The following is a 57,671-nucleotide window of genomic DNA, read 5'->3' as shown; positions in this document are numbered from 1 at the left end:
CGCCTGCGGTCGCGAAGACCGACACGGCGAAAACCGCCACGCCGATCAAACACATCGTCATGATCATTGGCGAAAACCATACTTTCGATAACCTCTACGGAACATATATCCCGAAAAAAGGTGAAACCGTAGACAACATTTTATCGAAGAAGATCGTCAAGGTCGATGGAACGCCGGGCGCGAACTTCGCGACCGCCGCACAGATGCAGGCGACCGCCAGCACCGAGTACGCCATCGCGCCGAAGAGCAAGACCCCTTACGCGATTCTCCCGCCTCCGGGCCTGTCCGGAACGCCAGCCAAAGCTTCCGACACGGATCCCGCTCCCTTTGCGACCCTCGCCGGCGTCGAAGCTTTTGAAAAAGCGGTCGGGAATGACGGCATCGATCGCTCCGACTGGTTGAAGATGACGACCGGCGCCAGCGGTCTTGGATCGTCCGGCGTCGACACGCGCATCACCAACGCGAACAACCTGCCCGACGGACCGTTCCAGTTCACCGGCTCGACGTTGCCTTACGATTCCTATACGGGAAGCCCTGTCCATCGCTTTTTCCAGATGTGGCAGGAAACGGATTGCTCGCTAGATCACGCGACCGCAAAAAATCCTTCAGGCTGCCTGAACGACCTCTTTCCCTGGGTCGAAGTGCAGACCGGAACGGGTGGAAACGGCAAGGCCCAGGCATCGAACTTTGGAACCCTTACGACCGGCGAAGGATCGGTCGGCATGGGGTTCTACAACATGGCGGCGGGCGACGTTCCATACCTTAAGTCCCTGTCTGACAAATACACGACCAGCGATAATTTTCACCAGTCCATCATGGGCGGCACCGGGGCAAACCACATTGCTCTCGGCACGGGTCTTGCGATTTATTACACGGACGGCAACGGCGCAGTCGCAACCCCGCCAAGCACGCAGATCGAAAATCCAAATCCGCAAGCCGGCACGACCAACTGGTACACGCAGGACGGCTACTCCGGCGGTTCCTACGTCAACTGTTCGGACGACAGCCAGCCCGGTGTGAAGCCGGTCGCCCAGTATCTGAAGTCCCTTCCTGGCAAGCACCCGAAGCGGTGTAAGGACGGCGCCTACTACCTCGTCAACAACTACAGCCCCGGCTATCTCGGCGACGGCACGGTCAACACCGGCACCTATGTCATTCCGCCCTCAAACGTGCCCACCATCGCTGATCGCCTGAACGAGAAGAAGGTTTCATGGCGTTACTACGGCGCGGGCTGGGACAACTACGTCAAGGACCCCAGCAGTCAACTTGGCGGCGTTTATTGCGACATCTGTAATCCGTTTCAGTATGAAACGAAGATTATGGCGAACGCCCAGCAGCGCGAAGAGCACATCAAGGACATCAACGATCTCGACGCCGATCTCGCGATGGGCAATCTCCCGGCCGTTTCTATCATCAAGCCGGACGGTGTTCTCGACGGTCACCCTGCTTCCTCCAAGCCTTCGCTTTTCGAAGCCTTCACGAAGCATGTGATCGAAAAGATCAAGTCGAATCCTGAAGTCTGGAAGCACACCGCTATTCTCGTGACCTTCGACGAGGGCGGCGGGTCGTGGGATTCGGGCTATATCCAGCCTCTCGATTTCTTCGGCGACGGCACACGCATCCCGGCGATCATGGTCTCGCCCTATTCGACGGGCGGTCATATCAACCACACTTACGGCGACCACGTGTCCTTCCTGAAGTTCATTGAAAAGAACTGGGGTCTGAAGCCGGTTTCGTCCACAGGGCGTGACAATCTTCCGAACCCCGTGACGTCGAGCAGCAACCTCTACGCGCCGACAAACAGCCCGGCCATCGGCGATCTGATGGACATGTTCGACTTCAACAAATCGTCGAACGGATCAGGATCTGACGGCTCCACGACGGGTGGTTCGCCGTCCAAAGGTGGCTCCGGCGGCTCCAGCTCGACCGGAGGCTCCTCCTCAGCGGGCGGATCGTCCTCCGATACAGGCCTGATCCAGAAACTTCTGGGCGAGATCGAATCCGCTCTTGGAAATTTCTGGACGTCTCTCAGTTCCCTGCTCTTCGGCTGATCCCATAGACGACGCGCTTCGCTTCAAGGCGAAGCGCGTTCTGATCCAAAGCGACGCCGTTCCGAAAGAGCGGCGACGCTGTCATCAGCTTCTGCCCGGACCGACCATAATAAGCCGTCCCGGGCAGAAGCTGCGTTTTCGTCACTTCACGCGCGCGTCCACGCAGGACAGAAACAATGCCCGTACATATTCCGGAAATTCTGACACCGGATCAGGTCGCCGAATGTCGGCGTCTTGTGGCCGCCGGTTCGTGGGTGGACGGACGCTCGACCGCCGGGCCACAGGCCGCCCATAGCAAGAAAAACATGCAACTCGCACCCGAGTGCACGAAGGCGGCAGCTGCGCGCGCCGTTATCCTTCAGGCCTTATCCGACGGTCTGCTGTTTCGCAGCCTTGCCCTGCCCCGCCTCATCTACCCGCCCATGTTCAATCGTTATGAAGAAGGCATGACCTACGGCCTGCACGTCGACAATTCGGTGCAGACCATCCCCGGCGCGAACGGACAGATGATGCGGGCCGATCTCTCGGCGACGCTCTTCCTCAGCGATCCCGAAGAGTATGACGACGGTGAGCTTGAGCTGGTGACGGACTCCGGATCGGAACTGATCCGCCTGCCCGCCGGAGACATGATCGTCTATCCAACCACCATGCTGCACCGCGTAACACCCGTGACGCGCGGCAACAGAGTCGCCTCGTTTTTCTGGATACAGTCGCTCGTGCGAGACGCCGCGTCACGGTCACTGCTCTTCGCTCTGGACAGATCGATCATCGACCTGCGGAGCCGAACGCAACCTGACGATCCGGCGGTTCTTTCGCTGACCAACGTGTATCACAACCTCGTCCGGCAATGGTGCGATGCGTGAAGGTTATCATTTCATGGGATTGTCACAAACACCTCCTGTAACACTTCTATAAATCCGCCTGTCTTTTCTTCGATCACGGGACCACGCGAGCGACCATTGGCGGATTTTTCGACGCCCCACACCGCCGCCACGACTGCGGCTCCGCCCACCGCGCCTTCCTCTGCGGCGACGCGGTCCCTGACGCGCATTCTGGCTCTCACGGGCGCGACGTCCCTTATCGGCGCTCTCGCGACTTTCGTAGTGCGCGGAGCCGCCTTGCGTCCTGCGGCCGCGCATACCGCGTTCGCGGACCTTGTACTCCGCAGTCCGCTGTCCGGTGCGGTCGTTGCATCGTTCGTCCTGACCTGCGGCGCAACTTTCTCCGCGCTGCCCCTGCTCCGCGCGATCCGGTCGCCCGACCGGAAAATCCCTCTCTGGCCACAAGCAGTTCTGCTTACACCCTGCCTAGCGCTGTCATTTGCATCCGCTTCACGCGCGCTTACACGAGCGTCGCTCCCTACATCAGGCGTAATTCCCGCAGCAGGTCCGCTCGCCACCGGCGTAATTGCCTTCGCCTTCGTGCTTCTTCTGGCCGAACGTTTTCTAACGACGCGCCCGACAGCCGTGCTGCGGCCCGTGTCCGGCGTGCCAGGCGTGCTACGTCTGTGCCTCTGTGTGCTGCTACTCGCAGGGTTGCTGCTCGGCGACCTTGCCGGAGGGGGAACGCCGCCAGCGTGGCTGTGGAAAGTTCCTGCCGGACTCGTAGTGTATGGATCGTGCGAGATAACCCTGCGCCTCGTCGCCGCCCTTTTCGTTCCGCCCGCAGAAGCGCGGACCGCCCGCTCCTGCGTCGACGTCGTTGCCTTCTCGGCGCCACGCGCTCTGACCCCGACGCGTATTGGAGACATACTTCGACGGAAGTTCGGGCTGGACTTTGAACGAAGCTGGGCTCTCGCTTTCGTGCGCCGGGCCACGCCGCCGGTTGCGCTGGCGATGCTGCTGTTGACCTGGGCCGGAAGCGGCGTCGTACAGATCCCCCAGAACCAAAGGGGGGTCTACGAACGCTTCGGGGTCCCCACAGCCGTGCTTCGCCCCGGCCTGCACGTCACCCTGCCCGCGCCGCTAGGGCGGGTGCGTCTTGTCGAATTCGGCGCCATCCACTCTCTGGCGGTGGCAGACGCGACTGCCGCAGCCAGAGCCTCGGACGTTTCCAACGCAGAGGGCGAGCCACCCGACAGCGCCAATCGCCTCTGGGATGGATCGCCCGAAGATGCGTCGTACCTCGTCGCCCGGACGCAGAGCGACGGACGCGCCGGGTTTGAGACGATGACCGCCAATCTGCGCGTTCTGTATCGCGTGCGCCTCTCCGATCAAGGAGCCATGGACTCGCTCTACACGGTAGCTTCTCCGGAAACTTTATTACGATCTCTGGCACAACGTCGGTTCGTCGATTTTTTCGCGTCGGAGACACTTGATGGCGTAATGGCCACCCGACGGGAACACATCGCGGAAACCCTGTCGCGTAACCTGCAGCAAGATCTGGACTCCCATCGCTCCGGGCTGGAAGTCGTCGTGGTTCTTGTTGACTCCGTGCAGCCGCCCGCCGCCGCCGCGAAAGCGTGGCGTCTCGTGCAAGCGGCCGAGATCAAGGCGCGAACGTCGATATCAGAGGAGAACGCACGCGCGGAAGAAACGCACGCTCTCGCCGCGAGGGATTCCTATACCGACGAAGCGCAGGCTACGGCGCAGGCGCAGTCGATCCGCAGCACGGCAGAAGCGGACGCGACCCGCATGGACGGAGACGCCGTCGCGTGGCGTGTCGGAGGACGCGCCTTCCTTCTGGAGCGCTATCTCGCGAACCTGAAACGCGGTCTGGCCGGGGCCAACATCACCGTCCTTGACGCCAAAGTTCAGAACGCCCTGCTCGACATGCGCGCAGGCGCGACGTCGCCTTCCGCCCCTCATGACAATTTGGACACGAAATGAGCGGACACGCATCCCACGCCGCCGACGCTTCCCGCAACGCCACCTTTGGCGCGACGCTTGGCAGATTTACGCTCGCAGGCGCAGTTTTTGGCGCCGCGCTGCTCGCCGCAACGTCGCTTACAGTCTCATCCGGGCAAGCCGTGGTCGTCACCCGCTTCGGAGCCCCTGTCCGCGTGCAGACATCGCCCGGTCTGACATGGAAAATGCCCGCCCCGCTGGAAATGGCGCAAACGGTGGACATGCAGACGCGCACCACATCCGGCGGCTTGCAGGACGTTGGCACCCGTGACGGGCTACGCGTTCTCGTGCAGGCGTTCATCGTATGGTCAATCCAGAACGATCCCGATCAGATAAAACACTTTCTCAGGGCGACGGGAAACGACCCGGACGAGGCCGCTCGTCAGCTCCGCTCCCTGCTTGGTTCGACCTTGCAGATCGTCGCCAGCGATTTCGCGCTGGGCGATCTTATCAACACCGTCCCCGCCGCTGTGAAAACTGGCAAATTCGAAAAGAAACTTCTCGCAGTAATTCGACCTCAGGCGGAGGCGATTTATGGCGTGCGTATAGAGCAGGTCGGCGTCGAACGCCTGAGCCTGCCTGCCGAAACCCTAAGCGCCACAGTTGCGAGAATGCGCGCGGAGCGGGAGACAGTGGCAGCTGCGCGTACGGCGGAAGGCCTGCGCAAGGCGGCTGCGATCAAGGCTGACGCAGAGCGCGATGCACGCATTATCGTCGCCCGCGCGAAAGCGGAGGCGGCTATCACCGAAGCAAAGGCGCACGCGCAGGCCGCCGCGATTTACGCCGAAAGTTACGGCAAGGCGCCCGATCTTTACGCGGCGCTGCGCACGCTCGACACAATCAATGAGATCGCTGGGCGTAATACGCGGCTCGTGATGCGCACGGACGCCGCACCCTTCAACGTCCTCACCGGCCTGCCCGGCGCCGGACGCACCGTTCTGGACGTGCTTCCCTCTCCCGTTATCCCGCAGGACGCCATCCGGGCCGCGACGGAAAAACGGTAATGTCCGCCTCCGCCCGTCCCCTCCCCGTCGATCAAGCCCACGGAGACACGTCCATCGCGCCCGTGCTGATCTCTGGCCCGCTGGAGCAGACCGTCCGCTTCACCTTCTTGCTGCTTGCCGCCGTAACAGCGCTTCTTGGACTTTTCTGGCTAACCGGAAACGTGCGCTCCGTCCCGACCGACAGCACCGCCGTCGTGATCCTTTACGGGAAAGTCGTCGACGTCCGACGCTCCGGCCTCGTCGTCGCTCTGCCGCGCCCATTCGAGGAAGTGACGCTTCTGCCGTCCAGCGATCACCAGATTTCATTGCGCGTCACCCGCGACAACACGGCCTACGCCAGCGACGAAACCGACCTCGAACTTCAGGAATCCGACGACTGGCTGCACATGGAAAAGAACCGTGACGCGGCGAACTCCAGTTATCTGCTGACCGGCGACGGGAACATCGTCAGGCTGGACGCGACATTGTTCTATAAGGTGGTTCGGCCCGTCGCCTATATGCAGGCCCAACGACACGCGCCGCCCGCGCTACGCCGAACGTTCTACGCCGCCGCCACCCACATCGCCGCATCCCACCCGATCGGAGACTTTCTGGTCATGCGTTCGGGCGGCGGCGAAACCGGCGCCGACGAAGCGACCACCCGGCGACGCACAGCCCTCCGACAGGCCTTGATGGACGAAGTGAACGCGCGCCTTCGCGCACTGACGGGACCCAATGCTGATCTCGGGATCGAGGTCACGCGGATAGACCTTGTGCCGATCCTGCCGCCGCGCGCGAAAGAAGCGTTTGATCAGGTCCTCACAGCGGAGCAGGTCTCCGCGCAGGGCGTCGCTGCGGCTCGCACCGACGCGGAACGAGTCATTCAGAACGCCAATCGCGAACGAGATCGCCTCCAGACAGACGCATCCGCCGCGGCCGAGGAAATGGTCCGGCAAGCTTCGGCCTCGACGGCAACCATTTCCGCTGACGAAACCGCGGCAGCCGACGCCCTGCAACCCGTGCGGGACGCCGCCGCGCTAAAGGCGTGGCGCGATCGCGTCGCCGTTTTCATGTCCCGCGTCGGAGAAATCACCAGCGTCGCCCCCGGAACCGGCCAGACCATTCTCTCGATTTCCCCGACAGCGCCCCAAGCCCAGGGAAACGCCCAATGAGCGCCAGCGCCTTTTCCGCCGCGCCCAACGCACTTCGCGGACTGGAACAGCGTGCGGAGGCGGCGCGAGACGCAGCGACCGTCCCCCTGACGACGCGCGCGGAGCGTTGGGCGTTTGGCATGCGGTTAACGCTGGCGATGGTCGCATGCTGGCTTCTCGCTGTCGCTGTAGCATGGCGCTTTCTTGTCGGTGGCGACAGCGCCCTGCCGGATCTGGCGTCTGCCGCCGCCGCCGTGCTGGTCGCCCCACCAATCCTCGCCGCCTCAATCGCCAGCCTGCGTCACCCGTCGCTGCATGGATTGACCGACCAACTGGTCGCGGTCGCCATGCTGGCCTCCTGGGCGGCTGGCGACCTGCTGACCGCCGCCCTCCTTCCGATCATCATGATCGCAGGCCACATCCTTGAAGAGCGCTCGCTGCTCGGCTCGCAGGAGGCGATCAGAGCGCTTGAACGACTGGTTGACACGACGACGCTACGCATCCGCCCCGACGGCGCCGCCGAAGCCGTTTCCGCCACCGACCTGCGCGTCGGCGACAGGCTCGAACTGCGCGCGGGCGACAGACTGCTGGCGGACGGCCTCATTCTCGACGGCCAGTCGTCGCTGGACATGGCGTCTCTGACAGGCGAGTCCGCGCCGGTAGAGGTCGCTGCAGGCGCCCATGTTCTCGCCGGGTCCATCAACCTGTCCGGCATATTGACGGTCGAAGTCACACGGATCGGAGATGACACCGCGCTCGGGCAGATCATCGCCCTGATGGAGGTCGCAGAAGACGCCAAGCCGCCGCTCACGCGCCTGCTGGAGCGCTACGCCGGTTCCTATATGGCGTTGATCATGACCGTGGCGGCCGCCGTCTGGTTCGCTTCCGGATCGACGGCAGCCATGCTCGCAGTGCTTGTCGCGTCATGCCCCTGCGCCGTGGTGCTGGCCGCTCCCGCCGCATCCATCGCCTCAATCGCGGTCGCCGCCCGGCACGGAATTCTGATCAAGGGAACCGCCTTCCTCGAACATCTGGCGGACGTGGACTCGCTTATCATCGACAAGACCGGCACCCTGACCACGGGTCAGCTCTCACTGGAGCGCGCGCTTCCCGCCCTCGGCGTCAGCGAGGTCTTACTTCTCGACCGAGCGGCTTCGATCGGTGCGCTGAGCGCCCATCCCGTCAGCCGCGCACTTCATCGCAGCCGCCCGGAGGCGCCGCAGATACAACCCCACGACGCGGAAGAACTGCACGGCCTGGGCATGCGAGTCACTCTGTCCGACGGCGCCATCCTGCGCATGGGACGTCCAGCCCTGCTGATCGAGGCGGGCGTCGATCCCGGCCCCGCGCCCGAGCACAGTGGCCCGATGGTGTGTCTGGGAATGGACAACCGGTTCCTGGGCTGGATCCTGTTGTCTGACCGGCCGCGCGATGAGGCCGCCGATGCGATGGAAGAACTGCGCGCTATGGGGCTGACCCGACAAATCCTGCTGACAGGGGATCGCCGCGCGGTCGCCGAGCGTGTCGGGCGCGACGTCGGCGTCTCCGAAATCCGGGCGGAAGTGCTTCCGGCAGAAAAAATGGGATGCGTTCTGGAGGAAATCGAAGCGGGCCGCCGCCCGCTCGTGGTCGGAGACGGCATCAACGACGCCTTAGCCCTACGTGCGGGCGCCGTTGGCGTCGCGATGGGAGCGGAAAGCACCGACGTAGCTCTCAGTTCGTCCGACCTCGTGCTCATGCAGCCCAACTTGCACCGCCTCGGAACGGCTATCCGTCTGAGCCGCCGATGCCGCCGCACCATTCAGACCAATGTCGGCATGGGCGTCGGCTGGACCGCGATCCTGATCGGCATGGCCGCCTTCAACCTGCTGGGCGCGCAGGGAGCGGTAATGGCGGCATTGCTGCACAATGCTTCGACGCTGGCTGGACTGGCGAACGCGGGCCGGCTGCTGCGTTTCGACGAAAACAGCCCGGGCAAGGAAACGAAAACCAGATGAACGTTCTTCGGTTTGTCGTCTTTCTCTTCGCGACCCAGCTTTCCGTCGCATACGCACGCGCCGAAGCTCCCGCGCACGGCCCCGGCCAAGTGGCAAGCGGCGCCCCGCCCCATCCGGCGGATGGACCAACCACGCCGGAAACACCTCCGTCGGGACCCGATGCGGATAATGCTTCAACGGAGACTACGGATTCCGCCGCGCCGGAAGAACCTCTCGGCGCCGTCGCCACTGCTTTACTGGATCGTCCTCTGTTCGAACCCGACCGACGGCCCAAAGGTGACGCCGCACAGTCGCGTGACGCCTTGAGATTATCCGGCATTGTCGGACGAGACGGACGCTGGACCGCCATCTTTCATGACGGTCCGGCAGACTCGCGCAGCAAGCCACGGGTCGTTGGGCAAACGATCAATGACTGGACCGTCACGGCAATTACCGGAAAAGAGGTGACATTGCGTCGCGATTCAGAAACGACCTCGCTCGCGCCTACATTCATGTCCTCAGGAGCCGCTCCGACTGAGGAGAAGAAACCCAATATCCGCGCCGTCAAAATTCTCAAGACCAAGAAGACCGACCCCCACCTAGCGTGGTGATTAGGCGCTACGGTCCGGTCCTTATCAGGGGCAATAGCGATACGTCGTTTGATGTAAAGACATCCGAACAGTCACCCTGGAATCGAACATTGCGCTCTATTATAGATATATATTACAGAAAATTTGATAATCGAATAACGCTCGGCCAGACAGGTGTATCTCCGATATAGCGAAAATCGTCCCAAATCTGGGAACGAACGCACCTTATACCGGTCGCCGGGCGTCAGACGGATCCGACGACCGCATATTCTTGCGTTTCAGTTTTGCGACGCCCATAGTCGCTGCCATGCTACCCGACCGCTTTCACTCTCCTGACCATGTTCTTCGCCCTTTATCCATGGAGGATGCGGAGAACATATTTAATGGCTACGCGCAGTATCCTGAAGTGTCACGATATACGATCTGGGTCCCACATAAACGTCTGTCAAAGACGAAGGAGTTCGTTGCCGCCTGCATTTCTACACCGCCGGAAGTCAGCAGAACATATTCAGTCTACGACACCAAAGAAACCAGCTTTCGTGGCTTGCTTTCTCTACGCCAGATCAAGCCGTTTCACGTAGAGGTCGGGTATGTATTGGCGCGACCGTGGTGGGGACGCGGCGTCATGACTGATGTCCTGAAAACGACTGTAAAATTAATGCTGTCTCAGAGAGAGTGCTTCAGAGTTAGCGGCATTTGTGACGTGGAGAACGTAGGATCTGCCCGCGCCATGGAAAAAGCTGGATTGACGCGTGAAGGCGTCCTCCGCCGTTATATCGTTCATCCCAATGTCAGTTCTTCTCCACGTGACTGCTTCATCTATGCTGCTGTCAAGTAGCGTAAAAAACAGCAACCATGCGTCACCACCTAACGTTTCCAGACAATAAATGAAGACAATAAAAGTTGTAATTCGTAGACTATACCCAACTAGCGCGCGACGTCCACTATTCTCCACGACGAAGAAAAATAGCCGTGCACCTGAATACACCGCCGCTCATATCTTGGATGCTGAGCTTACGCCGTTCGTTCCGGTACACGGATCGTTCAGGTCTCGTCCCACGGAACAATTTGTAAATTCGGCCAATGAGAAAGCCATCGCGACACCTTGGCTTCATAAATCTGTGCCGTGATCTGCCGTTTGTTCGCTCGGACAATGCCGCCGAACATATCCGTCAAACCAAATGGCGCATAAACCTCAATGTCATCCTCTCTCGGGCGAATCCCCGCTGCTGTCGCCGTTGTCGGAAACGTGTCAATCGCGTCTGTGACGGAACGATATGGCGCAATTGAATAGCCGAATTTTTCCTTATACCAGACGTGAACCCTGGCTTCATTCTTTACATCAACCCGGAGAGGAAGGTCAGAAAGAACGCTGCGAACGCGCTCAGAATTTTGTTGTTCACTATATGCGGAAATGTCGGTCGAATCGAAATACACCAGGTCCAGATCTAAAACACCGTGTTCAAGAAGAAATCCGAATTTCTCGTTCCACACCGTTTGAGCAAGACATCCCGCCACCAACCAGCAATTCTTCAAGTCAATAGCCGACCACGCGTCCAACACCTTGCGCAGCGGTGGACTCATAAAAATCAGGTGCTCAAGATGAACACTATAGATTCCCCCCTTACGAACTCCATCCCGATCATATAACACAAGTCCAAGTCCTATAAATTAGCTTGATCTGCATGAACCCAATATGGGAGCCATTTTTCCACGCACAGAAAATTGAAAATCACAAGGCTTATGAATAAAAAATCGTAGAAAAAAACAATACACCCCTCGAGTAAATTCTTTACGCCTTCACAGCTTAAGGCGATCTGATGTTTACTCAGATCGCAATTCTTACGGCCACAGTCACGCCAGCTCAAATCGCAACAATAACGGTACAGACCCTCTACCCGCCGACCTTCTGAAATTTCAGGACGAAATTATCCGCCTCTCCAACCGCCTCATATTTTGCGCGATCCTTGTCGCCCAGTGCGAGCGTCGGCGGTAGCGTCCACACGCCCTTGGGCCAGTTGGCGGTGTCGCGCGGATTGGCGTCGATTTCCGACGAGGCCACCAGCTTGAACCCTGCCGCCTCGATCAGCCTGATCGCATAGTCCTGTCGGACGTAACCGCTTTTCGCTTGCGGATCCTGCTCTGTCGCAGTCGAGCCCCGATGATCCTCGACGCAAAGATAACCGCCATTCTTTAACGCACGGCGAATGGACGTCAAAATAACCTGCGTGTCCCCAGCATCCATCCAGTTATGCAGATTACGGAACGTCAGCACGAAATCGACGCTGCCCGGCGGCGCCATACCCGCGTCATGCGCTCCCAGTTTCGTAATTTTCACCCGATCGTAAACACCAGGCTCGGCGCCAAGCATCGCTTTGAAGCGCGAGGTCAGGGCGAACTCCGCCTCGACCTCATCCCCCGCCGGGTTGCCCATCGCCAGATAATACGCGCCTTTATCATGCAGTAGCGGAGCCAGAATCTGCGTCCAGTACCCACCACCGGGCCATATTTCAACAACGGACGAGTCAGGTTTTATCCCGAAAAAGCTCAACTCATCAGCCGGATGCCTCGCAGCGTCTCGCGTCAGAAATTTCGTACTCCGCGTCGGCGCATGCACAGCAGCTTCGATCGCCGCCGCAGGGCCAGACGAAAGTCCTTTCATCGTCACAGTCGCGCTATACGCCAGTGGGGTCGAGACCGCGAACGTCGCAACGGCATTAACAAAAAGCGCCCTAAGAGAATGGACTTTCATAACGATGTCTCCTCTGTGCGCTACATCGTCATCGTTCCGCCGCCGGACGAAAGAATCAGAGCAGACGCGTTACTTTTAGAACCAACCAGGTGCCGAGCATGATCATGAAGCAGATGCCGCCCGCAATCACGGTGTCCCAGGCCCCGCCGCTCAGGAACATTCCCCCTGTGTTCATCCCGAAAAAGCCGGTCACGAACGTCGCAGGGAGCATCAAGGTCGTCCCGACCGAGACGATATAAAGGCGACGGTTGGTTTCTTCCGCCTGATTGGACGTCAGTTCGTCCTGAAGCGATCGCGCCCGGTCCTGCAAGGCGAGAAGATCGTCCAGGGCGCCGTGGATTTGCCGCTGCGACCGATCACGCAAATCATCCTCAGCCCACTCCGGAAGCTCCAGCTCTTCATCATGAAAGATACGGTTGACTGGCGCGATGACGCGGCGCAGCTCGGTCGAACGACGGCGCACCTGCCCAAGCATGCCGCTCATACGACCAAGATCGGTGTCGCGGTCGAGCAGCAACAGCACGTCCTCGGCGCGATCAAGCTGATCGTCCAGGCGCGCCAGATCCCGCCGCGCCGTGTCCGCGAACTCAAGCAACGCGCGATCGACAAGCCGCGCCGGGTTCGGCGGCACCTGCCGACGCTGCAACTCCCGATACACGACGCCTAGCGCTGGAATGGGGTGCCGACGCGTGGTGATCAGCAGATCCGGCAGCGCTGCGAACCGCCAGATGCACACATCGCGCTCATCGTCCGACATGGCGTCGTCAAAAGCGGGCAGTGCGCCGAACACCAGATCGTCCTCAGACTCCAGACGAGCGCCCCGGTCCGTGCTGGTAAGCGCCTGCCGCGCGTCCTCAGGCAGGCAGGGAATATTATCCACCTGCGCCCGCGACATGCTGTGCACGATGTCGAAATGCAGCCAGACCCAACCCGGCCGCTCCAGTGGAGCACCCTCAAGGCGCCGGGAAACCTCCTCCGGCGCCAGCTTTTCAGGTCTTTCGCCGGGATTGCAGAGGATCGCCCAGACGAGGCCTTCGTTCATCATGGCGCCAGCGTCCGTCGGGACGAGGGAAAGCGAACGGGTTTCACTCATCGATCCCACCTCCTCTTTCCGGTTGGCGTCCACATGACAAATCGCCCGGCACGGGCGCATCGGCGTTCAGTCGGGTAGGCGCGCTGCGGCGTCCGCACGGCTCGCGGTCCGACCTTTCGCACAGCCTTTCCGCACTGACAATGCGCCTTGGACGCGCAGCTTCAGCTCATCCGGCGCGCAACGACACGCGCGCGCGCAATCCACCTGCCGGGCGGTTTTCGAGCAGGAACGTCCCCGCCGCGCGCTCGACTTCCCGTTGAACGATGGCGAGACCGAGCCCCAAACCGCCGGTTTTACGTGAACGCGATGATTCAACACGATAAAATGGCGTCGTAACCCGCTCTATCTCCGTGTCGGGAATTCCCGGCCCGTCATCCTCAACGTCCACGATGACCCAGCCTGCGGCCTCATGCACAGATATCGTAGCTGATCCCGCGTAATTCAACGCATTTTCGACCAGATTCGTGAACGCCCTCTTCATCGACAATTGCGGCAGTCGAACCGGCAACCGGTCCGGTCCATTATAGACGACATTCTCCCCGCGATCCGCCGCATCGTCCGCGATGGTGCTCAGCATCGCTGCAAGATCCATCGAGCGCGGTTCTTCGCGCTTTTTCTCCCCGGCAAGATAGGCAAGCACTCCGCCCACCATCGCCTCCATCTCGACAATGTCGGCCTCAATCGCCTCCTGCGCCTCTTCATCCGACAAAAACCCTGCTCGCAGCTTCAGGCGCGCAAGTGGCGTGCGAAGGTCGTGCGACACGGCGGCCAACGCCTCCGTACGATCATCGATAAGATGCGTGATTCGTTCCTGCATCGCATTGATAGCGTGCGCCAGTCGCCGCACTTCACGCGGCCCCCTCTCCGCAAGGGGCTCCCATTCGCCTGAACCGACCGTGTCAGCTACCGTCGCCAGCGCCCGCAGCGGCAGGCTGAGTGTGTGCACGAGCATCGCAGCCGCCAGCAGCACGGCCAGCGAGACAATGGCCGCCGTGACGAGTCCCCGCGTCACCAGATGCGTACGCAGGATGTCTGGCGCCGTGAAATGCACAAGGCTGCCGTCCGACAGCATGAGCATGCCATTGACGTCCGGACCTGAGCCCCGTCCCGGCTGAAGCCGCAGCCCATGTCGTCCAAGCATGGGATTGGCCGTGACCAACTGCTCATGAAGCGCACTGAACCGGGACTGCTCAGGAACGTCGTCGTCAGACGCCTTGGACGGTCGCCAGTCTATATGAAGGTCGCCGTTCGACAGCATGGTCGCAAGCACCGGGCGCATGCTAGGACCCGTTCCCTCCAGCACACGTAAATCCGTGGCCAGACGCTCGCCGATCAGCCCGAGCCGATCGTCGTCCTCGATATAGATTTCAGCATGTTCATACAGGGTCCAGCTGACGACAAACACCAGCCCGATCGACGCCAGCAACACGAACATCACGCGGCCGACCAGTCCCCTCGGCCAAAGAAGAATACGCCGCTCTCTGGGCGGCGCTTCGGGCATGATCCCCAGACGCGCTGTCACGCGCGACCTGTCACACGCGCTCTATCGGCGCGGTGAAGATATACCCTTGACCGCGCACGGTGCGAATCAGGCTCTCCGATTCACTGCCAAGCTTGCGGCGCAGACGGCTCACCAGCACGTCGATGGAACGGTCCGACACATCGCCCAGCCGGGTGCGCGACAATTCCAGCAGACGATCGCGTCCGATCACCCGCTGCGGGTTGTCGAGAAAACTCACCAGAAGATCGTGCTCGGCGCCCGAAATCTCAACCGTGGCGCCGTTGGGGTCGAACAACTCCCGGCGGCGCAGGTCGAGCGACCACCCGGCGAAGTTGATCACCTCACGCCGTGGCCGTCCGGCAGCGACCGCCGGAGCCTGCTGGCCACGTCGCAACACCGCCCGCACGCGAGCGAGCAGTTCTTTCTGACCAAACGGCTTGGCGACGTAGTCATCCGCGCCCAGTTCCAGGCCAAGCACACGGTCAAGCTCCTCCCCACGCGCGGAGACGATGATGATCGGCATCGCGGTGAAGGCTTCGTCTTCAAGACCACCCTTCACACCGCCCTGACGCAGGTTCCGGCACAGGTCGAGACCGTTCATGCCGGGCATCATCACATCGAGGATCAACAGATCCGCCGTCTCCGTCTCCAGCGCCTGCCACATGGCCCGTGCGTCCGGAACAGCACGGACGCGATAGCCGTCCGCCTGAAGCGCGCGCGTGAGCAAGGTCCGCATGCCGGGGTCGTCCTCAACGACCAGAATTCTTACCGGAAGGTCTTGCAGTTCGGCCTCGCGCACAGTCACGTCGGTCATCTGAGGGGGTTCGTTCCGTTTGTTATGTCCCTGTTGACGCAGGGTATCGTCTTTGCTGGCGCCCGTCGAGAACGCGAAGCAATCCAGACGAATCAGTGATCAGACTTCATCACGCATCCGGTCATCTCTAACGTAGATCGGCCAAGCGCATTATGGGCAGAGCCTCCCAAACGGAAACGACGCCGCCTCGAAGAAGACACTGCGACGCGAGAGTTCGAATATGCGGGAACGCGCACTCCCGTCAGACCATACATGCTCGCGCGCACGAAAACGGAGGCCTCACTGTGCTCGACGCACGGTCGACAGGTTTGCGATGGCGCGTGGAGCACAAAAACCTAAACACCCCTCTCAATGCCCCACAGTTCTCGAAAACACATTCATGACCAGAACGCCCGCCATAATCAGCGCGATCCCCGCGAGCGCCGGCGCGTCGAGTTTTTGCCCCTGCGTGACCCAGGCTATTGCGGCGATCAGCACCACCCCCACACCGGACCATATGGCGTAGGCGACGCCGGTCGGAATTTCACGCAGGGAAATGGAAAGAAAGTAAAAGGCCACCACATACCCGGCAGCCATAATCGCTGTCGGTCCGGGGCGTGTAAAACCATTGGAGAGCTTAAGAAACGACGTCGCCGTAACTTCGGCCAGTATCGCGATAAGGAGAAAAAAATAGCTCATGGGGGCGATGCTATGCGCCCGCACCGAGCGCGGCAACGGCGACAGCTTTAAGCCGCAGACTCCGCCGCCGCGTCCCTGCAAATCACGCCGCCACCAAGCACGCGTGTGCCATCGTAAAACACGCACGCCTGCCCCGGCGTCGGCAGAGCCGGTTCCTTGAGGAACACGCGCGCGCCCGTCCCGTCACGCTGCACGGACGCCGCGCGTGGGGCCTCTCGCGCGCGCAACTGCACCATGCACCGCACGGACGAACCGCCATCTTCCGGCTCAGGGATCAGCCAGTTCACGTCTCGCAACAGGCAAGTCGTAACGGCAGCTCCTCGGCGCGGCGCCACCACGATCCGGCGACGGGCAGGCTCGATGCCAACGACCATCTGCCGCTCGCCCTCAAGCTGCGCCGCCGCGCCCAGCCTTTTGGTCTGGCCGTAGGTGTAGCGCGTCACGCCTTCATGACGTCCCAGAACATTACCTGCGCGATCGACGATCTCCCCCTCCCCGCGCATGTCAGGACGCAATTTCTCGACAAGATCGGCATAGGAGCCGTTCGGGACGAAACAGAGATCCTGACTGTCGGGTTTCTCCGCCACGGCCAGACCGAAGCGCTCGGCCTCCTCGCGCACCGCCCGCTTGTCTGGCATCTCCCCGAGAGGAAAGCGCAGATAATCGAGCTGGTCGCGGGTCGTCGCGAAGAGAAACCAGCTCTGGTCGCGCTCTGCATCCATCGGACGATGCAGTTCCGGTCCGTTCGCGCCCTCGACGCGACGCACATAATGCCCCGTGGCCATGGCGTCGGCGCCGACATCCTTGGCCAGCCCCAACAGATCCGTGAACTTCACGCCCTGGTTGCACGAGACGCACGGCACGGGCGTTTCGCCCGCAGCATAGGAATTCGCGAAGGAGGAGATGACGCTGTCGTGAAACCGCTGCTCCGCGTCGATCACATAATGAGGGAAACCCAGCCGCTCCGCGACTTCACGCGCGTCCTGAATGTCCCGGCCCGCGCAACACGCGCCCTTCTTGGCCGCGCCACGCACGTCGTAAAGCTGCAGCGTCGCGCCGATCACGTCGTGGCCCTGCTCGACGAGGCGCGCAGCCACCACCGAACTGTCGACACCGCCCGACATGGCCACAAGCACGCGCATCGCCGTCAGCCCGCCGAAATGTGGCCGCGCGCACCCGTCGCGGCGGAGACCACGGCGAACGCGACCCAAGGGCAGGAGCGACGGAACATCACGACTTCAGGGTCTCACTTCTTGCCGGGCAGGCGGACGACAAGACCGTCCAGAGCCTCGGTCATCACGATCTGGCACCCCAGACGGGATGTCTTCTCAAGCCCGAACGCCAGGTCGAGCATGTCTTCCTCGTCCTCGGTCGGTTCGGCCAGCTTCGGCGCCCATGACGGGTCGACGATTACATGGCAGGTGGCGCAGGCCAGCGAGCCTTCGCAGGCGCCCTCAAGGTCGATGCCGTGCTTGTGCGCGATCTCGAGCACCGAAAGACCCAGAGGCGCGTCCACCTTACGCTCAACGCCGTCCGGTTCGAGAAAAATCATAGTAGGCATTCGCTTGTCCCGCTCAGGCTGTCATCCGGGCGGCCTGCTGGCCGCGCACGCGCTGCGCCGCGCACGCAAGCACCTCGGCCGCGCGCGCGATATCGGCGGGTGACGTAAAGCGTCCGGGCGACAGACGCAAGCTTTCCGCGGCCTCATCCACGGAAAGACCCATCGCAGTGAGGACATAGGACGGTTCGATGGCAGCCGATGAGCAGGCCGAGCCGACCGACATCGCGACCTCCGGCGCGCCGGCCATGATCGCCAAAGCCGACGTTCCCAGGAAACGCAAACTGACGATGCCGGGAAGCCTCGCCTTCGTTCCGTTGACGGCGATCGGCACCTGCCTCTCATGCAAAGCGTCGATCAAACCGTCGCGCAAGGCGGTCAGCCGCTCCGCCTCGTCGGCAACGCTGGCTTCGGCGATCTCCGCCGCCTTGCCGAAACCTGCGACCAGCGCCGCTGGAAGCGTGCCGGAGCGCATGCCCCGCTCCTGCCCGCCACCGGAGAACAGAGGCTCCAGACGCACACGCGGCTTCCTTCTTACATAGAGCGCGCCTACGCCCTTGGGGCCATAGAGCTTGTGAGCCGAGAGCGAGGCCATATCGATGTCGAGAGCCCCGACGTCGACCGGAATCTTGCCCGCCGCCTGCGCCATGTCGCTATGGAACAGCGCTCCGGACTCGCGCGCTATTCGCGCCAACGCACCGATATCCTGTAAAACGCCGGTCTCGTTATTCGCGGCCATCACGCTGACGAGCGCGGAGGGAGTCGCCAAAGCCTCGCGCAGCAGATCCGGATCCAGCACGCCGTCCCGACCGACCGGCAGGATCACCGGATCTAATCCCTCCGCGGCAAGGTCCCGCACGCTCTCCAGAACGCATTTGTGTTCGGTCGCGACCGTAATCACGCGACGACGTCCATCGCCGTGGCGCAGCCGATGTCGTGCAGCGCCTTTTATCGCAAGGTTGTTAGCCTCGGTTGCGCCGGAGACGAAGACGATCTCGCGCGGATCCGCCCCTATCAGGGCCGCCACCTGCGCACGCGCCGTCTCCACGGCGTCCGCCGCGCGGAGTCCAAAAATATGACTGGTGCTGTGCGGGTTGCCGAACTCCTCAACGAACAGCGGAGCCATGACCGCCATCACACGCGGATCGCAGGGCGTCGTCGCCGCATTATCGAGGTAGATATCCCTCACAATCCCTCCCGCTTCACATGTAAGCAGATCGGCGCCCAGGCCGTTCATCGAAACGACGTTTTGGGGATTACCGCCCGCGCTGACACGGGCGCGCCATGCCTCAAGTCTTGAGGGATAGGAGATGGTCCCTTCACCGCCCTCGATCAAGGGCCGACGAAAGGACCATTCCGACGGTCAGCGCGCCGGTTTGCGAAATTTCAGCACGACCTGATCCGTACGGCCGCGTATCGACGGATCGAACACCGCAACCTGATGCGTATCAGCCGGATTGGCCAGCACTGAACTCTGCGCCTCGAACACGAAGCCAGCCTGCGTCACCTGCTTGCGGATCAGGTCCGGGTCGATCCGATGCAGGGTGTGCGTCACGTCAGCGCCGCTCCCCTTCTCCGCGACATGGTCGATGACCAGAAACACCCCGCCCGGACGCAACGCGTCGAACGCGGCCCTGTCGAACGCAAGACCGACCTCCGCGCCCTGACCATACACGTCGTGGTAGTTGTCAGACGTCCAGACCACATCCAGCGGCTCCGGCGTCGTGAATGACGCGATCGGAGAGACAATCACGCTCACGTTCGAAAACGAAGGCTGCGCGGCGATCGCACGTACGGCGTCGCCCGCCTGCGGCTTCTTCGCCAGAAGCTCCGCGGGAACCACCGCGTAAACATGGCCGGTCTTGCCTACAACATTGCTGAACAGTCGGGTGAAATACCCGCCACCTGGCAACAGATCAGCGACCTTCATCCCCGAAGATACGCCCGCGAAAGCGAGGAGCGCGGCCGGCTTGCGGACGCTGTCACGCGCCTTGTCCTCCGCAGGTCGGTCGGCGTCCGCCACGGCGGCGGCGATAGCAGTCACGCGCGTCCTGCCGGTCGAACCTGCAGGCACGCGGGCGCAGGCGTCGTGAACTGCTGCGGTCATAAGAAGGGAAACGGCGAACGCGATCGATCGACCGCCCGATAGACTTGGCTTCATGGTGAAACTCCATACATCGACGACGATGGTGTCCGGACGGATCAGGCTTTCGTATCAGCCTACGTTCATGCCTGGACGGGTGCGTCCGGAAAGATCGCCCATCGAAGCGGCGTTACATTACCCCGCCACACGCAGTCCGACAAATCGCCGTAACGCTCGCAATATCCAAAGACGGAGCGGACTCAACGTGGCGCACGCGTCCTGCCGGACCTTCCAAAACTGCGAAGGCAAAACCACCGCGCATCACGATCTGTCGTCAGCGATCACCCCCCGCAGAACGATCACCCAGACGCGCCCTCTCGAAAGGCGAGATGATGTCAGCGAGAGTGTAACGCTCCAGAACTGTCGTGAACGCCGTCAGCGCCTCTCCCAGAACGCCGCGCAACCGACACGCAGGCATCAGCGCACACGCCGCAGGGTCCTCAGCGTTCATGCAGCCGAGCAGCGCCAGATCGTCTTCCGTGTACCGCACCACGTCGCCGATCACGATATCAGACGCCAAACGCCCGAGACGCAGACCGCCCCCACGCCCACGAACGGTCTCGATAAAACCGCCCTGGCCAAGCCTGTGCACGACCTTCACCAGATGATTTTCCGATATCCCGTACGCGTCGGCGATCTCGCGTATCGAGGCGAGGCGCGTCGTGTTGCACCCCAGAAAAATCAATACGCGCAGCGCATAGTCCGTGTGGAGGGTCAGCTTCATGACCATAAGGTATCCGTCGTTGACATCTTTTCCAAGACGGCCGATAAAGGTGTATCATATATACACCTTATAAGGATCGCCGCATGCCAACCGCACTGGACGACGCCACACGCGCCATAATTCGCGCCACCGTGCCCGCGCTCGACGCGCACGGCCTCGCCATCACGACCGAAATGTATCGACGCCTGCTGACCACCCCGGAAATACGGGACCTGTTCAATCAGTCGCATCAGAAAGACGGCGAACAACCGAGGGCGCTTGCGCTTGCCGTACTCGCATACGCACGAAACATAGACAGGCTCGACGCGTTGGGCGGAATGGTCGAACGCATCGCTGAGAAACACGTCGGCCTGAACATTCTTCCCGAGCACTACCCGTTCGTTGCCGACGCCCTGCTCGGCGCGATCGGCCATGTTCTGGGAGAGGCGGCGACGCCCGCGATTCTCGAAGCCTGGGGCAAGGCTTACTGGTTCCTCGCCGACATCCTGACAGGCCGCGAAGCGCAGATCTATCGCGCTCATGAAACGGCTCCGGGCGGGTGGCGCGGATGGCGCCCCTTCGTCGTCAGGAAACGCACAGCCGAAACGGCTGTGATCACGTCGTTCGAACTGGCGCCGCAGGACGGCGGGCCAATCGCGCGCCACAAAGCCGGACAATATCTCAGCTTCAATCTGAATTTGCCTGAGCACGGCCCGCAACGCAGAAACTACAGCATCTCCTCCGCGCCCGGAGCGGATCATTATCGCATCACCGTCCGGCGCGCGCGCGGTGGCGTTGTGTCGCAATGGTTCCATGAATCGGTCCAGCAGGGCGCGACGCTTCTGGCCTCCAATCCATCCGGGGATTTTACGTTGCCGGACAGCCCATCCGGCTCGTCCGTATTCCTGACAGCAGGCGTCGGCTCCACGCCTGTAATTTCGATGTTGCAAGAATTGGCTACGCGCCCGACAGCGAAGATTCGTTACGTCCACTCGGCGCATTCGGCTGCTGACGATCTTTTTGTTGAAGATATTCGCCGCGAGGCAGCTGAAGGCGCGTTGACCGCCGACCTGTTTTACACGCATGCCGCTGCGCCGCCCTCCGAAGGCGTCACAGCGCACGAAGGCCGCATCACGGCAGACTGGCTGCGCGCCACTGTTGAACGCGACGCCACATATTACGTGTGCGGCCCGGAGGGCTTCATACGAGACATGACCCAGACATTGCGTGAGATCGGGCTCCCGCCCGCGCAAATCCGTTACGAGTTCTTCGGTTCAGCCACGGACGTGGAACTGGTCCTTTAATAAAGAGACGCTCACCACTAAGGCGGAAAGGTCGCGAAGGCCTTCCGCAACGCGCGACCGCTGACATGAATGACACGACGCGCCTTCCGCATGACCGGGTAGAAATTCAGAAATCCATGAATTGTGCCCGGAACACGGCGGCAGATCACAGCGACGCCCGCCGCACGCATATCCTCGGCATAGCGTTCGCCCTCGTCACGTAGCGGGTCGAACTGCGCCGTAACAATCAGCGCTGGCGGCAGATCGCTCAAATCTTCCGCGAGGCCGGGCGAGAATTTTGGATCCGAGAGGTCGTCCACGCTACGCGCGTATTGCTCGCCGTACCACTCCATCATTCGACGCGTGAGGAAATATCCGTCGGAGAACGCGCGCCGGGACGCGAAATCCTGCTCGCCATGTGTAATCGGATAGAACAGAACCTGCATGGCGATGTCGCTCTCTCGTCGCGACTTTCCGCCAATGCGTTCTATCTGTCGACGTTCATCGCGCGCACGCTGCGCCACGAACGCCGCCAAACCGCCGCCAGCGCTATCGCCGGCAACCGCGACACGCCCTCCCCAGCGCCACGCCTCGCCGGTCAGCCAACGGAACGCCGCCCAGCAATCGTCGGGCGCGGCTGGAAATTTGTGCTCAGGCGCAAGGCGGTAATCGAATGAAAGAATAGCCGCGCCCGAAGCGCGCGCGAGGCGACAACATACCCCATGATGGGAATCGAGGCCGCAATGCACGAAACCGCCACCGTGCAGATACAGCACGACGCCCTGCACCCGTCCGTACGGGACGTAAAGTCTCGCCGGGCGAAGCTCCGTCGCGCCCGGAACCCGAACGTCGAGGACCCGGCGCACCTGTAATGAAGACAGGGCCTTGGGGAAGGACGGTCGATTCGCGGAACGACGCAACTCGGCCAAGGCAGCTTCAGCGCTGTGCAAGGTTCCCGGAACTGAAGATCGCGAGGACGTCGTGCGGGCGATCCAACGTAGAAACAGCCGGGACGAGACATCAGGCCTCGCATCGTCCGGCTGCGACAGCCACGTGGCGAGTGATTCATCGCCGCTCGCCGCTGCATCGACAGGCGGCATGGTGTGCGCCAGATGGGACATAGCCCGCATCGTGCCTGTGCTCCTCGCGCTTGTCCATTACCGGCGACGCGCTCAACCACGGGAGAGGACTTGACGGCGTTCGCCCATACGCGCAGGTTCCGCGCCAGCCAGACGGCCGGGCGATCGCTGTCGCATTTGCGGTGGAGGAAAGTCCGGGCTCCACGGGAGAACGGTGCCGGCTAACGGCCGGCGAGGGCGACCTCAGGGAAAGTGCCACAGAAAACAAACCGCCTTCCGGGCCTGGAAACAGGCTGGAGGTAAGGGTGAAACGGTGCGGTAAGAGCGCACCGCGCTTCCGGTAACGGCGGCGGCAGGGCAAACCCCACCGGGAGCAAGACCGAATAGGGGCGACAGGCGGGGCGGCGCGAGCCGTCGCCGCCGGAGGTTCTCCCGCCTCGTCGCCCGGGTTGGTCGCGTGAGGCGCGTCGCAAGGCGCGTCCCAGAGGAATGATCGTCCCGATCCTTTCGAGGGTCGGACAGAACCCGGCTTACAGGCCGTCTGGCTCCTCAAAACATTCAAATTCGCTGACGCAATCGGAAAATGAGTCCTCTTTATTACTAGGCAGAGTCATTTCGACTCTGCCGCGGCCTCCTTGATCCGCCCACCGATGAACCGCACCGTGGACACATTACGCCCTCCCCGAAGCGTCATATGCGAATGACGCGAACCAAGTATCCAGCCGAATTCTACTGACGCGTCGCAGCCATAAAAAGCGCAGGCAACCGGCAAAACGGCCCCCCGGTGGTCTCCTGCTCGTCGTTTCGAGGAAATGAAACGACTTTCAGAAATGACTTGGAGCAAGCGCAAAAAATACAACGAAAAGCCAGCCGGTTGATTACGCCACGAACGACTGCGCTTGATCAGGGAAAGCTAAGGTTCGGGAAATTACAATCAGCATGAAGCTACTGCGGCATCGCAAACCCGAACGACGCAACGAAAAAAATATGCAAAATCGTCACCGCTCGTGGAACTTTTCCTGCCCAGATCGAACAGATGCATTTCGATCCGGAATTTATAGTGTCGAACGTTACGTCGTTACCGTCCGGAGCTGAACACGCACAAAAAGACACTGACACGACGGCGCAGGCAGCGCGAGTGGAACGAGACGCCTTCGCATTAAAATACCGCATCAAAGGTTTATTTTTCAGAAATTAAGTAATTTTTCAGCGCGATGCACCGGCGCGGCAACCGCGTAAATCCTTCATGCAGTCAAAAAATGAGAACAAAACAAGAACTAAAGTTAAGAACGTTTGTTCCTTGAGCGATCATTCTATTGCCATAATCTTAACGGGCGTATTGCGCATCGATATCTTCTTTTTCCCAGATTTCTGCGGTTTTTTATTACAGTTTCATTTGACGTCCCATAAAATCCCATGATATCCCATGAGATGGAGAACGAGCCCAAGTGAACCCAAACCAGCCTCGCAAGAAGGACCGCAAACCCGGTGAGCGTGTTTCTCGGCACACATCAGAATCGAATAGACGCCAAAGGGCGCGTCTCGATTCCTGCCGGATTCCGCACGGTTCTGCGCGCGCAGGCGGTTGAGGGCGAGGCGTTGATGGTGCTCCGCCCCTCCCATACCCAGCCTTGCATCGAGGCGTGGCCGTCCACCGCATTCGCGACGCTTGCGCAGCCCCTCGATCGCCTGGACATGTTTTCCGACGAGCACGACGACCTCGCTGCAGCGCTTTATGCCGACGCCTACCCGATCGACGCAGACCGTGAAGGACGCATCATTCTTCCGGATTTTCTGCGCGAACACGCAGGACTTGGCGAAGCCGTGGCGTTCATGGGGCTTGGGCGCATCTTCCAGATATGGGAACCGGAAGCGGCCGAGCGGCGGCGTTCGGAAGCGCGTTTGCGCTCACGCCGGGTGACGTTGCCGGGTGGCGGGTCTGGCGGGAACGGGGGCGCATGAACGCCATGCCCGACACATCCCGCCTGACGCCCGCAGGAACATCCGTGCCCGATCACGATCCGGGCCATATCCCCGTCATGCGCGCCGAAGTTCTCGAATCGCTGTCGCCTCGTGCAGGCGAGGTTTATGTCGACGGCACGTTCGGCGGAGGCGGTTACACAAACGCCGTGCTGGCGGCGGCTGATTGCCGCGTATGGGGCGTCGATCGCGACCCGGACGCGATCGCACGCGGCCGGGCGCTCTCGGCAATCTGGAGTAACGGCGAAGACGGGTCGCAGCGCCTGAGGCTGCTTCAAGGCGGATTCGGCGGCATGCGGGACATGCTTGCGGCGGAGGGGGTGACAGCCGTCGATGGCGTCATGCTCGATCTCGGCGTCTCCTCCTTCCAGATCGACGATCCGGAACGCGGGTTTTCCTTTCGCGCCGACGGCCCATTGGACATGCGTATGGAACGCGCCGGGCGCAGCGCCGCCGATCTGGTGAACTCAGCGTCGGAAGCCGAACTGGCCGATATTTTCCATCACTATGGCGAGGAGCGGCATGCGCGCCGCGTCGCGCGAACGATCGTCGCGGCGCGCACGGAAACGCCGTTCAGCACCACCGGACAACTGGCTGCTGCGATCCGCTCCGCCGTGCCGGCTGATCGTTCAGGCATCGACCCCGCGACACGCTCGTTTCAGGGCCTGCGTATCGCCGTCAACGACGAGCTTGGAGAAATCGAACGCGCGCTTGTGCAGGCGCTCGACCTTCTGGCGCCCGGCGGCCGTCTGGTGGTCGTTTCGTTCCATTCGCTGGAAGATCGTCTGGTGAAGCGCGCGATGGCTGACGCCGCCGGGCGCAACGCCGGGGTCTCCCGTCACGATCCCCGCGCCTTTACCGGCGGCGCGGCGGAAGCCGGTTACGCTCTGCTTACCCGCAAACCTCTGCGCCCCGGCGACGAGGAATGCGCGCGCAATCCCCGCGCGCGCAGCGCCCGCCTGCGCGCTATCGCCCGCCTGCGCCCTTCCACTGCGTCGTCCGACGCCGCCCTCACACGCACGGCCGCGTCGGCCGCCGAAGGAACCGAACCATGATCAGGTATTTCACGCTGCTCTGCGCCGTCTCCGCAGGTCTGTCGGGGCTGTTCCTTTACAGCAAGAAACACCAGACCACGGTTCTGGATCAGCAGATTTCGTCGATCGTTTCAGATACGCAACACATCCGCCAGCAGACGGCGATGCTGCGCACGGAATGGGCGCTGCTCAACCAGCCCGATCGCCTCAGCCGTCTCGCCGCACGCTTCGAACCGTCGCTGCAACCGATGACGCCGCGCCAGTTCGTGCGCCTGAGCGACCTCGCGGGACATCTGCCCGCACCCGGTTCCGTCCACGCACCCAACCCGCGCGACGCGATCGCTCCGGGCGTGATCGAGACTCACGGCGAAGCTCTCGCCGACGCGAAAGCGCCTGTGGCGCAGCCGACCGAAACGAAAACGTCGGAGCCGAAGGCTTTGGCAAAAATCGAAGCGCCCGCGCACACCGACGTCGCACAGGCGACTGCGCCCCATGCCGCAACTCAGGTTGCGGCGGCTCAACCTCCTGCAGCGCCCCGCGCCCCGCGCCCCGCAGCGATGCTCGCCAGCGTGGAGCGTCCGGCAATCGCGTCGACGCAGGTCGTCCAGTCGCGAAACGCCACGACGCTCGCCCTCGACACCGCTCCTGCCGTGCGCCATGCAGCGAAGAAGCCGGCCACCGACGCGCTCGACTCCGCTCTCGGCGGCACGGACGCGCAAGGCGAACGCCACGCCACGCGTACCGTTCTCGCCAGCGCCACAACGTCCCGCCACGTCGCGGCGCCCGAAGTCGCGCATGTCACCGCGCCGCGTCCGGCCGTTCAACTCGCAGCCTATCACCCGGCGCACCCCGCTCAGACGCAAACAGCCACGTGGCGTCCGGTGGCGGCGCAGGCGGCCCCACGCTATATCGAGGCCCGTGCGAGCTACAACGGCTCGCTCCTCGGCCATTCGGCGCTGGGAGGCGGTCTGCCGCCCCCGGTTCCGGTGGCCAATTGATCGCTTCGACCGCGACCTCTCGACAGGGGTAGCGGAAGAAGACGCGACGGCGCGCGTGAGCGCCTCCGTCGCGGCGTACGTATCCGTCCCGGCCCGGGATCCCGGGTTTCGAGCGTCAAGGTGGGCGGCCTGAACTGAACCTAGGGGGCCGCAGCCGTCCATGTCGCGTCAGTCAACACCGCCCGATATGCAAGACCTCGCCGAAGGGCGGCTTCCGCGCGACGTCCACGTCACCAGCGCCGAACTGCGGACCCGCGCCCATCTGGAACGCATGCACGTCCGGCTTCTCGGCGTGGCGGCAGGGTTCTGCGGCCTGTTCGGCATGGTGGCGCTGAAGCTCAGCTTCGCGACCGTGATCTCCCCGATGGCGCCGGAGCAGCGGCAGATCGCGCCGCAGGTTCCGGAAATTCCGAAAATCGATCCGAAAGGCTCCCTTGCGGGCGATCTCAGCCTGCCGCAGGTGCGCCGGGCCACGATTGTCGACCGCAACGGACAGACCCTCGCCATCTCACTGCCCGTGGCGCAGGTCTACGCCAACCCGCAGGAACTGATCGACGCGCAGGACGTCGCCGCCAAGCTCAAGAAGATACTGCCCAACCTCAATCTGGACGAAACGGTCCGTCGCCTGTCGTCGAAGAAGCAGTTCGTCTACATCGCACGTGACATCGCGCCCGCGCAGGAACTGGCGATCAACGATCTCGGCATTCCCGGCATTTATTTCGAAGCTGGCGAACGGCGACATTATCCCCTCGGCATCATCGCGGCGCAGGTCATGGGCGCCGTTGACATCGACGACCATGGCGTCGCGGGCGTCGAACGTTATTTCGACAAGCGCCTGAACTCCGACCGCGCGCCGTTGCGCCTTTCGCTCGACGTTCGCGTGCAGGCCGTGGTGCGTGAGGAGCTTGCGAAAGCCAAGGACGAATTCAGCGCGATCGGCGCCGCCGCCATCGTGATGGACGTGAACTCGGGCGAAGTCATCGCCATGGCGAGTCTCCCTGATTACGACGCGAACGATTTCGGTCATGCGCCGCCGGATTCGCGCTTCAACCGCGCCGTGACGGGCATGTACGAGCCGGGTTCGACCTTCAAGCTGCAGACCGCCGCGATGGCGCTGCAACTCGGCGTCGCACATATCTGGGATCGCTTCTCCTCGATCCCGATTCACATCGGCCGTTTCACTATCTCCGACATGAAATCGGATCACTTCTCTCCCTGGCTGTCCCTGACGGAAGTCATGGCGTATTCGTCCAACCCCGCAGCAGCGCATATCGCCCTCGACGTCGGGGCCGCACGCCAGCAGGAATGGCTGCGCAACATGGGTTTCTTCGCGCCGGTGCCGATCGAACTGCCCGAAGCGGGACGTCCGATCGTCCCCGCGATGCGCAACTGGGGAATCTCCACCGTCATGACCGTGGGTTTCGGTCACGGCGTGGCGGAACCACCGCTGGCCATCGTGCGCGGAACCGCCGCGACGGTGAATGGCGGCATCCTCGTAAAGCCGACATTGCTGGATCGCGAAGCCGCAATCGACGCCGCGTCCACCAGCGACGCCGGGGACCAGTCCCCTCGCCTGACACCCGCCGCCGCGCTTTCCGACGCAGCAACCACCACGGGGTCCGCATCTTCCGGCGGTCTCGACGACGCAACTCTGCGCAGCCCTGTCGGCGGCGCTCAAGACGCCCTGGCTGCGCAGGGCGCGCCGTCTGCAGACGACCGGCCGGCGACGCCGGAGGGTCCTCGTGTGCTTTCCGAAGAGACGTCACACCTGCTTCGTCGCATCCTGCGTCTCGACGTCACCAAAGGCACCGGCAAGACCGCCGAATCTCCCGGCTATTTCGTCGGCGGCAAGACCGGCACGGCCGAAAAGATCGGTCCGCACGGCGGCTACCTCAAGCATGTGAATATTGCAGCATTCACAAGCATCTTTCCGATGAACGCGCCGCGCTACGCGGTTTACGTAATGCTCGATAGCCCCAAGGCCACCGCCGCCACGCATGGCTGGACGACCGCCGCGTGGAACGCCGCGCCGACCGTGTCGAAAATCATCTCCCGCGTCGGACCGATGTTGCAGATGTTCCCTGACACCGCACACGCAGCGGAAATTGACGCGGCGCTGGCGATCCCGATGCAGCCTTCCGCCCCGCGCGGCTACCGCCCGCTCGGCCCCGGAAACGACCCGGGAGATCCGCGCAACGCCGCGGCGGAAGAACGCACGCGCAAGAAACAGGTCGCGGAACATGGCGCGCCCGGGCGCCCGCCCGTTCTCCCGATTTCGACGCAATCGACGCTCGCTCCGCCCTTTCCGACGCGGAGAGGCTGACATGCGGCTGTCCGCCCTCCTCACGTCGATCGGCCTTCCATTTTCCGCTGCCCATGACCCGGAAATCACCGCAATCACGGCTGATAGCCGCGAAGCCGCGCCGGGCGTCCTGTTCGCAGCCCTGCCAGGCGTGAAGACAGATGGTCGCCGTTTCATTCCCTCCGTCATTGCCGCCGGAACCTCTGCGATCCTCGCGCCGACAGACACGCCGGATATCGAACAGGCGAACGTGGCGCTCGTAAAATGCGCAGACGCACGCCGCGCCCTTTCTCTACTCGCCGCTGCGTTCGCCGGGCCGCAACCAGATCATCAGGTCGCCGTCACCGGCACCAACGGCAAGACCAGCACAGTCGATTTCCTGCGCCAGCTCTGGACCGCGACCGGGCGTTCCGCCGCGAGCCTAGGCACCCTTGGCTTGAAGGCGCCGTTCACGCTGCCGTTCGAGATCCCGTCGCTTACGACGCCCGATCCGGTCACATTGGCGCGCGGTCTCGCCGCCCTTCGCGCGGAGGGTGTGACGGACGTCGCCATGGAAGCCTCCTCTCACGGACTCGACCAACGCCGCCTCGACGGCGTTCAGCTTTCTGCGGCAGGTTTTACAAATCTGACACGCGATCATCTCGATTACCACGGCGACCTCGCTGCCTACCGCGCAGCCAAACTACGCCTTTTCGACACGCTGCTGCCGGAGGGAGCCATCGCGGCAGCCAACGCCGACATGGACAGCAAAACACTGGGCGCGATCCGCGACATCGCGAAACAACGCAGGCTGACCTTGCGACTTGTCGGCGAGAACGGCGACACATTACGCCTTATGAAACAGGAGTCTCTACCTGAAGGGCAGCGGCTCCTGATCTCCGCCTTCGGTCGTGATCACGACATTGTCCTGTCGCTACCCGGACGTTTTCAGGCCGACAACATCCTTCTCGCAATCGCTCTGGCGGCGCGGGACGAAGCTGGCGTCGAGAACGCCCTTACGCACGCGCAGCAATTGCGCGGCGTGCGCGGCCGGATGGAGCGCGCGGCCCTGCTCGACAACGGCGCCGCCGTCTATGTCGATTACGCCCACACGCCGGACGCGCTGGCGCGGGCTCTGACAAGCCTCCGCCCCCACGCGCGCGGGCGTCTGCTCGTCGCTTTCGGCGCGGGCGGTGATCGCGATCGCGGGAAGCGTCCTCTGATGGCGCGGGAAGCCGCCGCCAATGCCGATGTCGTCATCATCACAGACGACAACCCAAGAAGCGAGAACCCTGCTGACATCCGCCACGACGTGCTGGCCGGCGCGCCCGGCGCGCTCGAAATCGGCGACCGTGCGAAGGCCATCGCCGCTGGCCTCGACATGCTCCAGCCGGGCGACGTGCTGCTCGTCGCCGGCAAGGGACATGAGCAGGGGCAGACCATCGGCGGCGTGGTGCATCCATTCGACGATGTTGGCGTGGTACGCGAACTGGCGGGCGCGGCATGACTATCCTGTGGACTGGCGCAGAACTTATCGAGGCTACCGACGGATCTTTTCCGGATGCAGCCAATGCCCGCGACATCGCCATCACGGGCGTCTCCATAGACACACGGACGCTTGCCCCAGGCGACCTGTTCATCGCGCTGGTCGGCGAAACATCCGATGGACATCAACATATTCGCGCGGCTCTTGAAAAAGGCGCGTCCGCCGTCCTCGTGCATGGTGACCCAGCGGACCTTGCCGACGACCCACGCGTGCTGCGGGTCGCCGACACCATGGCGGCGTTGTGGGATTTGGGCCGCCACGCACGCGCCCGGTTTGCAGGCAAGGTCGCCGCCGTAACCGGCAGCGTCGGCAAGACGACAACAAAGGAGATGCTGCGCGTCGCCCTGTCCGCGCTTGGACCGACGCATGCCGCTGTCGCATCCTACAACAATCACTGGGGCGTGCCGCTGACGCTCGCACGCCTTCCGCGTGACGCAGCGTTCTGCGTGATCGAGATCGGGATGAACCATCCCGGCGAAATCGCGCCACTGGCTGCCCTCGCCCGCCCGGATACGGCGGCGATCACCACCATCGGTTCTGCGCATGTCGGGCATATGGGCGGTCTGGACGCCATTGCCCGTGAAAAGGCAGCGCTCATCGCCGCGCTGCGTCCCGGCTCCATCGCCGTCGTCCCGGACGACGCGGCGGGACAGGACATCTTTGACGAGGTCGCTCGCGCGGCCGACGTCTCCCTGTGGCGCTGCGGCCTTCTGGACAAAAGCGAAGCGCGGATCAGTGGCTTCACAACCACCTCTTCAAGCGGCTCTTTCGTCGCTCACATTGCAGGCGTCGAGACGTCTGTAACGCTGCACGCTCCCGGATTGCACCTGGCGCGCAACGCCCTGACGGCGCTGGCCGTCGTCGCGACGCACTTCGCCGATGACCGGACCTCGACCGAACGCGCCCTCGCCGCGGCCGCGCAGGCTTTGGCGACGTTCTCTCCCGGCGCCGGACGCGGGGCGCTCACGACCATCATGGACGGCCGGGTCACTTTGCTCGACGAAAGCTATAACGCCTCCGTCCTCGCCATTCGCGCAGCCCTCGACGTGCTGGCGCTTGCGCCAGCCAATCGCCGCGTAGCCGTCCTCGGCGACATGCGCGAACTCGGCGACTTCGCCAGCGCCGAGCATCTGTCCCTCGTCGATCCGGTCGCTGCCTGCGCAGACCTCGTTTTTTGTTGCGGACCTCATATGAAAGAACTTTTCGACGCCCTGCCGTCGTCTCTTCAGGGCGCATGGCGCGCGGACTCCGACACGCTCGCGCCGATCGTGCGCGCCGCCCTTCACAGCGGCGACGCCATTCTCGTCAAAGGCAGCCTCGGCACCCGCATGCGCGTCATCGTCGAAGCCCTGCGCGCGGCGGAGACCGTTTGATGCTCTATCTTCTGGTCTCCCATCACGCGCATGGGCACACGACGCTGCTCAATTTGTTCCGGTACATCACCTTCCGGTCCGGTGGCGCGTGCCTGACAGCACTTGCCATCGCGTTGATGCTCGGCAACCCGGTCATCCGCGAACTTCGCCGCATCCAGCGCGAAGGGCAGCCGATCCGTGCTCTGGGACCTGAACGGCATATTTTGGAAAAGGCCGGCACGCCCACCATGGGCGGCGTGCTGATCCTGATCGCGCTCTTCACATCCACATTGCTCTGGGCTGACCTTGAGGACGGGTTCGTCTGGGCCGTGCTGTTCGTGACAGCCGCGTTCGGCGCCATCGGGTTCGCCGACGATTACCTGAAGCTTTCCCGCCGCAATACCGACGGCGTATCGAAACGTACGCGGCTGGGCTGCGAATTCGCAGCCTCCCTGATCGCCGGCTGGTGGATGGAAAGCATGATGCCGCCGGATCTTGCGAACTACGTCGCCTTTCCTTTCGTCAAGGATTTGCTGCTGCCTCTGGGTTTCGCGTTCCCGATCTTCGCGATGATAACCATCGCCGGTTTCGGCAATGCGGTGAATTTCACTGACGGACTCGACGGGCTCGCAACCGTGCCTGTCGTCGTCGCGGCTTTCGTGTTCGCGCTGATCTCCTATCTGGTCGGCAACCATCTCTTTGCCGATTATCTGCAACTTCACGCCGTGCCCGGCACCGGCGAACTGGCGATTTTCTGCGCCGGACTCGTTGGCGCAGGCCTTGGCTTTCTCTGGTTCAATGCGCCTCCGGCAGCGGTGTTCATGGGCGACACCGGCTCCCTGTCGCTTGGCGGCGCACTTGGCGCCGTGGCTGTGGCGGTCAAGCACGAGCTGGTGCTCTGCATCGTCGGCGGGCTGTTCGTGATCGAAACCTTGTCCGTCGTCATTCAGGTTTTCTGGTACAAACGCACCAAGCGTCGCGTGTTCCTGATGGCGCCGTTGCACCATCACTTCGAAAAAAAGGGCTGGCAGGAGCCCAAGATCGTCATCCGCTTCTGGATCGTCTCCATCGTTCTCGGCCTGTTCGGCCTCGCCACGTTGAAACTGCGGTGAGGACAGGACGCGCATGACGGAGTTTCCGACAGACATTTTCTCTGGACGCCGCTTCGCGGTTCTTGGACTTGGACGGAATGGCGCCCCTGCGGCGTGCGCTCTGGCGCGCATGGGCGCCACGGTGCAGGCGTGGGACGACGGCGAAAACGGCCGCGCCGCTCTGGCGCAAACCGAAACCGGGATGCCCGGCAAACTCGTTGTGGCGCCGCTCGACACCCTGGCAGGCTTCGACGCTCTGGTGATATCGCCGGGAATTCCGCATATTTTGCCCAAACCGCACCCGGTCGCGTTGCTGGCGCGAGATGCAGGCGTACCCATCGTCTCCGACGCCGAGCTGCTTTTTCAGGCCGTGCGTAAGGCTGGCTCCAAAGCGCGCTTCGCTGGCGTCACCGGGACGAACGGAAAATCGACGACAACCGCATTGCTCGCGCATCTTTTGCGCTCTTCCGGCGTTCCTGTCGCCGAAGGCGGGAATCTCGGCCCAGCCGCGCTTTCGCTCCCATTTTTGCCCGATTCCGGCGTGTATGTTCTGGAGATGTCCTCCTACATGTTGGAACGACTTGTGGACTTGCATTTCGACGTAGCGTGCCTGCTGAACCTCAGCCCCGACCACATCGACCGTCACGGCGACATGATCGGGTACGCCGCAGCGAAATCGCATATTTTCGACCGCATGGGCGCACACGATCTTGCCGTCATCGGCGTTAACGACCCGATGCTCGACGATGTTGCTTCCGATCTGCGCACGCGCGGCGTTCCCGTGCAAACCATTTCGGCCACCGATAAACACGCAGACATTCACGCTGATGACGGCGGGATCGTTGATGAAAGCGGCCTGATCGCAACGCCGGGCGCGTCCCTTCCAGGCGCGCACAATGCCGAAAACGCCTGCGCCGCACTTGCGATGGCGCTTCGTCTCGGCGCGCGTCGCGACGCGCTGGCCAAATCCATTGGAGATTTCGATGGTCTTGCCCACCGGCAGAAACTGATCGCCAACGCCGACGGCGTCGCGTTCGTCGACGACAGCAAGGCGACCAACGCCGACGCCTCCGCCCGCGCGCTTGCCTGCTACGACCGTATCGTCTGGATCGCCGGAGGCATCGCCAAGGCGGGCGGGATCGAAGATCTGGCGCCGTATTTCCCGCGTGTCGCCGAGGCTTTTCTGATCGGACGCGACGCCCCGATGCTGGCGGAAACGCTGACGCGCCATGGCGTGGCGCACAGGATCGTGGGCGATCTGGAGCACGCCGTCCCCTCCGCCTTCGCCGCAGCGAAGGCCAGCGGCGCCGAAGTCGTCCTGCTGTCGCCCGCCTGCGCCAGTTTCGATCAATTTTCCGGCTTTGAAGCGCGAGGTTTACATTTCATTGCGCTTTCGCGTGCTTTACTAATGAATCAAGGCAAATCGGGGCTCCCGGAACGATGAACAGACTTTCACGCATCGACAATTCATCGATCGGCCGCTGGTGGCGCAGCGTCGATCGCATGACGCTCGCATGCGTCGGAACTCTCATCGGTTTCGGCTACATCCTGATGCTGGCGGCAAGTCCCGCCGTCGCGGTGCGCATCGGCGCCTCGCGCAACATGTTCATTTTCAAGCAGGTCATGTTTCTGGCCATCGCGGGTCTGATCGTCGTCGGCGTGTCGATGCTGTCGCGTAAAGGCGTCATGCGCCTCGCCTTCATCGGATGCGTAGTGGCCATTGGCGCCACTGCAATGACTCTGGTCCACGGCATCGAGATTAAGGGAGCGCGCCGCTGGATCGCACTTCCCATGATGTCGGTGCAGCCTTCGGAATTTCTCAAACCCTGTTTCGCGGTCGTCACGGCGTGGCTTCTCGCCCAGAGACGCGTGCGCCGGTATTTCCCGGGAATGTTGCTCGCTTTTGCAGGGTACGGGGTCATTCTCGTCCTGCTGAAGTCGCAGCCTGATATCGGGATGCTCACCGTCATCACCACCGTGTTCATGGCGCAGCTTTTCGTCGACGGCCTCAACATCCTGCTGGTGGGCATCGGCTTTGGCGCGATGGGCGGCGCGGGCGTTGCGGCTTATTTCATTTTCCCGCACGTCCGCTCTCGCGTCGAACGCTTCCTTCACCCCAATGTCGGCGACCACTACCAGATCGACACCGCGCTCCGCGCTTTTGGCAACGGCGGCCTGATGGGGCGGGGCCCCGGCGAAGGCCGCGTCAAGGATCTGCTGCCCGACGCGCATGCCGACTTCGTTTTCGCAGTCGCGGGCGAAGAATACGGCATGCTGATCTGCCTGTTCATCATCGCGGTGTTTGCGACAATCGTTATCAGAACGGTCCTCCGCCTGTTGCGTGAAGACGACCCGTTCCTGATCCTCGCGACATCCGGTCTCGTCACCGGGTTCGGCCTGCAGGCGTTCGTTAACATGGGCTCGACGCTGCATCTCATTCCCACGAAGGGCATGACGCTGCCGTTCATCTCCTACGGCGGCTCGTCCGCCATGTCCGTCGCGCTGACAATCGGCATGATGCTCGCGCTCACGCGCCAGCATGTCCGGCAAAGCCGCCTTGGCCGAACGCTTGCGACCCCGGCCGGCGCATGGAAGGCGGCGACATGAGCATGCGTGACGAAAACGGTCCGATCGTAATCGCCGCAGGCGGCACCGGCGGACATTTCTTCCCGGCCGAGGCCTTGGCCGACGCCCTGGTGGCGCGCGGACGCCGCGTTGTCCTGATGACCGACGCACGCGCCGGGCGACGCACGACGGGCGTTTTCGCCGACGCAGAGCAATTCGTGCTTCCCGGCGCCGGGGTGGCGGGGCGCGGCCCGGTTCGCGCGTTGCGCGGCGGGCTAGCCCTTCTGAAAGGCGCATGGGCTGCGCGCGGCGTCATGACCACGCTGCGCCCGTCGGCGGTCGTCGGCTTTGGTGGCTATCCCTCCGTTCCGCCGCTGCTCGGCGCGCGACTGCTGGGGCGCACGAACCGCCCCGCCATCATCCTGCACGAAGGCAACGCCGTGCTTGGTCGTGCGAACGCCGTTCTGGCGCGCTTCGCCGACGCGGTTGCGACATCCTTCCCGAGCGTCGCCGGACTGCCCTCACGCGCGACTGCCCACATGACCGGCATGCCCGTCCGCCCCGCCATCGCCGCGCTTGCTGGCGAGGCCTATCACGCACCCGACGAAACTATCCGGGTTCTGGTCTGGGGCGGCTCCCTCGGCGCACGGGTATTCTCTGACATTGCACCGTCCGCCCTCGCCGCCCTGCCGCTCTCGCTGCGCGCTCGCCTGCATGTGACGCAGCAGGCGCGGGCTGAAGACGCCGAACGCGTTCGCGCCGCCTATGCCGCCGCAGGCATACCTGCGCGCGTGGAGTCGTTTTTCTCCGACGTCCCCGTCCTGCTGCGCGACGCGCATCTGGTGATCGGACGCGCGGGCGGTTCATCCGTCGCGGAAATCGCCACAGCCGGACGCCCCTCGATCCTCGTTCCCCTTCCCGTCGCCGCAAGCGACGAGCAAACGGCCAACGCGCGTTCGCTTGAAACGATCGGCGCAGCCCGACTGATGCCGCAGCCTGTTTTTACAGTGGAATCCCTCGCAGCGGCACTGCTTCCCCTGCTTGAAAGTCCGGAGACGCTGACGGCGCAGGCAGCCGCTGCCGCCACGCTGGCCCGCCCCGACGCCGCCGAAAGACTGGCCGACCTGGTGGAAGCGAGCTTGCATCAGGCGCCGCCGAGCGCTTATGCCCACCCCCACTCGTCCGGGCCGGACGGCGCTGGCGCGCAAACGCCGTCCGTCGGCTCCCCTTCATCCGTCACGCTTTCCGGCGACGCACGTCGCTCGCCCGCCCTGTCCATGGAGTCCCACGTATGAGAGCTCTTCCGCTGTCCATCGGCGTCATCCACTTCGTGGGCATCGGCGGAATCGGCATGTCCGGGATCGCCGAAGTGCTGCACCTTCTGGGCTATAAGGTGCAGGGGTCGGACATGTCGGAAAACGCCAATGTCCGCCGTCTGCGCGCCGCAGGCGTCTCCGTGACCATCGGCCACGACGCCGCCAACCTCGGACAGGCGCAGGTCGTGGTGATCTCGACCGCAGTGGGCCGTGACAATCCCGAAGTCGTGGCGGCGCGCAGCCGTCTGATTCCGGTCGTGCGCCGTGCGGAAATGCTGGCCGAGCTGATGCGTCTGCGCTGGTCGGTCGCCATCGGCGGCACGCATGGCAAGACCACGACGACCAGTCTGGTGGCCGCCGTGCTGGAAGCGGCCAAATTGGACCCGACCGTGATCAACGGCGGCATCATCGAGGCCTATGGCACCAACACGCGCATGGGCAAAGGCGAGTGGATGGTGGTCGAGGCCGACGAGAGCGACGGGTCGTTCCTGCGCCTGCCGTCGGTCATTTCGGTCGTCACCAACATGGACCCGGAGCATCTTGACCACTGGGGATCGGCCGAGGCCATGGAGGCCGCGTACGACCAGTTCGTCTCCAACGTGCCGTTCTACGGTTTTGCGGTACTGTGCATCGACCACCCGGCCGTGCAGCAGATGATCCCGCGCCTGTCCGACCATCGGATCGTCACATACGGCTTCTCGCCGCAGGCCGACGTGCGCGCGGAGAAGCTGATCACCGACAAGCTGGGCGCCACGTTCGAGGTCCAGATCACTGACCGCACCCGCCGCCGCTCACGCCGGGCAGGTCCGTTCCGCCTGCCGATGCTCGGCAGCCACAACGTCCAGAACGCGCTGGCCGCGATCGCCGTCGCGACCGAGATGGACATCGACGACGCCACCATCCGCTCCGGTCTCGCCTCCTTCCGCGGCGTGAAACGCCGCTTCACCCGCACCGGCGAAACGGCGGGCGTGACAGTGATCGACGATTACGGGCACCATCCCGTCGAGATCGCCGCCGTACTGAAAGCAGCCCGACAGGCTGGCGCGCGTCGTGTCATCGCCGTCGTGCAGCCCCATCGGTACTCCCGCCTCCAGACGCTGTTCGGCGAGTTCTGCACCTGCATGAACGACGCGGATTCCGTAATCGTGGCGGATGTCTACGCTGCGGGAGAGGCCCCCATCGACGGCGTGAACCGCGACTTTCTGGTGGAAGGGCTACGCGAACGCGGACACCGCTCCGTGGTGCCGCTGACCGACCCCGCACACCTCGCCGAAATGATCAACGCCATGGCCAAGCCCGGCGACTATGTCGTGTGTCTGGGCGCGGGTTCCATCACCAACTGGGCGCAGGCGCTGCCTTCCGAACTCGCCGCCCTGCAGAGCGGGCAGAAAGGCGGTTTCGCCGCATGACGGACGCGCTCGCCCTGCGAAAAGCCCCGACGACCGAAGGCTCCCATGCCGCCGGAACGCTGGCGCACGCGCTCGGCGACGCGATGCGCGGCGCGCGCGGCAAGGTCTCGTTCGGACAGCCGCTCGCCCCCCGCAGCTGGTTCCGCGTCGGCGGCCCCGCCGATTGCCTGTTTCAGCCAGCGGATGGAGACGACCTCGCCTCGGCTCTGTCCCGCCTCTCCCCTGAATTGCCGGTCACGACTCTCGGGGCTTGCTCCAACGTGATTATCCGCGATGGTGGCCTGTCCGGCCTTGTCGTGCGCCTTGGCGGCGCCTTCGCCGCCATCGTCACGGAAGAGGAAGGGCTTGTGGTCGGCGGCGCGGCGCTGGATGCAACGGTTGCGGAGACAGCCGCCGCAGCCGGGCTCGCCGGACTTGAGTTTCTCGCTGGAATCCCGGGCTCGATCGGCGGCGCGGTGCGCATGAACGCCGGCGCCTACGGGTCGGACATGGCGACCGTGCTCGACTGGGCGGAGATCGTCACGCGCGACGGCGGCCTTGTCAGGCTGCATGCAGGCGACCTCAGGTTCGGATACCGCCACTCCGCGCTGACCGACGGCTCTGTCGTTGTTCGGGCGCGCCTGCGCGCCACGGCTGGCGACAGCGCCGACATCGCAGCCCGCATAGCGGACGTGCGCGCAGCGCGCGAAAGCTCTCAGCCCGTTCGTGCGCGCACCGGCGGCTCGACGTTCCGCAACCCGGACGCAGCGACTTCGCAACTGAAAGCCTGGCAACTGATCGACGCCGCCGGGTGCCGCGGCCTGACGATCGGCGGCGCGCAAGTCAGTGAAAAACACTGCAACTTTCTGATCAACACAGGCGGCGCGACAGCCGCTGATCTGGAAACGCTGGGAGAAACAGTGCGCAAGCGTGTGATGGAACAGTCCGGCGTGTCGCTGCATTGGGAGATCAAGCGCCTGGGAATTCCAACGACCGAGACTGGAGGCGCAGCATGAGCGCGATGCGACGGGTCACAGTGCTGCTCGGCGGCGCCTCCGCCGAGCGCGAGGTCAGCCTGTCTTCTGGCGGCGAAGTCATCAAGGCGCTGCGGGCCGTAGGCCACGAAGTTACGCCGCTCGACCCTGGCCACGACGTCATGACGCTGGTTTCCGGGCTCCGCGAGCAACGGCCTGATGTCGTGTTCAACGCCCTGCACGGCCGCTTCGGCGAAGACGGAGCCATCCAGGGCGTGCTTGAGTGGATGGGGCTTCCCTATACCCACTCGGGCATTCGCGCCTCCGCCACAGCCATGGACAAGGCGGCCTCGCGCGCGCTGTTCATCGCCGCTGGCCTGCCAATGGCCAACGGCAAAACGGTGACGATCGCCGAGCTTGCAGAGGCGGATCCTCTGCCCGCGCCATACGTCGTCAAACCTCTGGACGAAGGGTCCTCGGTCGGTGTGTCCATCGTCCGCGAAGGCTCGAACCGTCGCGCTGAAATCGCAAGCGCGTGGCGCTACGGGCCACTCGCGCTGGTGGAGTCCTATATCGCGGGTCGGGAAATCACCGTCGGCGTCCTCGACGACGGTGAGAACGAGCCGCAGGCCCTGACCGTCACGGACATCTTGCCGAACGTCGCAACCGGCCATGATTTCTACGATTACGATGCGAAATACGGAGACGGCGGAAGTCGGCATGTCCTGCCTGCGGTGATCCACCCTGACATTTTCCGGCGCGCCTGCGAAATAGCCATCGCTGCGCACAAGGTTCTGGGCTGTGCCGGCGCATCGCGCTCCGACTTCCGTTACGACGACACAGGCTGCGGTCCCGACGAACCGGGACGCCTTGCCCTGCTGGAAGTGAATACTCAGCCGGGCATGACCCCGACCTCGCTCCTACCGGAGCAGGCGGCGTTTTGTGGAATTTCCTATGAGGAACTCTGCGATCGTCTGGTGCGCGAGGCCGAGCGTCGCGCCGAAAGAAGTCGCCGTTGAGCCAGCGCCCGGTCTCACCCCAACCAAACGCCGGAAACGGCGCTGGCGCGACCGGGCGTCGTTCGACACGCATGGACCGTCCATCGCGCATCGGGCTCCTTCTGCGACGTCGCAAGGGTCTTTTGAAAACTCTTGGCGTGTTCGGCATTCTCGGCGCTGGCGGCTTCGCATTCCTTTCGTTTCACGGCAACGACGCTCTGTTGACGCCGCTGAGGAACAGGCTTGAGGCCGCCATTCCCCTGAAGGTGACGGCGATCCGGGTCGAAGGCCAGAACCTCACAAGTCTCGACTCTATCCGTACGGCTCTTGGCGTTTCCGTGGGCGACTCAATGCTGGGCTTTCATGTGACGGAAGCACGGCAACGCCTTGATGATCTGCCATTCGTCGATCACGCCAGCGTCGAACGGCACCTTTCCGGCCTGATCGTGGTTCGCCTTGTCGAACGCCCGCCGTTCGCCGTCTGGCAGAACAAAGGTCGTTTCGTATTGATCGACCGGAACGGCGAACCTGTTCCCGACAAGGGCATGACCGGCAAGGACGCCCAGGCGTTCATGAAACTCCCTCTGGTAGTGGGCGAAGGTGCTGCGCACAGCGCGGCGGAACTGCTCGACGCGCTCGCGAAAGCGCCAGACGTCAGCGCACGCATGACGGCTGCGACTCTGGTTGGCGAACGCCGCTGGTCGATCAGCCTGCGCGACGGTACGGTGGTGCAACTGCCTGAAGCTGAGGAAGAGGCTGCGCTCAATCGCCTTGAACGTCTGCAGAAGCAGTTCGGACTGCTTGATCGCCCGGTTGAAGTCATTGACATGCGCTTGCCTGATCGACTGACCATCCGCGAGCGTCAGGCTCCGCCAACGCCCGACAGCACGCCGGGCGCTGCGCCTGTAGACGGTCACGGCGATGCGGCGACGCCGCATTCCGGACAACAACCCGGCGCAGAAAACGGGACGACCGGCGGAAGCAGCGAACGCAGCGGACGCGCGAACACAACGGAAGAAGGGCTGCCGGCATGAACGACCTCGTCGAGACTCCCTCAACGTCAGGCGCTCTGGCGCTCATCGGCAAAGGTCCGGAACGTCGCCGCCCGACGGGACGCGGAGAGAGCGACGATTCTTCGCGCCCGCTTGGCCTGCCGCCTTCCGAAAGCCGTCCTCAGGCGCGCGCATGGCGTCGTGAGGTGGTTGGCGTCCTTGATATCGGCTCGACCAAGATCACCTGCCTGATCGGCAAAGGCGAGCCCGACGGAACGTTGCGGGTGCTGGGATGCGGTTGGCTACGGTCGAACGGCGTCAAGAACGGCGCCGTTGTCGATCTCCGGGCGGCCGAAGCGATCATCCGGCACGTCGTCGGCAACGCCGAACGCGAATTTGGCCGCTCTCTCGACAAGGTCGTCGTCAACCTGTCCAGCGGACAACCGGAAAGCCGGTTGTTCAACGTGCACTGGCCCGTGGGTGGGCGCGAAATCACTGACGCCGACATCCGGCGAATCGTTACCGAAGGGCGGATGAAAGCGCAGTCCGAAGGGCGCGCGGTCATTCACACGCTGCCTCTGGATTTCGCGGTGGACGAGACCGACGGCGTAACCGATCCGCGCGGCCATCTGTGCGATCAACTGCGGGCGCGGCTCCACGTCATCGATTCGGCCTCTACCGCGCTGCGCACACTGGACTCCCTGCTCGGCCGCGCAGAGCTGAAACTCGACGCGCTCGTCTCCGCGCCGCTCGCCTCCGGCCTCGCCGTCACGGACGCCGATCAGAGAATGATCGGCACCACTGTCGTCGACATGGGCGGCGGCACCACGTCTCTTGCAGTCTTCGCAGAAGGACAACTGGTCCACACCGCACAGATCGGCGTCGGCGGGGAGCACGTGACACGCGATATAGCGCGCGGACTTGGCACGTCGTCCGATAACGCCGAGCGGCTGAAAACCATGCATGGTCACGCAGACCTGTCGGGGGACAGCGACGACGGCGTGTCGATCCGCATTGAGCGTGCAGGCGTCGATGCGCCGAGTTTCGAATTGATGCCGCGCGCCGCGCTGGGCGACATCATCCGCCCACGAATCGAAGAAACCTTCGAACTGGTCCGCGACCGTCTCGACGGCGCTGGTCTCGGTCGACTCGCGGGGGGCCGCGTGGTGCTGACGGGTGGAGCGTCGTTGCTGGACGGCGTCGGTTCGGTTGCGGCGCGCGTACTCAACCGGCCCGTGCGGCTCGGCAAGCCGATGAACGTCGTCGGACTGCCCGCAGAATGCGCCGCGGCGACCTTCGCCACGACCGCAGGCCTCCTCGCCTGGGCGGCCTCGGTCGAGCGCCCATTCGGAGACATCGAGTTTACAGAAGAGCGTCCGGCAGGATTTATGAACCGTCTGGTATCGTTTATCCGCGATCGTGTCTGATATGTTCGCCTAGACACGCATTTTTTCGATTCACAGGCCGATTCGCGGGGTGTACCGTGACGGTCACGACGCCGCATCATCGTCCAAGGAAGCGTAAATGACCCTGAACCTGACCGTGCCGCCCCAGTCTCACTCCGACTTTACGCCGAAGATTACAGTCATCGGCGTGGGCGGCGGCGGAACGAACGCCGTGGACAACATGATCCTCGCCGATCTCAAGGGCGTGGAGTTTGTCGTCGCCAACACCGACGCGCAGCAATTGATGCATTCGCGTGCGGATCGTCGCATTCAGCTTGGTCCGCACCTGACGCAGGGACTCGGCGCTGGCGCGAAGCCGGAAATCGGCCGCGCCGCAGCCGAGGAAGCTGGCGATGAACTCGCCCGCCACCTCGACGGCTCGCACATGGTGTTCGTGACGGCGGGCATGGGCGGCGGCACAGGCACAGGCGCTGCGCCGATCGTGGCGCGCATGGCGCGCGAACGCGGCATCCTGACGGTAGGTGTGGTGACGAAGCCGTTCAGCTTTGAGGGGCCGCGCCGCGCCAAGGCGGCGGACGAAGGAATCGCCGAGCTTCAACAGTATGTCGATACGCTGATCGTCATCCCCAACCAGAACCTCTTCCGTCTGGCTAATGAACGCACGACCTACAAGGACGCGTTCAAGATGGCCGACAACGTTCTTTACATGGGCGTGCGCGGCGTCACGGACCTGATGATGGCCCCGGGCCTCGTCAACCTCGATTTCGCCGACATTCGCACCGTCATGGCCGAGATGGGCAAGGCGATGATGGGCACGGGCGAGGCCGAGGGCGACGACCGCGCTCGTCTCGCAGCCGAAGCCGCGATCTCGAACCCACTTCTCGAAGACACGTCGATGGGCGGCGCGCGCGGCCTGCTGATCAACATCACGGGCGGCGAAGACATGACGCTGTTCGAAGTCGATCAGGCCGCCAACCGCATCCGCGAAGAAGTCGCGGAAGACGCGAACATCATCTTCGGTTCCGCTGTCGATGAATCGCTGAATGGCAAGATCCGCGTTTCGGTCGTCGCTACGGGCATCGACATCCCGACGCAGCGTCCGCGTCTGGCGGTTGATAACGTCGCCGCCGAGCAGCCCCCCGTCGCCGCGACCGGCACGGACGGCGCCTACGTTACACAGGCCGCCCCCACGGCTCCGGGTTTCGCGCATGGCGTGAACACGGCGCAGCAACCCGTCGGTCGCGCGGCGACGCCAGCTTCCGGCGCTCATGCTTCACCCATGACCGGCGAGGCTGCTCCGTTCGTGGCGCCGACCTACCCGTCAGCGCCGCGCCCGACGCCGAACTTCAATATGGAGGCCCCGGCCCGACCGGCGTCACCGCGTGCAGGCCTGTTCACCGACGCGACGCGCAGCCCGGCGCCGCAAGCCCGCGCGCCTGAGCCTCAGCAGGGCCGCAGCCTGTTCGGCATGGTCACTGGCGCTCTTCGTCGTCAGGCCGAACCCCGCGCCGACTCCGCGCCCGAGAGCGCAGCGCCGCAGATCAACCCGGCGCCGCACGCTCAGGTCGCTCCGACCGTGCGTCCTGCCCAGCCCGACGACACGGGACTGGATATCCCTGCCTTCATGCGCCGTCCTTCCTAAAGACAGGCGCGAACGTCCCCTACGCAATGGCGTTCGGGACGCGCTTCGCCGCTCACCCCTGACGGGGCCGTCGATATGTCGTCGGCCCCGTTTTGTTTCGCCTCTCGTGGCTCCCTCTTCACGCGCGAAAAATTATTCAAGTAAAAACAGAAACTTAGATCGTAATATGCCGCAATAATCCTTGAATGGAACCAACGCAGGCAAAACTCTATTTTTGTTTCAAAGACTGCCCGAACATCTGGATAAATCCGGACGCGCTAGAGAGAAAAAATGGACAGCTTCAATCTAGAAGCCGATCTCGTGGCCGGGATCGCAGACGATGACAGATCGTTGCACAATACCGACAAGACGATAGTTGGCCTGTTGCCCGCGTCATTCACACGCAGCAGCGCTGAGCGCGCATCTATGCAGCAGACCTTGCAAAAGAGCATTTCCTGCACCGGCATCGGTCTTCATACTGGCCGTAATATCTCCCTGCGTCTGGAACCCGCCGAGGCCGGATCCGGCATCGTCTTTCACCGCAGCGACCTCGACGCGTCTCCCATTCCTGCGCGTTACGACGCAGTGATCGACACGCGCCTCAGCACCGTCATCGGCGCGACTGAGCAACCGGGCAATCGCATCGCCACGATCGAGCATCTGATGGCGGCGCTCCATGGGTGCGGCATCGACAACGCATCCATATTCGTCGACGGACCGGAAATTCCGGTGCTCGACGGGTCCTCCGCCGACTTCGTGTTCCTGATCGATTGCGCTGGCGTCCGCGCTCAGGAAACTCCCCGGCGCGAGATCGAAATCCTGAAGACCGTGCGCGTCGACGAGGGCGACGCCTTCGCCCAACTCTCGCCGGACGCGCCACAGCGCCTCTCGCTCGCGATGAGCATAGATTTCCCTGCCCGCGCGATCGGACGGCAGGCGCTGTCCCTCGCCCTTGATCAGTCCGGATTTCGGCGTGAGCTGGCCTTCTCGCGGACATTCACCAACCGTCAGGAAATAGAAGCTCTCCACGCGGTTGGCCTCGCTCGCGGCGGTTCCCTGAACAACGCGATTGTCGTCGAAAACGAAGCGATCCTGAACCCGACAGGTCTCCGCGCGCCTGACGAATTCGTTCGTCACAAAATGCTGGACGCCGTCGGCGATCTCTACCTCGCCGGAGCAAGGCTGCACGGACGGTTCACTGGACACAAATCCGGGCACGGCCTCAATAACCGCCTGCTGCGCGCGCTCTTCGCCGATCCACTCGCCTGGCGCTGGGCCGGACCCGGCCCGACCTACCGCCAGCCAGCGCCGCGCCGCGCCGCGGCCTGAAGGCCAGCGGCCGAAAATTCCTCAGCTTCGGAAAGCGCTGCCCGCAGGCGCTCTCTCCGCCATCGCGGGATCCCGACGCCTATGCGCGTCGACAATCCGTGTTATAAGCGCAGCCGCAAATTGAGTTTTCCTGAGTGAGCAGATACGTGGCAAAACCGTCCTCGCGCATACCCAATAAAATGTCGACGAGGCTGGCCGGAGTCACCGCCTATGGCGGTTTGTCGTTGCTCCTCACAGGCTGCTCGCTGTTCAAGAACGAACAGCAGAAGCCGCCGGAACTCGCGGCGCCCGACACCATGTACAACAACGGCGTGGACGCCCTTCGCACGCACCGTTACGGCCTCGCGGCCGCTGAATTCGAGGCGTTGCAGCAGAACTACCCCTACTCCGGCTACACGGCGAACTCCCAGTTGATGGAGGGTTACGCCTACTACCTGCAGGACAAATATCCCGAAGCCGCGCAGCAACTCGACCGCTTCATCGAATTGCACCCGACATCGGCCGATTCCGCCTATGCGTTCTACCTGCTCGCCCTGTGTTATTATGAGCAGATCGCCGACGTGAAGCGCGATCAGCAACTGACGCTGGAAGCCATGGGTCGCCTCGAAGACGTCATCGCCCGCTTCCCGCAGTCAAAATACGCACGCGACGCACAGCTCAAGATCGATCTCTGCCGCGATCATCTCGCCGGTAAGGAAATGCTCGTCGGGCGGTATTATCAGCAGCAGCACAACTACGAAGGCGCTGTGAACCGCTACCAGCACGTGGTGCAGGATTACCAGACCACGAACCACGTAGCCGAAGCCCTCGAACGGCTGGTCGAGGTCTATCTCCGGCTCGGCCTGACCGATCAGGCGCGCCAGACCGGAGCCGTGCTCGCCTACAACTACCCGGGCAGCAAGTGGTATCGATACGCCTACAGCAACCTGAAGAGATATCGCCTGCTCGGCCCCAATATCCCGACGCCGGGGACGACAGTCGGCGCGCAGCCGAACACGAAAGCGGGCTCCACGGAGACTCCCGCCCAGTCAGCGGCGCGCGGCGTCGGTCGTGCAGACGCGCCGCCGTCCCTGTCCACCGCGCCGGTCGGCGGCGTCTCCGCCCAGACGCTTCCCTCCGCCGACGGCATGACGCCCACCGGAACCGTGACGCCGCGCCGGCCGACCATTACGCGCGCGACCGTGCCGGGTACGTCCGCCCAATAACAGCGGCGGCGGTTTTCCGGGCATGACCAGCCACAGGACACCTCGGTTACATCCATTCACGGCTCCCTTGGCTGGCCGCCGCCGTTTTGAGCGGCGTCGCTGGTCCACAGACCGTGACCTCAGAAGTCTCAATATTGGCGAAGACGTCCTGACTCTCTGTTTGCAGGACGCCTTTATCTCATCTAACCGGGTGACCGTCGTGCAGCTTACGCTTTGGCACAGAGCAGCAACGTCGGAACGACCCAACATGATTGAACGGCTCCGCCCGGTCACAATGCGTTTCGGCTTCAGACCCCGTCGCCAGATTCGATCAGGCGGACACATTTGAAAAAAGCGCGGCCGCCGTGGGAGGGAAAACAGCTTCCGCCATGTTGAGCTTTCTCTCCATTCGTGACGTCGTGTTGATCGAGGCTCTCGATCTTCCATTTCATCCCGGCCTGACCGCGCTTACCGGCGAGACAGGTGCGGGTAAATCGATTTTGCTGGACAGCCTAGGGCTTGCCCTCGGCGAACGCGCCAATGCCGGGCTCATCCGTTCAGGCGCTTCAGAAGCTCGGGTGACGGCCAGTTTTGAAGTCGCGATGGACCACAAGGTCTACACGCTCCTGACGGAACAGGGCCTGACCGCGGAACCCGGAGAGCCGATCGTGCTGCGCCGCACGGTCGCTGCGGATGGCCGCTCTCGCGCATGGGTCTGCGACCAGCCCATCGGCGTGGGGCTTCTCCGGACGATCGCCGGATCGCTGGCGGAAGTGCAGGGTCAGCACGAACAGATGGGCCTCGCCGATTCCGCTACCCATCGCGATCTCCTGGACGCCTTCGGCGTTCCGCCACGCCTGCGCGACGACGTGGCTCGCAAGTTCGCCGAATGGCGCAAGGCCCGGCAAGCGCTGGAGAGCGCGCAACGAGACATCGCGGAAGCAGCGCGGGAGGAGGAGTGGCTCCGCCATGCGGTCGATGAACTCGGCGCGCTCGCTCCCCAGCCCGACGAGGAAGTGCAACTCGCCGCCCAGCGCCTCGCGCTGCAACGTGGAGAACGACGGGCGGAAGCCGTGGCCGCCGCCCTCGCCGAACTGACGCCCCGCGACCGCCGCAATGCAGGACCAAGCGCCGCGTTGCGCGCCGCCAGCCGCGCGTTGCAGAAGCTGCTCCCGCCCCCCACCACTGCAAGCGAAGACGAAAACGCAGCGGAGGCCGAGCCACATCAGGCCTTGGCGCAGGAGGCGCTCGACGCGCTCGACGCCGCCGGGGCCGCACTGGCCGACGCGGAAGGGCTGTTAACGCGCCTCGTCGCGGATCAGGACGTGCAACCTCGTCTGCTCGAAGAAACGGAGGAACGGCTGTTCACCCTGCGCGCGGCCGCTCGCAAGCACGAAACGACGGTGGCGGACCTGCCTGCTTACCTCGAAAACCTGCGCGCCCGGCTTCTTGCGCTGGAAACAGGCACGGCACGGATCGAGGCGCTGGAAGAGGCTTTAACGGAAACCCGTCTGGCGTTCTCGACGGCAGGCGCAGCCTTGACTGAGGCCCGCACTCGCGCAGCCCGTAAACTCGAGACGGCTGTCGTGACGGAATTGAAGCCCCTGCGGCTGGAGCGCGCGCGTTTCGTCGTCGAATTGCAACCGATGCCCCCCGAACAATGGAGCGCCGCCGGACTGGAGCAAGTCGTGTTCCTGCTCGCCGCGAACCCCGGTCAGCCGCCGGGACCGTTGGGAAAAGTGGCCTCAGGGGGCGAGTTATCTCGTCTGATGCTGGCGTTGCGCCTGGCGCTGGCTGGCCGTTCCTCCATCGGCGCGCTCGTGTTCGACGAGATCGATTCCGGCGTCGGTGGCGCGACCGCCGCTGCGATCGGCGAGCGGTTACGCCGTCTGGCGCGGTCGATGCAGGTATTGGCGGTCACGCATTCACCGCAGGTGGCGGCCAGCGCCGACCATCACATGAGAATAGGCAAGACAGTGAGCGCAGGTCGCACGCAGACCAGCGCCGCCCCCCTTCCGGAAGATGCGCGACAGGAAGAGATTGCGCGGATGCTGGCTGGCGACGTCGTCACGGACGCCGCGCGGGCCGCAGCCGCGAGCCTTCTGGACGCGAGAAACTGAGCGTGCGGGGCCAGAGAGTTATGAGGACCTGAAAGTTATGGCGGGATATGACGACACGCCGGTCGAAATTTTGGACGAAGCAGCCGCCGCAGAAGAACTGACGCGGCTTGCGGCGCTGATCGCGCGCCTCAACCACGCCTATCACGCCGACGACGCGCCGGAAGTCTCCGACGCCGAATTCGACGCGCTGCGCCGCCGCAACGAGGCGATCGAGGCGCGCTTCCCGCATCTGATGCGCGTCGACAGCCCCACTCTTCGCGTCGGCGCGGCGCCGGATGGCGCATTCGGCAAACACCGGCACCTCGTCCCCATGCTGTCCCTCGACAACGTGTTCGACGAAGCGGAATTCGAAGCGTTCGTGACAAAGGCGGCCCGCTTCCTCGGGCTCGACGACGCGCGCACTGCTGCGCTCGCCTTCGTCGGGGAACCCAAGATCGACGGACTCTCGATCAGCCTCACCTACGAGAAGGGACGCTTCGTGCGCGGCACGACGCGTGGCGACGGGACGGAGGGCGAAGACGTCACGGCGAATCTGAAAACGCTGCGCGACCTGCCGCTACGTCTACGCGGGACCGCGCCGGACCTGATCGAGATTCGCGGCGAGGTGTTTCTTGCCAAATCCGACTTCCTCGCCATCAACGCGGCGCAGGCGGAGGTCGGACAGAAAGAATTCGCCAATCCGCGCAACGCGGCAGCAGGCTCCTTGCGCCAGCTTGACCCGAAGATCACGGCGAAACGTCCCTTGTCCCTGTTCGCCTACGCGGCGGGTTTTGCGTCAGCCCCGGTGGCGGCGTCGCACTGGGCGTATCTCGAACAGCTCAAGGAATGGGGCTTCACCGTCAATCCGCTGTCAGCGCGGCTGGCTGGCAAGGAAGAGGCTGAGCCGTTTTTCGAACGTATGGCGCGGGATCGCGCGACCCTCGCCTACGACATCGACGGCGTGGTGTACAAGATCGACGATCTCTCGTTGCAGGAGCGTCTGGGCTTCGCCGGCCGTGCGCCCCGCTGGGCCGTGGCGTGGAAGTTCCCGGCCGAGCAGGCTGTGACGCGGTTGCTCGACATCGAAATTCAGGTCGGTCGCACCGGCGCCCTGACGCCGGTCGCGCGGCTGGAGGCAGTGAACGTCGGCGGCGTGCTGGTGACGAATGCGACGCTGCACAACGCGGACGAAATCGCGCGCAAGGACGTGCGCATCGGCGATCTGGTGCAGCTTCAGCGCGCAGGCGACGTGATCCCGCAGATTCTCGGCGTCGTGCCGGAGCCTGATCGCGAGCGTGGCGAGCCCTTCGTCATACCAGATCATTGCCCGGTATGCGGCGCAACGGCGGAACGACCGCCCGGCGAAGTCGTACTTCGTTGCACGGGTGGCCTGACCTGTCCGGCGCAGGTCGTGGAACGACTGATTCATTTCGTTTCGCGCGGAGCGTTCGACATTGACGGTCTGGGCGACCGCAGCGTCCGAGAATTTCATGACGCAGAACTGATCGCAGCCCCCGGCGATATCTTCCGCCTGCCCGCGCATGAGGCCGAAATCGCGAAGCGGGAAGGCTGGGGCGCGACCTCCGCGCGCAACCTGGTGAAAGCCATCGAAGCGCGACGAACGATTCCTCTCCCCCGATTCATTTACGCCCTCGGCATCCGACGCATCGGCGAAAGCAACGCCAAGCTTCTGGCGCGGCATTACGGCTCCTTCACGCGCTGGCGTGAGCAGATGCTTGCGGCGGCCATCATCGGGTCGGAGGCGCGGCAGGAACTGGGAGAAATCACCGGAATCGGCGCGACGATCGCCGAGGAAATCGTCGCGTTTTTCGCCGAACCGCATAACCGCGCGACCCTTGACGATCTGGCCTCACAGTTGACGATCGAGGACGAGGTTCAGGAGACCGGCGGCCGTCTGGCTGGCAAGATAATCGTGTTCACGGGCTCTCTCCTCACCATGACCCGGCCGGAAGCCCGCGCGACGGCCGAGCGTCTGGGCGCCAAGGTGACCGACAGCGTGTCCAAAAGGACCGGTCTGGTCGTGCTCGGCGCCGACGCCGGGTCAAAGGCAAAAAAAGCAGCAGAGCTGGGCGTCGAAACAGTCGATGAAGCAGGGTGGCGGACGCTTGCGGGCCTTCCTCCAGCCTGAGGAAACGCCCACGGCGAAAATGTGACGCCAAAAAGGCGACTTACAACGAAATATATCCGTCCAAAAACGTGAGTTGCCGCAACGTCGCTTTCCCGGCATCATGCTTCACCGGGACCGAAACACGTTAGTCGACATAATATTAAATCCCAGCGACGCGTGTCTTCCTTTCAGTCCCTCCCCGGTCCGAGGGCTGTTGGGAGGCGTACGTCGCGTTCGGAGAGAGCGCTCGTCATGACGAAATGGGTATACAGCTTCGGCGGAGGCCTTAACGAGGGCGGCGCCGGGATGCGCAATCTGCTGGGTGGCAAAGGCGCCAACCTTGCAGAAATGGCGTCCATCGGGCTGCCCGTACCGCCGGGCTTCACGATTACCACTGAAGTCTGCTCAGCCTTTTACGAGAACGGCAACGCCTATCCGGACGACCTCGCCGGGCAGGTCGCGACGGCGCTCCACCGCATCGAAACGGCGATGGGTCTGACCTTCGGCGACGCCAACGCGCCGCTGCTGGTCTCCGTGCGCTCCGGTGCCCGCGTTTCCATGCCCGGCATGATGGACACCGTCCTCAACCTCGGCCTGAATGACGAAACCGTCGAAGGTCTGGCGCGCTCCTCCGGCGACGCCCGCTTCGCGTGGGACAGCTACCGCCGCTTCATCCAGATGTATGGCTCGGTCGTGATGGGCGTCCCCCATCACCGCTTCGAAGACCTCCTGGAGCAGAGCAAGCGCACGCTCAACGTGGCCGACGACACCGCGATCTCCGCCGAAAGCTGGCGCGACGTGGTCGAGGGCTACAAGGAAATCGTGCTGCGCGAGACCGGCAAGCACTTCCCCGCCGACCCGCAGGCCCAGCTCTGGGGCGCCGTCAGCGCCGTCTTTGGGTCGTGGATGAACCCACGCGCGCATACCTACCGTCGCCTTCATGACATTCCGGCCAACTGGGGCACGGCGGTCAACGTGCAGGCGATGGTCTTCGGCAACATGGGCGAAGACTGCGCCACTGGCGTCTGCTTCACGCGCGATCCGTCGACCGGCGAGAACATCTTCTACGGCGAATACCTTGTGAACGCGCAGGGCGAGGACGTCGTCGCCGGCATCCGCACCCCGCAGCCGATGTCAGCGCTTCGCGCCGCAGCCGAACAGCGGCCGATGGAAATCGTCCTGCCAGAAGCCTACGCCGAACTCCTGCGCGTCCGCGATCTGCTGGAAAAGCACTATCGCGACATGCAGGACATTGAGTTCACCGTACAGAGCAACACGCTTTACATGCTGCAGACCCGCACGGGTAAGCGCACGGCGGCGGCGGCTCTGAAGATCGCCATCGACATGGCGCTCGAAGGACTGATCACGCAGGAAGAGGCGATCCAGCGCGTTCCTCCTGCGTCGCTCGACCAGCTTCTGCACCCGACGCTCGACCCGAACGCCGAGCGCACGCAGCTTGCTCGTGGCCTGCCCGCCTCCCCCGGCGCAGCGGCCGGCGCCATCGTGTTCACGGCTGAGGAAGTCGAGGAGCGTGCGGCGCAGGGTCAGGACGTCATTCTCGTCCGTATCGAAACCTCCCCCGAAGACGTACACGGCATGCACGCTGCGCGCGGCGTTCTGACGACGCGTGGCGGCATGACGTCCCACGCCGCCGTCGTCGCGCGCGGCATGGGACGCGTCTGCGTCGCAGGCGCGGGCAGCATCCACGTCGACTACAAGGCGCAGACGCTGACCGCTGGCAGCCACGTGCTGAAGGCTGGCGACTGGATCACTCTCGATGGCGGCACGGGCGCTGTCTATGTCGGCAAGGTCGCAACCATTCCGCCGACCCTGTCCGGCGATTTCAGCACGCTGATGGGTTGGGCCGACGACGTTCGCCGCCTGCGCGTTCGCGCCAACGCCGAGACCCCGGACGATGCGGAGACCGCCCGCAAGTTCGGCGCCGAAGGCATCGGCCTGTGCCGCACGGAGCACATGTTCTTCGGCCCTGACCGCATCGGCCATGTGCGCCAGATGATCATGGCTGACGAATCGGAAGCCCGCGCCCGCGCTATCGACGCGCTGCTACCGTTCCAGCGTGACGATTTCGCGTCGCTTTTCCGCATCATGTCCGGCCTGCCGGTCACGATCCGTCTGCTCGATCCGCCGCTGCACGAGTTCCTGCCGCATGGCGAGACCGAGCTGGTCGACATCGCCAAGGCGCTGGGCCAGAGCGTCGAAGCCCTGCGCGCCCGTCGCGCCGCGCTTTCAGAAGCCAACCCGATGCTCGGTCATCGTGGCTGCCGCCTCGGCATCTCCTACCCGGAGATCTACGCGATGCAGGTCCGCGCGATCATGGAAGCGGCGATCCTCGTCTCCCGTGAGACCGGTGAAGCCATCGTCCCTGAGATCATGATTCCGCTGGTGGGCATGAAGACCGAGCTCGACCGCACCCGCAAGGCTGCGGAAGACGTCGTCGCGGCCGTGTTCGGCGAACAGGGCACGACGCTGGAATACCTGATCGGCACCATGATCGAGTTGCCCCGCGCCGCCATCACTGCCGCCCAGATCGCCGAGGTCGCCGACTTCTTCTCGTTCGGCACCAACGACCTGACGCAGACCACTCTCGGCCTGTCGCGCGACGACGCAGGCTCGTTCCTCCCCTACTACGTCGATCACGGCCTCCTGCCGAAAGACCCGTTCGTGTCGATCGACCGCGAAGGCGTGGGCGGACTGGTTCGCCTTGGCGCCGAGAGTGGCCGCTCCACCAAGCCGTCTCTCAAGCTTGGCGTCTGCGGTGAGCACGGCGGCGATCCGGACTCGATCGCGTTCTTCGAACAGGTCGGTCTCGACTACGTGTCATGCTCCCCGTTCCGCGTGCCTGTCGCACGCCTTGCTGCGGCGCAGGCGGCGCTACTGCGTCGCAAAGCGGCGGAAGTACCAGCCTGATCGGCGTGAACTGACGCTTTTTCGGAAAGGGCGGCGCGCAAGCGCCGCCCTTCTTCGTCAGGGGTTCACGTTTTCTCTGATTGTTTTCGTCCAGTTCACAACAGGACGTTTCCGCTGATCTCTCCTGCCTGGCGCAAACATCCGGGCACGACGGGCGTTCGTCCAGCCAACATTGTTGATAGTCCCATGCCCCACAGACGCATCCTCCTCCACCTTGTCTCCGGCGCTACTGGTCAGACCCTCGATTCCATGCTTCGCGCCTGCGTAGCCCAGTTCCCTGAACACGAGTTCGAGTTTCAGCACTGGAACCTGATCCGCACCCGCAACCAGTTGCGGCGGGCCCTGACAGGCATCGCCAGCGCTCCCGGACCTGTGTTGTCCTCCCTGACCGAACCGGACCTGCAACAGCACCTTGAAGAAGGTTGCGCGCGGCTGGGCGTGCGATTGCTCGACGTGATGACGCAGGCGCTCACGTTGCTGCAGGACGTTACAGGCTCCCACGCCTCCGGGCGCCCCGGCGGGCAATACGTGATGGACGACAATTATTACCGCCGGATCGACGCCATGCATTTCGTCGTCGAGCATGACGACGGGCAGCAGGCCCGTGAACTGAAGGAAGCAGACGTCGTTCTTGTCGGTGTTTCGCGGTCTTCAAAGACCCCGACCTGCTTCTATCTGGCGAATCGCGGGATCAAGGCGGCGAACATTCCTCTGATCATGGAACGCCCTTTGCCGGACGAGCTGTTCTCTCTCGAAATTCCTGTGATCGGCCTTACGATCGATCCGGATTCTCTTGTCGAGATCAGGCGCACCCGCGTGTCGTCAATGGTGCCAGCAAAGTCGCGCATGGATATGGCGCTGCACGAATCGCGCTACGTCGATCCTGAAGAAGTGCGCGCCGAACTTCTCTGGGCGCGGCGCCTCTGCGCCCGACATGGATGGCCCGTAGTCGACGTCACGCGTCGGTCGGTCGAGGAAACCAGCGCCGCCATTCTGGACATTCTCGAGCACCCGACTCCAGCCGGACTGCCGGGCTAAGAAGCCTCTTGAGAACGGCGTTTTTTTCGGAAGCGCCGTTCTTTCTCTACCCCGCCAGGAGCTCCTGCCCCTGGAGGGCGCCCGTCTAGATGGAGCGCTCCCGCCAGAGCGCCAGAGAATTTCTCGATCAGACGAAAACGGCTGATCGGATGAGGATGCTCGTTAAAAAAAGGGCTGGGGCCTTATCTACGAACAGCTACGAGGAGACAATGTTCAGAACAGAACGGGGATAATCGCATCGACGCGAGATCACCCGTCATGGCGCCTGAGCAGTCGTTTTTTTGCTGAAACGGAAGAACGAACAGGGGGCTCCCGGCGACCCGCATGAATCTCGGCCATGTCGCTTACGACCGTTGTTGAGACGTCACCCTGCTCCCGCTGCGCAAACGCGGGAACGAAATAATGTGCGAGACCGCCGAGATTATTGAACGGCTATACGGTAGGTACGCGAGAAGCTGCGGCCTTCAGGTCCAGTCGTCGAGAGCGTCGTCAGGTCGGTTCCGTGATATCCGGGATTCGGCCGATAGACCGCAGCGACGCCTGCATGTTTACTCATGTTGCAGGCGTATCGCTGTTTGTCGGACGCAGGATAGGCGGAGTAATAAGATCCCGGCCGGATATCCACCGTCCCGTTGGACGGACGACTATCCACGGTAATGACCGACGCCCCGGCGGACGAACAATCGGGCTGCAAGACCACCATCGTCTGCAGCGGAACTTCGCGCCCATCTACTGATGTGACGTCGATGATTCGACCGGTCGACGCCACATACTGGTTGCTTGCCACAACCTGAAACGGGCCTGTGACGCCGCACCCGGCGGTCAGAAGACACGCAATCAGGACGCTCTTCGACGAAACTCGGAACGACGGTCTACGCTTCATGGATCGATCCTGACTGGTCACGCGGGGGTAGGATACTCCTTCGACCACGCACCTGAAAAGACGGCAAGCGAACGGCTTATCGCCGGCCGCACGGCACCGGGCAAACACAACCGGCGTCCCGGGCGGCTTTCCGCCTGTTACACGGCACTTCGCAACAGCCTCCAGACGGGTGTGTGAGACAGCACGATGATCGCCAGCCCCAGCCCTATCGCCGCTCGCCCGGCTACAAAGGTAATCGCCTCCCGCAGTTCCTGCCGCGCGGCCATCTCCACAAAGGGATCGGGCGGCAACTGTTCGACCGACGCTTTCCGCCCGTTCCGCCGCCGCTCGGCCTCTGACAAGGACAATCCCGCCCGCTCAAACAGACCGGCACGGTAATGATCCAGCGCGTCGACACGAAATCGGCCCGGCGAAAACATCTCAGGCCCACAACGCATTGTCGTCAGAAGTCGCATGCAGAGAGGCGTCACGCCGAGATATCGCGCCGCGTCGTGACGCGACAGCACCTGCCTGTTCGGGAACGCAAAGACTGTCGTTCCCGTCGGCTGCGCGTCCCCTGTCGGCGTCGGCTCGATCATGGGCGTAGCAGACTGTAGAAAGTCGCCCCGAGTCAATTTTCATGAGCGCTCACCTGCGTCACGCATCTGTGCGTCGTGACACAGGCTGGAAAGAAGTCGTTCTGGGCGTGCGCGGCAAGACGCAGTTCCGAACATCATGATTGAAGGGCTGTAACGACTGGGGACAGCCGCGTCCCGATCATACACAACCACGCCGTCTAGACGAGTTTTTGAAAATACTTTGTATATTAGGCAGGGTAGCCAGAAGCGACCGCCGCCTTTGCAAAAAAAAACGGACTATGCCCGGAAACGACGCATACTGGCGTCGACCACACAGCGTCCGCCCGGCCTTATGAGCGACGTAGCCCCCTCACCAGTTCGAACAGAAGAGAAACGTCGCCTGCGCGCCTCAGCCCCCTACGGTCAGACGCGCGCGAACGCGATCGGCGCCGATCAGCGGCAACAGATCCCGTAACTCCGGACCGTGTTCCTCACCCGTCAAAGCCAGCCGCAAGGGACGAAACAGGGCCTTGCCCGAGCGGCCTGTCGCCGCCTTGACTTCCGCCGTCCACGTCGCCCAGGTCTGGATGTCCCAGGGTTCAGGCGGCAAAAGATCTACAGCCTGGGCTAAATAGGCCCTGTCTTCGTCCTGCACCGGCGGCGTGATATCCCCGTGGGTGACGTCCCACCAGTGACGCGCTTCCGAGAACAACTCAATATTTCCGCGGATAGCGATCCAGAACGCTTCGGTGGCGCCTTCGGGCAGCCTGTCGCGCACCGCC

At 63.4% G+C, this 57,671-nt stretch carries 47 protein-coding genes and 1 other RNA gene (2 of these 48 cut by a window edge); 32 read left to right on the top strand and 16 right to left on the bottom strand.

The window, feature by feature from the left end; all coding sequences use genetic code 11:
- Positions 1-2,051, top strand: the 3' portion of a protein-coding gene (locus tag J2D73_RS08820; RefSeq protein ID WP_207881220.1) for an alkaline phosphatase family protein. It extends 100 nt beyond the left edge of the window; only the last 2,051 of its 2,151 coding nucleotides appear in the window; its start codon lies beyond the left edge, outside the window; the stop codon is at positions 2,049-2,051.
- Here the strand turns inward: J2D73_RS08820 and J2D73_RS08815 are convergent.
- Complete coding sequence (locus J2D73_RS08815; protein ID WP_207881219.1) at positions 2,029-2,196, bottom strand: hypothetical protein; 168 nt, start codon at positions 2,194-2,196, stop codon at positions 2,029-2,031. The genes J2D73_RS08820 and J2D73_RS08815 overlap by 23 nt on opposite strands.
- A 31-nt stretch (positions 2,197-2,227) precedes the next feature.
- On the opposite strand from J2D73_RS08815, the gene J2D73_RS08810 reads away from it, so the two are divergent.
- The 7 genes from J2D73_RS08810 to J2D73_RS08780 all read left to right on the top strand — a co-directional run bounded on the left by J2D73_RS08810 (position 2,228) and on the right by J2D73_RS08780 (position 10,435).
- A complete protein-coding gene (locus tag J2D73_RS08810) occupies positions 2,228-2,914 on the top strand; it encodes a Fe2+-dependent dioxygenase (RefSeq protein WP_207881218.1) in 687 nt (228 codons plus the stop codon).
- 96 nt (positions 2,915-3,010) lie between these two features.
- Complete coding sequence (locus J2D73_RS08805) at positions 3,011-4,879, top strand: SPFH domain-containing protein (protein ID WP_207881217.1); 1,869 nt, start codon at positions 3,011-3,013, stop codon at positions 4,877-4,879.
- The gene (locus tag J2D73_RS08800) at positions 4,876-5,901 is read left to right on the top strand and encodes an SPFH domain-containing protein (RefSeq protein WP_207881216.1); all 1,026 of its coding nucleotides are present in this window, start codon (positions 4,876-4,878) and stop codon (positions 5,899-5,901) included. The genes J2D73_RS08805 and J2D73_RS08800 overlap by 4 nt, the downstream gene beginning before the upstream one ends.
- Complete coding sequence (locus J2D73_RS08795; RefSeq protein WP_207881215.1) at positions 5,901-7,052, top strand: SPFH domain-containing protein; 1,152 nt, start codon at positions 5,901-5,903, stop codon at positions 7,050-7,052. The genes J2D73_RS08800 and J2D73_RS08795 overlap by 1 nt, the downstream gene beginning before the upstream one ends.
- A complete protein-coding gene (locus J2D73_RS08790; RefSeq protein WP_207881214.1) occupies positions 7,049-9,028 on the top strand; it encodes a heavy metal translocating P-type ATPase in 1,980 nt (659 codons plus the stop codon). The genes J2D73_RS08795 and J2D73_RS08790 overlap by 4 nt, the downstream gene beginning before the upstream one ends.
- Positions 9,025-9,618, top strand: a complete 594-nt coding sequence (locus tag J2D73_RS08785; RefSeq protein ID WP_207881213.1) for a hypothetical protein — start codon at positions 9,025-9,027, stop codon at positions 9,616-9,618. Before J2D73_RS08790 ends, J2D73_RS08785 begins: the two co-directional genes overlap by 4 nt.
- 250 nt (positions 9,619-9,868) lie before the next feature.
- Complete coding sequence (locus J2D73_RS08780) at positions 9,869-10,435, top strand: GNAT family N-acetyltransferase (RefSeq protein ID WP_207881212.1); 567 nt, start codon at positions 9,869-9,871, stop codon at positions 10,433-10,435.
- A gap of 206 nt (positions 10,436-10,641) precedes the next feature.
- Here the strand turns inward: J2D73_RS08780 and J2D73_RS08775 are convergent, their stop codons facing one another.
- The 11 genes from J2D73_RS08775 to J2D73_RS08725 form a co-directional block, all read right to left on the bottom strand.
- Positions 10,642-11,181 carry a nucleotidyltransferase family protein gene (locus tag J2D73_RS08775; RefSeq protein ID WP_207881211.1) on the bottom strand — a complete coding sequence of 180 codons (540 nt, stop codon included), beginning with the start codon at positions 11,179-11,181 and terminating at the stop codon, positions 10,642-10,644.
- A 310-nt stretch (positions 11,182-11,491) separates the two neighbouring features.
- The gene (locus J2D73_RS08770) at positions 11,492-12,349 is read right to left on the bottom strand and encodes a class I SAM-dependent methyltransferase (protein ID WP_243429801.1); all 858 of its coding nucleotides are present in this window, start codon (positions 12,347-12,349) and stop codon (positions 11,492-11,494) included.
- A gap of 55 nt (positions 12,350-12,404) precedes the next feature.
- Positions 12,405-13,442, bottom strand: a complete 1,038-nt coding sequence (locus J2D73_RS08765; protein WP_207881210.1) for a CorA family divalent cation transporter — start codon at positions 13,440-13,442, stop codon at positions 12,405-12,407.
- 166 nt (positions 13,443-13,608) lie between these two features.
- Entirely contained in the window at positions 13,609-14,943 is a 1,335-nt protein-coding gene (locus J2D73_RS08760; protein WP_207881292.1) for an ATP-binding protein, read from the bottom strand.
- 31 nt (positions 14,944-14,974) lie between these two features.
- Positions 14,975-15,757: a response regulator gene (locus J2D73_RS08755; protein WP_086642728.1), complete on the bottom strand. Its 783-nt coding sequence runs from the start codon at positions 15,755-15,757 to the stop codon at positions 14,975-14,977.
- Between the two features lie 348 nt (positions 15,758-16,105).
- Positions 16,106-16,435, bottom strand: a complete 330-nt coding sequence (locus J2D73_RS08750; RefSeq protein ID WP_207881209.1) for a DMT family transporter — start codon at positions 16,433-16,435, stop codon at positions 16,106-16,108.
- Between the two features lie 47 nt (positions 16,436-16,482).
- Positions 16,483-17,577 (bottom strand): tRNA 2-thiouridine(34) synthase MnmA, encoded by a 1,095-nt coding sequence (mnmA, locus tag J2D73_RS08745; RefSeq protein WP_207881208.1) that lies wholly within the window; start codon positions 17,575-17,577, stop codon positions 16,483-16,485.
- A gap of 104 nt (positions 17,578-17,681) precedes the next feature.
- Complete coding sequence (locus tag J2D73_RS08740; protein WP_198945745.1) at positions 17,682-17,996, bottom strand: ferredoxin family 2Fe-2S iron-sulfur cluster binding protein; 315 nt, start codon at positions 17,994-17,996, stop codon at positions 17,682-17,684.
- Between the two features lie 13 nt (positions 17,997-18,009).
- A complete protein-coding gene (locus tag J2D73_RS08735; protein WP_341535060.1) occupies positions 18,010-19,185 on the bottom strand; it encodes a cysteine desulfurase family protein in 1,176 nt (391 codons plus the stop codon).
- Positions 19,186-19,356: 171 nt separating this feature from the next.
- Complete coding sequence (locus tag J2D73_RS08730) at positions 19,357-20,154, bottom strand: class I SAM-dependent methyltransferase (protein ID WP_207881207.1); 798 nt, start codon at positions 20,152-20,154, stop codon at positions 19,357-19,359.
- Positions 20,155-20,410: 256 nt separating this feature from the next.
- Positions 20,411-20,860 carry an Rrf2 family transcriptional regulator gene (locus J2D73_RS08725; protein WP_207881206.1) on the bottom strand — a complete coding sequence of 150 codons (450 nt, stop codon included), beginning with the start codon at positions 20,858-20,860 and terminating at the stop codon, positions 20,411-20,413.
- Between the two features lie 83 nt (positions 20,861-20,943).
- Here J2D73_RS08725 and hmpA point away from each other — a divergent pair, with 83 nt between their 5' ends.
- Entirely contained in the window at positions 20,944-22,143 is a 1,200-nt protein-coding gene (hmpA, locus tag J2D73_RS08720) for an NO-inducible flavohemoprotein (RefSeq protein WP_207881205.1), read from the top strand.
- 17 nt (positions 22,144-22,160) lie between these two features.
- On the opposite strand, the gene J2D73_RS08715 is transcribed toward hmpA, so the two are convergent.
- On the bottom strand, positions 22,161-23,252 hold the full coding sequence (locus J2D73_RS08715) for an alpha/beta hydrolase (protein ID WP_243429800.1): 1,092 nt from the start codon (positions 23,250-23,252) through the stop codon (positions 22,161-22,163).
- A gap of 98 nt (positions 23,253-23,350) precedes the next feature.
- Here J2D73_RS08715 and rnpB point away from each other — a divergent pair.
- The 23 genes from rnpB (at position 23,351) to J2D73_RS08600 (ending at position 55,449) form a co-directional block, all read left to right on the top strand.
- Positions 23,351-23,750: RNase P RNA component class A (rnpB, locus tag J2D73_RS08710), an RNA gene on the top strand.
- 939 nt (positions 23,751-24,689) lie between these two features.
- Positions 24,690-25,163 (top strand): division/cell wall cluster transcriptional repressor MraZ, encoded by a 474-nt coding sequence (gene mraZ, locus J2D73_RS08705; protein WP_026397738.1) that lies wholly within the window; start codon positions 24,690-24,692, stop codon positions 25,161-25,163.
- Between the two features lie 5 nt (positions 25,164-25,168).
- Positions 25,169-26,236, top strand: a complete 1,068-nt coding sequence (rsmH, locus tag J2D73_RS08700; RefSeq protein WP_243429807.1) for a 16S rRNA (cytosine(1402)-N(4))-methyltransferase RsmH — start codon at positions 25,169-25,171, stop codon at positions 26,234-26,236.
- The gene (ftsL, locus tag J2D73_RS08695; RefSeq protein WP_207881203.1) at positions 26,233-27,213 is read left to right on the top strand and encodes a cell division protein FtsL; all 981 of its coding nucleotides are present in this window, start codon (positions 26,233-26,235) and stop codon (positions 27,211-27,213) included. Before rsmH ends, ftsL begins: the two co-directional genes overlap by 4 nt.
- Before the next feature lie 187 nt (positions 27,214-27,400).
- Positions 27,401-29,536, top strand: coding sequence for a peptidoglycan D,D-transpeptidase FtsI family protein (locus J2D73_RS08690; RefSeq protein ID WP_207881289.1), 2,136 nt, complete (start codon positions 27,401-27,403; stop codon positions 29,534-29,536).
- A 1-nt stretch (position 29,537) separates the two neighbouring features.
- Positions 29,538-31,001, top strand: coding sequence for a UDP-N-acetylmuramoyl-L-alanyl-D-glutamate--2,6-diaminopimelate ligase (locus J2D73_RS08685; protein ID WP_207881202.1), 1,464 nt, complete (start codon positions 29,538-29,540; stop codon positions 30,999-31,001).
- Positions 30,998-32,413: a UDP-N-acetylmuramoyl-tripeptide--D-alanyl-D-alanine ligase gene (locus J2D73_RS08680; RefSeq protein ID WP_207881201.1), complete on the top strand. Its 1,416-nt coding sequence runs from the start codon at positions 30,998-31,000 to the stop codon at positions 32,411-32,413. Before J2D73_RS08685 ends, J2D73_RS08680 begins: the two co-directional genes overlap by 4 nt.
- Entirely contained in the window at positions 32,413-33,504 is a 1,092-nt protein-coding gene (gene mraY / locus J2D73_RS08675) for a phospho-N-acetylmuramoyl-pentapeptide-transferase (protein WP_207881200.1), read from the top strand. The genes J2D73_RS08680 and mraY overlap by 1 nt, the downstream gene beginning before the upstream one ends.
- A 13-nt stretch (positions 33,505-33,517) precedes the next feature.
- Positions 33,518-34,927 (top strand): UDP-N-acetylmuramoyl-L-alanine--D-glutamate ligase, encoded by a 1,410-nt coding sequence (gene murD, locus J2D73_RS08670; protein ID WP_207881199.1) that lies wholly within the window; start codon positions 33,518-33,520, stop codon positions 34,925-34,927.
- Complete coding sequence (locus tag J2D73_RS08665) at positions 34,924-36,090, top strand: FtsW/RodA/SpoVE family cell cycle protein (RefSeq protein ID WP_207881198.1); 1,167 nt, start codon at positions 34,924-34,926, stop codon at positions 36,088-36,090. The genes murD and J2D73_RS08665 overlap by 4 nt, the downstream gene beginning before the upstream one ends.
- Entirely contained in the window at positions 36,087-37,343 is a 1,257-nt protein-coding gene (murG, locus tag J2D73_RS08660; RefSeq protein WP_207881197.1) for an undecaprenyldiphospho-muramoylpentapeptide beta-N-acetylglucosaminyltransferase, read from the top strand. Before J2D73_RS08665 ends, murG begins: the two co-directional genes overlap by 4 nt.
- Positions 37,340-38,773 (top strand): UDP-N-acetylmuramate--L-alanine ligase, encoded by a 1,434-nt coding sequence (murC, locus tag J2D73_RS08655; protein ID WP_207881196.1) that lies wholly within the window; start codon positions 37,340-37,342, stop codon positions 38,771-38,773. Before murG ends, murC begins: the two co-directional genes overlap by 4 nt.
- An 83-nt stretch (positions 38,774-38,856) precedes the next feature.
- Complete coding sequence (gene murB, locus J2D73_RS08650) at positions 38,857-39,768, top strand: UDP-N-acetylmuramate dehydrogenase (protein WP_207881288.1); 912 nt, start codon at positions 38,857-38,859, stop codon at positions 39,766-39,768.
- Complete coding sequence (locus J2D73_RS08645) at positions 39,765-40,745, top strand: D-alanine--D-alanine ligase (protein WP_207881195.1); 981 nt, start codon at positions 39,765-39,767, stop codon at positions 40,743-40,745. The genes murB and J2D73_RS08645 overlap by 4 nt, the downstream gene beginning before the upstream one ends.
- Positions 40,742-41,758, top strand: a complete 1,017-nt coding sequence (locus J2D73_RS08640; RefSeq protein ID WP_243429799.1) for a cell division protein FtsQ/DivIB — start codon at positions 40,742-40,744, stop codon at positions 41,756-41,758. Before J2D73_RS08645 ends, J2D73_RS08640 begins: the two co-directional genes overlap by 4 nt.
- Positions 41,755-43,143 (top strand): cell division protein FtsA, encoded by a 1,389-nt coding sequence (gene ftsA / locus J2D73_RS08635; protein ID WP_207881194.1) that lies wholly within the window; start codon positions 41,755-41,757, stop codon positions 43,141-43,143. Before J2D73_RS08640 ends, ftsA begins: the two co-directional genes overlap by 4 nt.
- A gap of 97 nt (positions 43,144-43,240) precedes the next feature.
- Entirely contained in the window at positions 43,241-44,764 is a 1,524-nt protein-coding gene (ftsZ, locus tag J2D73_RS08630; protein ID WP_207881193.1) for a cell division protein FtsZ, read from the top strand.
- A gap of 405 nt (positions 44,765-45,169) precedes the next feature.
- On the top strand, positions 45,170-46,072 hold the full coding sequence (gene lpxC, locus J2D73_RS08625; protein WP_408736833.1) for a UDP-3-O-acyl-N-acetylglucosamine deacetylase: 903 nt from the start codon (positions 45,170-45,172) through the stop codon (positions 46,070-46,072).
- 179 nt (positions 46,073-46,251) lie between these two features.
- Positions 46,252-47,277 (top strand): outer membrane protein assembly factor BamD, encoded by a 1,026-nt coding sequence (locus J2D73_RS08620; RefSeq protein WP_086642710.1) that lies wholly within the window; start codon positions 46,252-46,254, stop codon positions 47,275-47,277.
- Positions 47,278-47,645: 368 nt separating this feature from the next.
- The gene (gene recN / locus J2D73_RS08615) at positions 47,646-49,376 is read left to right on the top strand and encodes a DNA repair protein RecN (RefSeq protein ID WP_207881191.1); all 1,731 of its coding nucleotides are present in this window, start codon (positions 47,646-47,648) and stop codon (positions 49,374-49,376) included.
- Between the two features lie 37 nt (positions 49,377-49,413).
- Complete coding sequence (ligA, locus tag J2D73_RS08610; protein WP_207881190.1) at positions 49,414-51,504, top strand: NAD-dependent DNA ligase LigA; 2,091 nt, start codon at positions 49,414-49,416, stop codon at positions 51,502-51,504.
- A gap of 231 nt (positions 51,505-51,735) precedes the next feature.
- Positions 51,736-54,411: a pyruvate, phosphate dikinase gene (gene ppdK, locus J2D73_RS08605; protein ID WP_207881189.1), complete on the top strand. Its 2,676-nt coding sequence runs from the start codon at positions 51,736-51,738 to the stop codon at positions 54,409-54,411.
- Positions 54,412-54,597: 186 nt separating this feature from the next.
- Entirely contained in the window at positions 54,598-55,449 is an 852-nt protein-coding gene (locus tag J2D73_RS08600) for a pyruvate, water dikinase regulatory protein (protein WP_207881188.1), read from the top strand.
- Between the two features lie 421 nt (positions 55,450-55,870).
- Here J2D73_RS08600 and J2D73_RS08595 read toward each other — a convergent pair whose 3' ends face one another.
- The 3 genes from J2D73_RS08595 to gltX form a co-directional block, all read right to left on the bottom strand.
- On the bottom strand, positions 55,871-56,332 hold the full coding sequence (locus J2D73_RS08595) for a hypothetical protein (protein WP_207881187.1): 462 nt from the start codon (positions 56,330-56,332) through the stop codon (positions 55,871-55,873).
- 137 nt (positions 56,333-56,469) lie between these two features.
- A complete protein-coding gene (locus J2D73_RS08590) occupies positions 56,470-56,910 on the bottom strand; it encodes a hypothetical protein (RefSeq protein WP_207881186.1) in 441 nt (146 codons plus the stop codon).
- 388 nt (positions 56,911-57,298) lie between these two features.
- A protein-coding gene (gene gltX, locus J2D73_RS08585) for a glutamate--tRNA ligase (protein WP_207881185.1) crosses the window boundary here: on the bottom strand, positions 57,299-57,671 show its final stretch. Its footprint extends 956 nt past the window's final position; only the last 373 of its 1,329 coding nucleotides appear in the window; the start codon falls outside the window, past its right edge; the stop codon is at positions 57,299-57,301.

Origin of the sequence: Acetobacter sacchari (genome assembly GCF_017377715.1) — a bacterium.
In the GTDB taxonomy this organism is placed as follows: Bacteria; Pseudomonadota; Alphaproteobacteria; order Acetobacterales; family Acetobacteraceae; genus Acetobacter; species Acetobacter sacchari.
Note: the sequence above shows the minus strand (reverse complement) of the source record. Positions and strands in the feature narration are given on the sequence as shown.

Excerpts from the sequence above, each read along its gene's own strand:
- J2D73_RS08810 (WP_207881218.1), top strand. The coding sequence starts at position 2,228 with ATGCCCGTACATATTCCGGAAATTCTGACACCGGATCAGGTCGCCGAA.
- J2D73_RS08800 (WP_207881216.1), top strand. The coding sequence starts at position 4,876 with ATGAGCGGACACGCATCCCACGCCGCCGACGCTTCCCGCAACGCCACC.
- J2D73_RS08795 (WP_207881215.1), top strand. The coding sequence starts at position 5,901 with ATGTCCGCCTCCGCCCGTCCCCTCCCCGTCGATCAAGCCCACGGAGAC.
- J2D73_RS08790 (WP_207881214.1), top strand. The coding sequence starts at position 7,049 with ATGAGCGCCAGCGCCTTTTCCGCCGCGCCCAACGCACTTCGCGGACTG.
- J2D73_RS08785 (WP_207881213.1), top strand. The coding sequence starts at position 9,025 with ATGAACGTTCTTCGGTTTGTCGTCTTTCTCTTCGCGACCCAGCTTTCC.
- J2D73_RS08775 (WP_207881211.1), bottom strand. The coding sequence starts at position 11,181 with ATGAGTCCACCGCTGCGCAAGGTGTTGGACGCGTGGTCGGCTATTGAC.
- J2D73_RS08770 (WP_243429801.1), bottom strand. The coding sequence starts at position 12,349 with ATGAAAGTCCATTCTCTTAGGGCGCTTTTTGTTAATGCCGTTGCGACG.
- J2D73_RS08765 (WP_207881210.1), bottom strand. The coding sequence starts at position 13,442 with ATGAGTGAAACCCGTTCGCTTTCCCTCGTCCCGACGGACGCTGGCGCC.
- J2D73_RS08760 (WP_207881292.1), bottom strand. The coding sequence starts at position 14,943 with ATGCCCGAAGCGCCGCCCAGAGAGCGGCGTATTCTTCTTTGGCCGAGG.
- J2D73_RS08755 (WP_086642728.1), bottom strand. The coding sequence starts at position 15,757 with ATGACCGACGTGACTGTGCGCGAGGCCGAACTGCAAGACCTTCCGGTA.
- J2D73_RS08750 (WP_207881209.1), bottom strand. The coding sequence starts at position 16,435 with ATGAGCTATTTTTTTCTCCTTATCGCGATACTGGCCGAAGTTACGGCG.
- mnmA (WP_207881208.1), bottom strand. The coding sequence starts at position 17,577 with ATGCGCGTGCTTGTGGCCATGTCGGGCGGTGTCGACAGTTCGGTGGTG.
- J2D73_RS08740 (WP_198945745.1), bottom strand. The coding sequence starts at position 17,996 with ATGCCTACTATGATTTTTCTCGAACCGGACGGCGTTGAGCGTAAGGTG.
- J2D73_RS08730 (WP_207881207.1), bottom strand. The coding sequence starts at position 20,154 with ATGAAGCCAAGTCTATCGGGCGGTCGATCGATCGCGTTCGCCGTTTCC.
- J2D73_RS08725 (WP_207881206.1), bottom strand. The coding sequence starts at position 20,860 with ATGAAGCTGACCCTCCACACGGACTATGCGCTGCGCGTATTGATTTTT.
- hmpA (WP_207881205.1), top strand. The coding sequence starts at position 20,944 with ATGCCAACCGCACTGGACGACGCCACACGCGCCATAATTCGCGCCACC.
- J2D73_RS08715 (WP_243429800.1), bottom strand. The coding sequence starts at position 23,252 with ATGCGGGCTATGTCCCATCTGGCGCACACCATGCCGCCTGTCGATGCA.
- rsmH (WP_243429807.1), top strand. The coding sequence starts at position 25,169 with ATGCCCGACACATCCCGCCTGACGCCCGCAGGAACATCCGTGCCCGAT.
- ftsL (WP_207881203.1), top strand. The coding sequence starts at position 26,233 with ATGATCAGGTATTTCACGCTGCTCTGCGCCGTCTCCGCAGGTCTGTCG.
- J2D73_RS08690 (WP_207881289.1), top strand. The coding sequence starts at position 27,401 with ATGCAAGACCTCGCCGAAGGGCGGCTTCCGCGCGACGTCCACGTCACC.
- J2D73_RS08685 (WP_207881202.1), top strand. The coding sequence starts at position 29,538 with ATGCGGCTGTCCGCCCTCCTCACGTCGATCGGCCTTCCATTTTCCGCT.
- J2D73_RS08680 (WP_207881201.1), top strand. The coding sequence starts at position 30,998 with ATGACTATCCTGTGGACTGGCGCAGAACTTATCGAGGCTACCGACGGA.
- mraY (WP_207881200.1), top strand. The coding sequence starts at position 32,413 with ATGCTCTATCTTCTGGTCTCCCATCACGCGCATGGGCACACGACGCTG.
- murD (WP_207881199.1), top strand. The coding sequence starts at position 33,518 with ATGACGGAGTTTCCGACAGACATTTTCTCTGGACGCCGCTTCGCGGTT.
- J2D73_RS08665 (WP_207881198.1), top strand. The coding sequence starts at position 34,924 with ATGAACAGACTTTCACGCATCGACAATTCATCGATCGGCCGCTGGTGG.
- murG (WP_207881197.1), top strand. The coding sequence starts at position 36,087 with ATGAGCATGCGTGACGAAAACGGTCCGATCGTAATCGCCGCAGGCGGC.
- murC (WP_207881196.1), top strand. The coding sequence starts at position 37,340 with ATGAGAGCTCTTCCGCTGTCCATCGGCGTCATCCACTTCGTGGGCATC.
- murB (WP_207881288.1), top strand. The coding sequence starts at position 38,857 with ATGCGCGGCGCGCGCGGCAAGGTCTCGTTCGGACAGCCGCTCGCCCCC.
- J2D73_RS08645 (WP_207881195.1), top strand. The coding sequence starts at position 39,765 with ATGAGCGCGATGCGACGGGTCACAGTGCTGCTCGGCGGCGCCTCCGCC.
- ftsA (WP_207881194.1), top strand. The coding sequence starts at position 41,755 with ATGAACGACCTCGTCGAGACTCCCTCAACGTCAGGCGCTCTGGCGCTC.
- ftsZ (WP_207881193.1), top strand. The coding sequence starts at position 43,241 with ATGACCCTGAACCTGACCGTGCCGCCCCAGTCTCACTCCGACTTTACG.
- lpxC (WP_408736833.1), top strand. The coding sequence starts at position 45,170 with ATGCAGCAGACCTTGCAAAAGAGCATTTCCTGCACCGGCATCGGTCTT.
- J2D73_RS08620 (WP_086642710.1), top strand. The coding sequence starts at position 46,252 with ATGTCGACGAGGCTGGCCGGAGTCACCGCCTATGGCGGTTTGTCGTTG.
- recN (WP_207881191.1), top strand. The coding sequence starts at position 47,646 with ATGTTGAGCTTTCTCTCCATTCGTGACGTCGTGTTGATCGAGGCTCTC.
- ligA (WP_207881190.1), top strand. The coding sequence starts at position 49,414 with ATGGCGGGATATGACGACACGCCGGTCGAAATTTTGGACGAAGCAGCC.
- ppdK (WP_207881189.1), top strand. The coding sequence starts at position 51,736 with ATGACGAAATGGGTATACAGCTTCGGCGGAGGCCTTAACGAGGGCGGC.
- J2D73_RS08600 (WP_207881188.1), top strand. The coding sequence starts at position 54,598 with ATGCCCCACAGACGCATCCTCCTCCACCTTGTCTCCGGCGCTACTGGT.
- J2D73_RS08595 (WP_207881187.1), bottom strand. The coding sequence starts at position 56,332 with ATGAAGCGTAGACCGTCGTTCCGAGTTTCGTCGAAGAGCGTCCTGATT.
- J2D73_RS08590 (WP_207881186.1), bottom strand. The coding sequence starts at position 56,910 with ATGATCGAGCCGACGCCGACAGGGGACGCGCAGCCGACGGGAACGACA.